The following is a 57671-nucleotide window of genomic DNA, read 5'->3' as shown; positions in this document are numbered from 1 at the left end:
GTGAGCGGCATGCCGCAACTCTGACAAAATTTCTGTTTCATATTATTATCTTCTTATACATTTATAATTCCTCAGATTAACTAAGTCGTTCCATCGCCTTGCGGCATTTCTGTTTGTCTTTTTCTGTCAGTTCTGGATGCATGGCTGTGCCGCCGCGCTCGATGGTTTTCACTATTTTGAAGCCGGCATAGCGGGCGATTTCACGCATAGCACGTATTGCGCCTCGCGACTGTTTGAACAGGATGTTCCAAGGCCAAGGTGTGGTGCAGGTGCTGATGAGGATACACTTCTTACCTTTCATCAGAGGCTCTGGAAAGCGCGCTGTGTCGCGCATCATACCATAGACCTGACGGTCGAACATCAGCTTCATCTGTCCAGGGATGTTGCCCCAGTAACAGGGCGCGCCCATAATGATGGCATCGGCCTGCTGCATCATCTTCAGTACCCGCTGCGAATCGTCCTCAGCTAGTACGCATTTCTCCTTCGTGCGGCAGGCCATACAGCCCGTGCAGGGCTTCACGGTCAGGTCGTTGGTATATACCATCTCCACCGTGTCGCCTCGTTTCTCTGCCTCCTCTTGCATGATGCCAAGCATCTGCGATATCAGTCCTTTCTTACGAGGACTTCCGTTTATTATCAGTATGTTCATATCTTTTCTAATTGCAATACCATTTCGTATTCTTTCCATTCTTCCCCGTCAATCAGATAGGCATCTGTGCCTGTGATGCGGAAACCGACGGACTTGTAGCATTCGACGGCAGAGAGATTGTCGCAAAACACGCCAAGGGTAATCCTTATACCTGTCGGCACTCCAAAGTCGGAAGGCATGCTTATCCTTGCACCAGCTCAGAATCGTTGAGGCATCATTGATGCTAAATGTTCTAAGTATCATCTTTTTTTACTCTTTAATAAATGTTTTCAGTTTTTCGTTGAACATCTCTGGCTGCTCCATGTGAATGAAGTGCCCACAGGTGGTCAGTTCGGTGTAGTCGAGATGGGGATAGAGTCGTTCCATCTTCTGACGATTGTCAGAATCAAGACCACTGTTCTGCGTACAGACGACCATTGTCTTGGTCTGGATAGGTCTTTGCGACCACCACTGGCGCTCCACCAGGTTACGCATGGTGCTCGATGCCACATACTGCGGCGTCTTGGGCATCACACTCATAGCATAGTCGGTGATGTACTTAGGTGTCTCAGGACCAGCCAGCGATGTGACAAAGCCCGCAATAACCTCACTACATTCTGGACCGTCGAAAGCATGGCCAAACTGATTCACTGCTTCCACATATTCAGGCGTTTCCGTACCATCGTAGAAACAATAGACGCCATCGATATCAACAAGGTTTCCATGTCGGCCACTCATCAACACCTGACGGCAGACGGGTGTACCAAGGCTATGGCCCACAAGGACGACATCCCCCACATGCTCTTTGTACAGCACTGCATTGACAGCCTTCGCAAAGAAGTCGAGCGTGTATTCCATGTGCGGCTTGCTGCTCTCGCCATAACCAGGAAGGTCGATAAAGACGAGTTGCAGGTTGTGTTCGTCGCGCAGAACTTTGAACTGTTTCTCCCAAGTATTAAGGTCGCAGCCAAAGCCATGAACAAAGCAGATGGTCTTATCGCCATCGCCATACCTTTTATAATGTATGCGAACGCTGTCGTTAACAGTTGCATACTCTGAGGCAATATCAGCCAGTTTCTCTGGTTTAATGCTACATCCTGCCAGTATTACAGCCAACAAGAGTATAAAATAATGTTTTTGTTTCATATTTCTTATTCTTTTTTCCCATCATTTTTATAAAGTGGTCATTTGGTCAAGGTCATTTTGGTCATTTTCGATTTCGGGAACGCGGTCATTGCTCACTATATATAAATAGAATATTTATATATAGTGGCGGGTTTTGACAGTTGGTTTTCGATTTTGACCATTTTGACCTTGACCAAATGACCACCAGAATTTGCGCGCCCACGGGAAAATATTTACGCCCCCACGGGAAAGGCAGTTTTTCTCCATTTTTCTTCTTTATCTGTTCAACAATATTTTGACGTTGCAAAGATACGTATTGTTGCAATACGAAGCAAGTTTTTGGGATAATCTGCACATTTTTGTGATGAATAGCTTGGTTAAATCACTAATTTACATTATTTTTGCGGCATGAAACGAATTAATTGGCTACTCATTACATTACTGCTGGCTGCATGCAGCAAAACAGACAAACAGTTTATTATCGAAGCAGAGACACTTGTTGGAGAACACGCCGACAGCGCCTTGTGCGTACTAAATAAGGTAGAAGATGCCAGCCGACTGAAGGGCGAATGGAAAGCTCGTTACTGGATGGCTATGGCCGAGGCACATATTGGCACTTACCAAGCATTGTCGGAAGATTCGTTGGTGCTTTATGCATCCGACTATTATCAAGATAAGGATAGCGCCATGCTGTGCAAGGCCCATGCTTTGGCATCGTCGTACTACTGGTGGCGCGACAGCTTTGCCAAGGCCAAGGATATGATGCGCTTGTCGGTAGAAGAGAGTAAGCGCGCCAACGATCGCGAAGGTACCATCTCAAAACTCCGAAGCCTGGCCCGTATGGAATCGCTCGAAGGTAATCTGGATGGACTGAAACGCTATACCGAAGAGGTGGTGAAACTGGATGGCGGCGATAAGAATCAGGCCAAGTTGCTTAACAGTCTGGCTATAGAATATTTCTATCACGGCAACTACGATGCAGCCATCGCCACGATGGAACGTATCGTGGCTTACAGGGATATAGCCGCCGACTCCATCTATATCTGGAACGATGTGATGCGCAACTATGCCGATATGCTCATTGCCATGGGCCAGCTGGATAAAGGTATCAAGATGCAAGAGTATATATTAGATCACTATCAGCATTCCACGATTCTTGAAGACAACAAGATTGGCGCACTCTTCTCGCTGTCGCATGCCTGGCTGCTGAAGGGCGACAAGCAGAAGGCCCGCCAGTATATGGATATGGTAGATGAAGAAACAGCTACCGATGCCACCCGATTCTGTATGATAGCGCATCGCATGGTGCTGAACTATGCCACTACAGGGCGATATGATATGACCGAGATAGCCGAGTTTGCCAACAACAAGCGCGATAAACGTGAAAAGAGCGAAGCAGTAGCCGAGGCCAAGGAGCGTTCGATACGTGATCTTCACGACCATGAGCTGATGCTAACCGTTTCGCGCCAGCGCCAACTCATCTTCTTCCTGGCACTCACCTTAGCATTGATAAGCGTTATATTCGGACTGTCGGTATTGGCAGGCAAACGTAAAAAACTGCTGGCTAAGCAGGAAGAGGAACTGAAGCTGCTGAACGAGCAGTTAAAGAGTCTGCAGAATGTACGTAAGGAAACACCCGTTGCCACAGCCGAACATGCAGCACCTACACATATCACGTTTACTGGATCGACCAGCGATACGTTATCGCTCGACATCGCCAACCTGGTATATATAGAAGCAGTTGGCAACTATGTAAAAGTTTACCAACTGCTTGATGGGAAAATTAAAAACGATATGTTACGCGCTACCTTAAAACAGATTGAGGAACAACTAAGCGCCTATCCTATGATGGTACGCTGCCATCGCGCCTTTATTGTCAACCTCGAACAGGTAGAGCAGATTATCTCGCACACTGGCACCACCCAGCTTGTAATGAAGAATTGCCATGATACCATACCTGTTTCGCGCAGTAACATGGCACAAATTAAGACAGCGATTAAGGATATGTTATGATCCTATGCGGGCCTGTACGTCCCTACCAGCACCTGTACCCTTGTACTTACTGCGGGTGGCATTAAAGCGATAGATGAGCGTTGTTACCAACTTATGGGTTGAGTAACGGTTGGTTTGTTTGAACCAGTTGTAACCCAAATCGCACACCTCGTTCACATGATGGCGCTGCAAGCAGTCGAGCACACCCACACGGGCAATGAGCGAGCGGTCCTTCAGGAAACTCTTCTGTACAATCAATCCCAAACGAAGACTGTAGGTGTCGTTGTAGAAAATATACGAGTTACCATTTGAACGGAACATCACGTTGGCATCAAACTGCCAGCCGTGCTTGAGAGTAAACGTATTAAAGGCGTTTACGGTATATGTGGGCTTATCGCAGTACACACGATACTGGTGGTTGTGCGGCCCCTCTACATCCAGATACAAATCCTGCTTCTCAATACCTAATGTGGCGTTGAGCGACCAGATGCCCACACGTGGTGTGAGCGACAGATAGGCACTCAGCGTCTTGATGGGCTTATCCAGATTACGATGCTTGACGAGTGTGGCATCCTTCTGGGCGGTATTGATTTCCGTCCACTGGATAATGGCATTCTTGGTATGCTCGTACGAGGCCGAGAGGTTAATCCACTTCCAGGCCAGGTTCAGCGTCAGGTCGCGGATACGTTCGTTCTTCAACTGCGAGTTACCAGCCTGCAGGGTATAGCGACTGATGTAGGTTACGGCATCGTTCATGGCAAAAAAGCTGGGGCGCTCGGTCTTCAAACTGTATGAGAGGCCTGCCTGCACTTTGCCTAATGCTACTGCATACGATGCTGTGGGGAACCACTCGTCCATCGAACGGTGCAGATAGTCGTCGTTGCTGGCATCGTCGTAATCCAACAGGGTATGCTCGTAGCGCAAACCGGCACTGGCCTGTCCCCATTTACCAAAGTCGCAACCATACTCGGCAAAGGCCGCAATGTTATTCTCCTTAATATCGGCATCGGTATTGGCAATGGTAGTCTTATCAATCCAGTAAGTGTTATTACGTTTCACAAAACTCATCTCGGTTCCTGCATCCAACGAACCCTTCCAGATAGGGTACGACAGCACCAGCTTGGCAGCATACAGATGGCTGTTGGTACCCGACTTACTGAGCACATAGTCGTTCTGTATCTGGCTCAGCTCCACATTCTCGCGGTCGGTATCGGTACCACCCTTCATAAAGTCGAAGTTAAAGTCGATACCCAACTTACCCACCTTACCATTGTAATAGGTATTGGTGAGTATGCCCAGAGGTTTGCTTTCTTTGCTGGTCTGGTGCGAGTACAGATGGTCGATCTTTACATTATTCTCTATCACATCCTCATCGTATATCACCTGGTTGGTACCGCTTTTGGGGCGGTGTGTCAGGTCTATGCGCGCACCTAATGAGTGGTTCTCGTTCAGCTGCCAGTTCACACCAGAACTATAGTTCAGCTGGTTGTACTTCCACGTCATGGTGTAAGGGCCATGCTGATAAAATGTCTTCACGTCAGTCATGGTCTTATCCTCTATCGTACTGTATTGGCGATAGTCCTGATGGTAGAAATATACCTGTCCGAACACATCTACCCCATCCTTGCGGTAGTTGGCCCCCAGCTTTACCTGTGGACGGTCGAAATCGTAACGCAGGTCGCGTTCGTTCGAGAGTGTCGCATTCAGTCCCAGACCCTCGCCCTTCAGCTTCTTGGTTCTGATACGCACCACGGCACGTATCTGCGCATCGTACTGGGCACCTGGGTTGTTAATCACCTCTACATCGCGAATGTCCTCGCTGCGTAGGCGCTTCAGTTCGCTGTCATCGCGCATCTTGCGACCGTTAATATAGATAAGAGGCGTACCCTTGCCTAATACCTCGGGAGCCTCATCGGTACCAGTCATGCCTGGCACCTTTACCAGCAAGTCGCCCAGTGTACCTGCTGATGCCAGCGCTGTGCCATCCACACGGGTAACCATAGCGTTACCCTTGAGGCGAGTGTGAGGGAGGCCGCCTTTAATGACGACCTCCTTCAGATTTAAATACTTGTCTACAGATTCTATCGAGTCCTGAGGCTCCTGCGCCCAGCTTGTTGTACAAACAAAGGCCAGGGCGGTTGCCACAACATATTTTTTTACCATACTAATGCACGTTTTTCCTTAGGAATAAACATCTTGTCGCCCTGCTTGATGCCGAAAGCATCGTACCAGGTATCGATCATAGGCAGAGCAGCCATAACACGGATACGGGCAGGTGAGTGAACATCGCTGTTAACCAGCATGGCGGTGTACTCAGGGGTGCTGTTGCAAGCCCAAACACGGGCATAAGCCAGATAGAAACGCTGAGCAGGGGTAAAGCCCTCTACATTGCTCAGTGGCTCCTGCTTCATGCGGTTCTCGTAAGCACGATAGGCAATCTTCAAACCACCATTATCGCTCACGTTCTCGCCAAGCGTCTTCTGTCCGTTAACCTTCAAACCAGGCACAGCCTCCTGCTCGCTAAACCAATCGGCAATCACCTTGGTACGGGCATCGTAATTGGTCTTATCGTCAGCTGTCCACCAGTTCTTCAGGTTACCATCCTTATCAAACTGGCAACCCTGATCGTCGAATCCGTGGGTCATCTCGTGTCCCATTACTACACCAATGGCACCGTAGTTGCTGGCGTAATCGGCATTTACATCAAAGAATGGTGGCTGCAGGATGGCTGCAGGGAAGTTGATGCTGTTGAAGAGAGGGTGATAGAAGGCATTAACAGTCTGAGGTGTGCAAACCATACGGGTTTTATCAACCGGCTGGTGCCAGTACTTACGGAACATGGCAGCGCGGGCCTCCTGGGTGATACGGATGAAGTTCTCGACCAGATTCTCGTTCTCACGGATATCCACAAACTTCTCCATATCTTCCCACTTATCGGGATAGCCTACATTAATATGCATGGCATGCAGCTTCTCAAGTGCCTTGGCCTTGGTGCTATCACTCATCCAGGTATTCTCGTTCAAACGGTCCTCGAAAGCCTGCTGCAGGTCCTTAACCAGTCGTACCACACGCTGCTTGCTGCTCTCGGGGAAATACTCCTGAACATAAAGCTTACCAATGGTTTCGCCCAGACTACCGCTAATGGTAGCTACGGCACGCTTCCAACGGGGCTGCTGTTCCTGTACACCACTGATGGCCTTTTGGGCCTCGAAAGCACGATCCTCGAAAGCATCGCTCAGGAAACCGCTGTAAGAGCGAATAATCTGAAGCTCGACATACGACTTGAGATCATCGAGGCTGGTGTTGGCCAGAATCTTCTCAACCTCGTGCAGAGGCTCCAACTGACTGATGTTCACCTGATCGATATCCTTTGGCATGCCCAAGGCATCGCGATAACCTTCCCAGTCGATACCCTTGAAATCGTTCAACAACTGCTGCCAAGGCATGATGTGGATAGTAGCCATAGGATTACGACTATCAACCTGATTCAGGGTCTTTATGCCAATGGCATGCTCGATTGCCCACTCGGCCTCCATCTTTTTCTGAGCCTCTTTTTCGCTATAGCCTACCATCTTGAAGAAATCCTTAAACAGGGCCTTCTTGGCTTCAACAGTCTTCTTCTGCTGCTCATTAGGGTTAGCATAGTACTCCTGTGGCAGCGAAGCACCGCCATGACCGCCACCAATCATATACTCTGACGAGTTGAATGGGTTGAGTGACAGACCGATACCGAATGGAGCAGTATTGAACCCCTTAGCGTCGAAATCGCACATCAGCTTAAGCAACTCCTCGCGAGTCTTTACTTCGCGTACCTGCTTAAGGTAGGGCTTAATTGGCTCGTAGCCCATCTTATTGCGGCTTACGCTATCCATATATAAGCGATAGAGAGCGCCTATCTTCTGCCCGTCGGTTCCCTGTGGCATCTGCTTCTCGGCATACTTCATAATCAGTTCCTTAATACGATCGTTGTTCAGCTCCTCCAAGTCGGTAAACGCACCGTTCTCGGCATGCTGCTTATCCAGCGGATTGGCCTTGAGCCAACCACCAACGGCATACTGCCAGAAGTCGTCGCCAGGTTTAACACTCGGGTCCATGTTCTGTTTCATACTCTGTGCCGAGCTGGCCAGACTAACAAGGGCCATAGCTACAGCTAAAAACATTTTCTTCATACTCTGTAATTATTATTAGTTCAACGATATTTGTTCTTACCATGAAAGCAACATGCGTCATCGCGACGGACGTTGCTTTTATTAGAAAATTAATTCTAACTTAATATTAACAAAACTTGGTTTACTTAATTCTTAACATCAACGCCACCAAAGAAATTGCTGGCTACAATGTGCAGGCAAGGGGCATCCTTATCAGGCACATGCACAGTTGAGTTGGCTACGCCTCCGAGAAAGCTACGACTCTTAACCAATACATTGACGTGAGCTGGCACAAAGAGCTCGACACCACCACAGAAGGTGTGGATATCAATCTCCTCGTCCTCGGTAATCACAGCCTCGCGCAAATCCATACGAATACCACCGCAGAAGGCATCGAGACGGGCTCCATGAAACGGCTCGCCACGGAAAATATACTCGTCGCCACCATAATGCACACTACAGCAGATGCGCTTGCCATCCTCGCCGATGGGCAGAGGGCGCTGCAACCACTGGTCGGGGTCGCGACGGTAACTATCTACAATCAGATGAGCACCTACCCACATAATGACAAAGATGCTGAAATACATGCTCCAGGGACCTTCACTCATGGTTTCGAACCACTCCCAATGAATAATTCCCCAGATGGTGGCCAGCTTAACCAAACCGCCTACAACTAAAACTAATCCGATAATCGTTCTTGGTTTCATAACTCTCTTATTTTTTGAAATCTACATTTCGATTGTTTGACGCTGCAAAGTTATAAATAACTACATCACACACCAAATGATAGGGATATTCTGCACAAAAATGTGACGAATGGCCGATTTTCCACCATCAGAACTCCACACGATAGGCAATATTGGGGAATGTGAGCGAGGTGAACTTATCCACAGTCTCATGAGTACGCAGGTCGAAAGTCTGTCCCTGGAACGTCTTCATCTGCAGATATTCGAGGATGAAGTGGTGCGAAGTATGCTTCTTATTAATAGTGTACTTAACCGAGAAAGCATAACCCACGTTCATACCCTTCTGCTTGGTAAAGGGATCCATACCCTCGTCTTCAGGAATCGACTTATCAGGGCGATTCATCACCTCCTCAAAGGTGATACCCTCTGGAATTGGGGTGTAGCGATCGCCACCCATCATGGTTAATCGACCATTGATACCAAACACGTTTTTCTTGGTCTTGCCTACCATCCACTCCTTACCACCAAGGATATTGGTGATGTAGCGGCGGTCGTGGCGCGAGTGATGCCACTGGCCCTGGGCATCGCGATACTCCGACTTGAACAGAGTGGCAGTAATCATACCATAGAATCCATCCTTGAGATAGCGCTCCAAGGTGAAGTCGATACCATAGTTACGACCTGCACCCTCGTTAACCAAAGCACGATCCTGGAAGAACTTGCGATGATTCAGGATAGAATAGCTAGTGCCTAACTCCACAGGCACATCGAACAACCACTGCCAGTAGGGCTCAATCTTCAGCATAGCGTTCTCGCCTAAACGCTGAGCGAACGAGGCCGAGATATGATGCGAGCGAGTCAATCCTAAATCCTTATTGGGATTCTTACCGTCCATCAGCACAAAATAGGTATCGGTAGTTTCCTTGCGGCTGTTCATGGCATAGGCCAGCGAGAGCGTGCTGGATGCCGATGTTTTGTACTGCATGCTAACACGAGGCTCAACCAGCCACTGGTTGTTGAGGTTAAACCACATGACATTGACACCAGCCACAGCCGAAAGCTTACGACTGAGTGCCACCTTATGGTTGGTATAAAGGCGGGTAAGGCCTGTATTGCCCTCAGAATCGTACACACGATATAGTGGACCACCCGTATAGTGGATGTAATCCATCCAAGTGTGGAAATCTAAGTGCTGGTGTTCAAAGCCATTCTGCATGGTATATCTTGATGAAAATTTGTGTTGGTGCTGGGTGCTGATGATGACGTTCCACTGTGAGCTACGTCCTGCCATTTGTGGCATCTGGTTCATATCTGCGTCGTAATCGTTAACACCCAGTTTGCGATAGGCGCCTGTAAAAGCCACACTCGAGTGAAGCGTACCACCTGACTTAAAGCGGTAGGTATGGTTTACGCCCAAAGCGCAGTTGCGCTGGCGCGACCACGAGTCGTTCATGTCCCAAAGCGTTTCCCACTCCGACACATCGGGAACCTTATTCTCGTAGCGGTCAATCAGTCCGGTGAACCACACGGCAAAGGTACCTGCCTTCTTGGTAGGCATGTTGAGTTTAAAGCTCAGGTCCTGATAGTCGAGTGTCTCGTTCTCCATATTGATGGCATGCAGTTTCTTGGCTATCTCGAGGAAACTATAGCGATAGTTTACCAGATAAGAGGCCTTAGAACCCTTTGCCAACGGACCCTCGGAAGCGAAATCGACACCAAGTGTACCCACCTGGATGGCATGCTCGTACTTGGTATTGTTACCCACGCGCATCTTCATATCGAAGGCACCCGAGAGGGCATTACCATACTCGGCTGGCATGGCGCCAGTGAGGAAATCACTATTAGCCAGCACGGTTCCGTTGAGCGAGGTAAACACACCACCACCAGCCTCGGTAATCTCGGCAAAGTGGTTGGGATTAGCCACCTCAACACCCTCAACGCGCCATTGCAACATCTGAGGTGAGTTGCCATGAATAGAGATACCGTTGGTAGCGCCACCTGTAGCCACACCCGCAAACATCGAAGCCGTGCGGGCAGGGTCGGCCATACCGCCAGCATAGCGACTAGCCTCCTCGACACTGAACATACGGGCACCCACCTGAGCCATCTCGTTCAATGGTTGTTGCTTGTTTACACGTGGTTTGATAACCACCTCGCCCAGCTCAGAGATACTCTCACGCATACGCAGATTGAGTACCAACTCTTTACCCGAGGTAACCAGCTGTTCCTTAAGCAGTACAGACTCGTAACCAATATAGCTGGCTCTGACGGAATGGCGCCCCACGGGCACATTCTTGATTTCGAAATTTCCGTCCACATCAGAGACGGTAGCCATAGTACTACCGTTCTCTACTGTGACAGTTACTCCAATCATAGGCTCGCCCGACGCAACATCACAAACCTGACCACGAACAGTCTGGACAGCCTGATTGGTCTGTGCCCCTGCCACTGCAGGGATGAGCAGCATGGCAATAGCTGCACCTAAAAACAATCTTTTCATACAAACTTAAATATGTTCAACTTACAAACGCAAAATTATTAATTACAAATTACATACGTGCCTTCTGCTTTTCGCCAGCACCTTTTCCACGATACTTACTGTTAGCCTCGTTAAACTTCCAAGTCAGGTCGAGCATGAAGGTACGACGGGCTGGATTACGAACAGTTAACTCGCGCTGGCCAAACAGGGTGGCGTTAGTCTTATCGGTATTAAAGATATCGTTGCAACGTACATCGGCAGTAAGTGTACCCAAACGGCGCAGGTTGAAATCGCGCTGAACACCGAGGTTAGAACGGAACTGCTGCTTGTGAATGCGGAAGTTATTAGCATCGCCCTTAGGCACATAACTCAATCCGGCATTAATACGCCAGCCCTTTGGCAACGTAATGGTATTATTCCAACCTACCTGACAATATGGGTGATTGAGGGTGATGGTAGAACCATCGGCACGAGGCGCTTTGTAATCCTGGAACTGCACATAGACGTACCAGGTGGGATGCCAACAGCCAATAACCGGACTGGCATAGGGATTCAGGCTCAGCTGATTGAAGTCCTCCTCAGTATTGATGGGACGAACCAGGCATACCAGCGGATCATCGGCACCTGGGAAGGGTTCTGACGACATCGTCTCCAAATCCTTAATACGCGAGTAGTTCATACTCATTCCCATCCACTTATAGTTTACGTTCAGCTCTAAGCTGTGAGTGTAAGTGGGGCGGAGATATGGGTTACCACTCTGATAGGCATATCGGTTCAGATAGATGGTAGAGCTTGTTAAGCTGCTATAGGCGGGGCGCTTGATATCGCGACGATAAGAGAGTGCCAGCTGTACCTTACCGATAGGCGCTGAGAGGGTAGCGGTGGGGAACCAGTCGCCATAGTCGCGGCTCTCGTCGTCCATACGCTTACCATAGTTATAATAGTCGTTCTTCAGGTGCTCGTAACGCAAACCAACCTGAGCAAACAGCTTTCCGAACTGATGTCCGTACTCGATAAAGGCGGCTTCCGACTTCTCGTTAATCTCTGTATCGGTAGCTGTTACAGGCACAGCCTCAGAGGCAGCAAACGAGTAGGCATCGGTACGGTGGTTGTAGCTATACTCACCACCAATAGAGAGGTTACCCTTAAACAAAGGATAGCTGAAGATAAGCTTCGAAGCCCAGAAGTTGTTACCACTCTTGGTATTGCTATTGATAGTGCGCTGCGTTTTCTCGCCAGCAGGCGATGTGGCTAACTCGATGGTATTGCCCGGGGTTTCGGTATCGTCGAAGAGTCCGTCGATATTCAGATCGATACCCAATTTTCCTAACTTACCATTATAATAGGCATTAAAGATATGCTTCTTAAACTTATCATCCTGACATATTTTGCTCTCCGAACGCTCCATAAAGGCGCCATTCTGATACTCGTCGGTATTAAAATCGCTGGTCAGGCTACCACTGGGGTGATAGTCGTACTTGTAGAAAGCACCCAAGCTATGGTTCTCGTTGAACATATAGTTAAGCTGAATCTGAGGCGAGAGACCTTTCCATATCTGTTTGGTTTCCTGCTTGGTATAGCCGGTAACCGCATCTTTACCCTGGCCATTTGGTACTAAATAGTACATATCATCCTCCTGCAGACTCTTGCTATGACCATAGCGACCTGCCCAAAACGATGCTGTTACATCCAGTCCGCCAGTACGATAGTTCACATCCAGATTATTGGTAAACGTGTGACCATACTGGTACATGCCGCCCGCATTATCCCGGAAACTGATACCCTCGCCCTGCGCCTTCTTCAGCGTAATGCGAACCACAGCCTTGGTTGATGCCGCATAACGGGCTCCTGGATTCTGAACCACATCTACATGCAGCACCTGATCGGAACGCAAACGCGACAGTTCGGAGATATCCTGTACCTTACGGCCATTGATATACACCTCGGCATCGCCACGGCCCAGCACCTTTACGGCACCATCACGCTCGGCCTCGAGCGAAGGAATCTTTGCCAAAGCATCGCTCACGGTTCCAGCCTTCTCAAGGATGGTTCCTGCCACAGTTGTACGCATGGCATCGCCCTTGATATGAGTTTTAGGCAACTGACCTTTTACAACCACCTCTTTCAACAGCTGGTTATCCTCCTTCATCTGGATGGTAAGATCCTGACCAGCCTTCATATATAAGGTTTGATAGCCCACGCTGGTAACCTTAAACAAGCCCTCGTTCACATCGGTTACAATCTTAAACACGCCTTGCTCGTTGGTCATTGCACCCTGCACAAAAGCCGAGTCGGGCAGCGACAGCAGCACTACATTTACATACGGCATGGGTTCGCCATTCTCATCTATCACGCGTCCGCCCCAGTCTTGTGTCTTGGCGGAACTTGTCAGCGTCATCATCATTGCGGCCATCAGGGCCATCAGTCTAAAACTTAACTTTTTCATACTTTCATCAATTTAATTTTTCAACTCGAGCTCTGTCGTTTTGACGTTGCAAAAGTAGATATAGTTGCAACACACTCCAAATTTTAGGGATATTCTGTGACATTTTGTGACGAATGGTGTGATAAATGGTAAATTTGTGACGAATGGCACAGAAAATTGATAATTCATAATTCATAATTGATAATTATTTTGTATTTTTGCCCACTGTATGAACAAAGGTTCTGTTTATTGCTTAGGATTGGGATTAGTGGTCATGGTACTCTTCGCGCTCAATCTGCTGTTGGGGTCGGTATCGATTCCAGCAGGTGATGTTGTAAGCATACTTTTGGGCGATGAAACCGCCAAAGCCTCGTGGCAGTTCATCATTCTGGAGTCGCGACTGCCACAAGCCATCACAGCCACCCTGTGTGGTGCTGCTTTGGCTGTAAGCGGACTGATGCTGCAAACGGCTTTCCGCAACCCGCTGGCTGGTCCCAGTGTGTTTGGTGTAAACAGCGGTGCCGGGCTGGGTGTGGCATTGGTGATGCTTTTCTTAGGTGGCGGACTTTCCGTAGGTTCGGTCAGCATCACAGGTTTTGCTGCCATCCTGCTGGCTGCCTTTGTGGGCGCCATGACGGTGATGGCCATCATCTTTTTCTTCTCAACCTTGGTTCGCAATAGCGTGATGCTGTTAATCATAGGTATCATGATTGGCTACATCAGCAACTCGGCCATATCGCTGCTTAACTTTTTTGCTACCGACGAGGGTGTAAAATCGTATATGGTATGGGGTATGGGCTCGTTTGGTGGCGTGTCGATGACCAACATGCCTGTGTTTGCCATAGTTACGTTGGCTGGACTTTTTGGCGCTTTACTACTGATAAAACCGCTGAATGCCCTGATGCTGGGCGACAGATATGCCGAAAACTTAGGCGTAAACATTCTGCGTGTTCGCAACTGGCTACTGATAGTAACCGGTCTGCTCACCGCTATCACCACCGCCTTCTGCGGTCCTGTAGCTTTTATCGGACTGGCCGTCCCCCACATCGCTCGTTTGTTGCTTACCACCGACAACCATCGTCAACTGCTACCCGCCACCCTACTCTGCGGTTCGGTAGTAGCCTTAGTATGTAATCTTATCTGCTATCTGCCAGGCGAGAGTGGTGTCATCCCCCTAAACGCGGTAACCCCTCTCATCGGCGCTCCCGTTATCATCTACGTCATCGCCCGCAAGCGGTGAAAATCTCTGTTTATTCTACAGCAAGCGGCGGCCTAAGTCGTGCTGCTGACAGATGGCAACGATTTGCTGGATGAGCTGGTCCATCTTAGGCACCTGGGCTACATAGTAGGTGGGATAATCGGGACAGAGCACCACCAAGTTCATCGCCTTTACACGGATGCCGTAATGGCGCTCTAACATGTAACGATACAGATTCTGCTGAATGCAATAATGGTAGAACGAGGTATCGGGCAGACTGATGCCATTGTAGCTCATCTTGCCACGAAAACCCTCGACGATGGGTTGTCCTTGGGCGTTGACTACCTTCGACGAGCGTTTCCAGTCGTAGATGGTAAACTCGCCATCGTCGTCCTGGCAAATCAAGTCGATGGTACCTGCAATGTTCAAATCCTTATCGTAAACGGGCCACTCCTGGCGATAGGGCTCGATATCGTAGTCGCGGATAAAACGCAGAAAGTGCAGCTTTTCCTGCTCTACACTCACCACTTCAGTGTCGTTACCAAACTGCAGCTGGCACTCGGTCTCGAAGAAACCGCGCTGAAAATAGTTCTCTGTCTGCAGGTGTACAAAGGTACCCACCTCGCCGGCTGTACGACTAGCACGCTCCCACTTATCCAAGCTCTCCTCTACGGGTATGCCTTTAAATCGCAACTGGTTTTCGGCTTGTGGAAGGGCCTGGAATTCATCAAAGAAATAGGCAATGAGCGAGCTGACAGGCAGCATACGCTTTATACCTTTATATATATATATGTGTTCGCAAGGCTCAAAATCAATGTCGGCATCCTGCTCGTAATGGCCTGCATCGCGGAAGGTGGACATTTTTTCGCGCATATCATCGGTTTTGTTGAAGGGCTTAACCTGCTGTTTGCAGTCAAGCTCGTCGGCATCGAGGGCATATCTATCGGTAATCCATTGTTTATCCTCGCCATCCACATTCTGCCAATAAGCCATTTTTAACGCATCGTTACGGCTCCAAGGCTCAACAGGTGTGGGCACCGATGCAAACTCGTGCTGCTGGATGGATGCACTATCAGCCATCATACAAGTAACCAACTCTACCAAAAAGTCGGCACAGATACCAGGCTCCTGGGCGATTTGCTGAGCGGCCAGACGCACTACTACCCATCCATGACGATTGAGCAGATGATCACGAAACACATCGCCACACGACTGGTAGTGGATGGGCTCGCGGGTAGCCTTACGGTAAGGCTCATCAATCTCTACATCGATACGGATGCCGGGGGTACCAGCTACCACCAGCGCCAAATCGGGATAATATGGCGGCTGCTTGTCGGTAGTGATGATACAAGCGTTTAACAGGCACTCAACACCAGCGGGCAACTTAGCCGAAAGCTCGCGGGCAAGCTTCTGTTCAAGCATGCCTGGAGTTACCAGAGGATGACGACGAAAGGGATACAAAATGGTTCCCCTTTCAGGGAACCTTATGATGGGATATGTTTGTTTCATGCTGTTTCTTCTTGCTGGCTTTGTAGGGTCATCACGAATCGTGCGCCTCCTGTATAGGTGGTGTCGAGAACGATGTCGCCACCCAATCGGCGCGCCAAGCTACGCGCTATCGAGAGCCCGATGCCTGTGCCATCGCTGTACTCGTCTAACTGCACAAACTCGTCGAATATGCGCTCGGCCTGATATACGGGGATGGATGTACCTGTATCTTCGACCACAAAGCACGCCTGCCCCTCGTGATTACTTATTTTTAATGTTACTTGTCCTTGTTCGGTAAATTTCTTGGCATTATCGAGCAACTGCTGCAAAGCCAGGACAGCTGATCGTAGATGGGTATCGAACATCTGTTCGGCCCCAAACAGCTTTACAAGCTTGAATTGAACATGCGATGCCTTGTTGATACCTGCCGCCTTAATGGCCTCCTGGGCAATGACAGCAGCCGACGTATGGTCTTCGCGCTCCAGTACCACGCTACTGTTAATTTCGGCAAGTGCCAGCATTTTGTTGACCAAGCCAGTAATACGTTCGGCATTATCGATAATCTGCACCGACATATCGCGTTTCTCCGCCTTATCCAGTTCGGCATCAGTAGTTGTCAACACCTGTGTAAAACCACATATAATATTTAATGGTGTACGGATTTCGTGCGAGATTTGCTCGATGAAGATGCTCTTCATTCGCGTACTCTCCTCGGCTCTGGCTGTAGCTAACTGCAGGGCTTTGTTGTTTTTCTGCAACTGTGCGTTGGCACTCTGTAAACGGCGATTGTAGCGGTTCTTGTTAACCACATAAACCACCATAAACAAAAATACCAGACCTGTGAGCAGCCACCAAACCCACATAGGAATCTTGATATCGCCAAAGCGTTCGGCCACTTCCTGACCATATATCTCGTCGACGATGCCCTCGGCCTCCATCTTCTTTAGTTCGGCATTGATGGCATCAATCAAACGTTTATCATGACTGGCATAACAGTATTCGCGAGGCTCTAACGACAGATCATCGGCCTTTAACTGATCTGAAAGATGCAGGAGTCCTACATGATATTTTGCCTGGAATCGATAGCAGATAACACCATCGTACTTTCCGTTTGCAAGATCAACAATAGCCTCATTCAGGTCGGTTATCGGATAGCCATCGGCCTCTTCGTCCTTCAGCATCAAACCAATAGGGCGCGACTTCATATAGGCAATGCGCTTGCCTTTAAGATGACGGAAATCAAACTCTGCAAAGTCTTTTTTTCTGTAAACCACCTGATAATACATACGGAATACAGCATCGGAATAGTTGGTTGTATCTTTACGATACGACGAATAAACCAACATTCCCATGTCGTACTTTCCACCAATAATACCTGGCGACATTTTGTCCCAATGGTTTGGCGAGAAAGTGTAAGGAATGCCCATACGCATCAGCAGTTTCTTGGTGAACTCCACATCGTAACCAGTAGGCAAACCCTGACTGTTTACATATTGCAAAGGGGCATAACTTGTATTCATACCCATTACCAGCGGGCGGTCCTTGCTGAAACCAAGCTCGATAGCCAATGGGCTTACGATAGGTTCATCATCAAACGCCGGAATGAATTCGCTAACACCGTTTTTACACGAAACCAGCACTATAGCCAACGAAATGGCTATAACCCACACACGTTTGATAATGAACCCTTTAGTTTGCATGAAGCTTATTCTGGTCTGAAGTTATCCTTACCTACGCCACAAACGGGGCATACCCAATCATCGGGGATATCCTCAAAAGCTGTTCCTGGAGCGATGCCACCATCGGGATCGCCTTCTGCGGGGTCGTAAACGTAACCGCACACTTCACAAATGTACTTCATAAGCGTTCTAGTTTTTAGTTATTAATAAGGGTTACTATTCTGTCAACAATCCGCTCGGGCGGAATGTTTTGCAGACATGCATAATCGCCACGCTGACAGGGCTTATTGCCATAAATACTGCAGGGGCGGCACTCCAGATCGATCTGGATAGCATTTTCGGGGTCCTGATTATAACCCAGGAAACCTGCCATGGGGTGTGTTGCGCCCCAAACGCTTACCACAGGCACGCCTGTGAGCGATGCCAGGTGCATATTGGCCGAATCCATCGAAAGCATGACGTTGAGATGACTCATCAGGATAAGCTCCTGATACATACCCTCGCAATGCTTGGCTACCGAAGTACATTGGCGATACTGTGCACACCACAGCTGGAAGAACTTCTCCTCTTCCTCGCCACGACCAAACAGGAATATACGACCATTAGGATACTGCTGAATGAGACGGAAGATAATCTGCTCCATCAGGCGTGGTGGATACACCTTGCCCTCGTGGGCGGCAAATGGTGCGATACCAATCCACTGTTCGAAACTCTTCTTGGGTCCGAAGATGGCTGGCAACAGGTTCAGATTTCCACCCTCGGCAGGGAAGATGGAACGGAAATTCTTGATATCAACCGGATAGCCCAGACGCTCGAACACAGCGGCATAATTCTCGAACGATGATGGCAATGGCACACGCTTATCGTGCTTGCCCGAAACCAGTTTACGACGCTGACTGCGGTTCTTGATCAGGTGCTCTACACGATATCGGCCCAGATTGAATCGTAGGCGCAGATACTCTGAGCGCAGAACATTATGCAGATCGGCCACCTTGGTAAACTGCTTGGCAACCAATCGGCGATAAAGTGCGTTAAGTCCGCGCACACCATGATACTCCTTGGTGAGATCGGCCTCCATGAAATTAACATTGGGCGCCAGATCGTCGAACAAGGGGCGAGCGAACTTACGGCTAAGCACCGTGATGCGTATATCGGGATACTGCTGAGCCAGCGACCAGACTACAGGCACCATCATGGCCACATCGCCAAGAGCTGAGAATCTGATGACCAGTATATGCTCTTTTCTCATCAGCCTTTGTTTTTACTTCTGATTATATAAGATAGGATTAGTTGCAGGATCGTTATACATCTTCATCTGGCGATACACCTTCATGTACTTACGGCCAGCCTCGATGTCCTCGAGCAGCTGATCGATAGCCAGCGAAAGGTCAACCTGCTGTTCCAACAGCACATCAAGCTTAGCCTTACACTTGGCAATGTGCTCTGGTTCGGCATCGGTACGGTTAACCTGCTCCTGCATGTGATAAATCTTAAGTGCAAGAATGCTTAAACGGTCGATAGCCCAAGCCGGGCTCTCGGTATTAAGGCGCGCATCAGCCTGTGGCACCACCTGACTGTAATGCTGGCGGAACCAAGAGTCGATTTCCTCAACCAAATCGGTACGGTCCTGATTACTGCGGTCGATGCGACGCTTCAGGGCAAGTGCCTCAACTGGATCGATATGGGGATCGCGTATAATATCTTCATAATGCCACTGAACAGTATCAATCCAACATTTCTTATATAAGCTATACTGGATACTGTCTTTCTGATATGGATTTTTCAAGGGCGTGTCGACATCGTCGAAAACATGATAATCATTTATTGCCCTCTCAAAAATTTGATTGGCTTCTTTTGTAAATGTCATATTCGTATTCGTTTTATTTTGCAAAACTACAGAAAGTTTTTCAAATATCCAACTAAAATTGAATAAAATCGCCATATTTTGTATTTTTATAGTATTAGTCACACCTAAAAAGGGCATATTTTTGCACAAATGCCCCTATAATGTGCAAACGAAAGTAAGTTTTTCTTAAAAAAATTTGCGTAAGTGAAAGAAATTGTGTTACTTTGCACCCGATTTCGGCGTAATGCCGTCAAAAATTTCAAGATAGCAACATCATTATTAACAATTAAATTATTACAATTATGTCAGAAATTGAAAGCAAAGTAAAGGCAATTATCGTAGACAAACTCGGTGTAGATGAGGCTGAAGTAAAGGCAGAGGCTAGCTTCACAAACGACCTGGGTGCAGACTCACTGGATACCGTTGAGCTGATCATGGAGTTCGAGAAGGAGTTTGGTATCTCAATTCCCGATGATAAGGCTGAGAAGATCGGTACCGTTGGCGACGCCATCGCTTACATCGAGGAGAACGCAAAATAAATTTGTTCACAACATAATGGTTGCTTTCTAACACTTAGAAGCAACCATTATGCTTTAATTTAAGCTTATGGAATTAAAAAGAGTAGTTGTAACAGGTCTGGGCGCCGTTACGCCAGTGGGCAACACTCCCGATGAGATGTGGAAGAACCTGCTCGACGGAGTAAGTGGTGCAGCACCTATTACAAGTTTCGATACAACAAATTTTAAGACTAAGTTCGCTTGTGAGGTAAAGAACCTCAACGTGAACGATTTCCTGGACCGCAAAGAGGCACGTAAGATGGACCGCTACACTCAGCTGGCCCTGATTGCTGCTAAGCAGGCTGTTGAAGACAGTGGCATGGATCTGGAGACAGAAGACAAGAACCGTATCGGCGTGGTTTACGGCGTAGGTATCGGTGGAATTAAGACCTTCGAGGACGAGGTAAAGTACTATGGTGTTCACGAGGCCGATGGTCCTAAGTTCAACCCCTTCTTCATCCCCAAGATGATTGCTGATATCGCAGCAGGTCAGATTTCGATTATGTATGGCTTCCACGGCCCCAACTATATCACAGCTTCAGCTTGTGCATCTTCATCAAACGCACTGGCCGACGCCTTCAACCTGATTCGTCTGGGTAAGGCAAACGCTATCGTTGCTGGTGGTGCCGAGGCTGCTATCTGCGCTACAGGTGTAGGTGGTTTCAATGCCATGCACGCACTTTCAACCCGTAACGACGAGCCCGAGAAGGCCAGCCGTCCATTCAGCGCAAGCCGCGATGGATTTATCATGGCTGAGGGTTCTGGTTGCTTGATTCTCGAGGAACTGGAGCACGCTAAGGCTCGTGGTGCTAAGATCTACGCTGAGATGGTAGGTGCTGGTATGAGCGCAGATGCTCACCACATCACCGCTTCTCACCCCGAGGGTCTGGGCGCTAAGCTCGTTATGCAGAACGCTCTTGAGGACGCAGGTTTGAATCCTGAGGACATCGATTATATCAACGTTCACGGCACATCAACTCACGTTGGTGATATCTCTGAGGCCAAGGCCATCAAGGAGGTATTCGGCGATGCAGCCTTCAAGCTCAACATTTCTTCTACCAAGTCGATGACCGGTCACCTGCTGGGTGCCGCTGGTGCTGTAGAGGCAATGGTAACAGTGCTGGCTGTTAAGAACGATATCGTTCCTCCAACAATTAACCACGAGGAGGGCGACGAGGATCCTGAGATTGATTACAACCTGAACTTCACATTCAACAAGGCTCAGAAGCGCGAGGTACGTGCTGGACTCAGCAACACCTTCGGCTTTGGTGGTCACAACGCATGTGTAGTATTCAAGAAGTATGAGGCTTAATAACATCATAGATAGAATAAAGCTCCCTTTCCGTCAGGAGAAGGAGCTTTTTTCTTCTCTTTATGAGATATTGGGATTCTACCCCCACAATATCGAGTATTACAAGATGGCGCTGATGCACAAGAGCATCCGCAAGCGCAACGACAAGGGCAAGCCGCTGAACAACGAGCGACTGGAGTTCCTGGGTGATGCTATACTCGATGCTGCTGTGGGTTATATCGTTTACCGTCATTATGAGGGTAAGCGCGAGGGATTCCTCACCAACACACGATCGAAACTCGTAAGCCGCGAAACGCTTGGAAAGTTGGCTACCGAAATGCGATTGAGCAATCTGCTGATATCAGCAGGTCATTCAACCTCGCACAACAGCTATGTTGAGGGTAATGCTTTCGAGGCGCTGGTAGGTGCCATTTATCTGGATCGTGGCTACGAGGCTTGCCTGTGGTTCTTCGAGCATCAGGTACTGGGCAAGTTCATTGACATCGATAAGGTTGCATTCAAGGAGGTAAACTTCAAGTCGAAACTGCTTGAATGGAGCCAGAAAAATCGTGTGCGTTTGGAGTACAAGCTCACAAAGCAGAAGAAAGACGAAAACGGCAGCCCGGTATTCACCTATATGGTCATCATCGAGGGCGTGAATGGCGAGAGTGGCTCAGGCTACTCAAAGAAAGAGGCGCAGCAGAAGGCGTCGAAAGACACGCTGCAGCGCCTGAAGCGCGAACCACAGTTTGTAGATGCTGTGTTTGCTGCCAAGACTGCCCGTACGCAGATGGAAGAAGAGCCGGCAATGGCTGTGCCCGATCCTGAAAAGGAGCAACAGAGCTTTATCATCGAGCAGCCAGCAGAAACAGAACAGGTTGAAGAGCAGTTGGTAAAACAACCAGCCCCACAACCTTCGAAGAAGCCAGCAATAGATTTTTCAGATAAGGAATTCGACCTCTCGGACATCTCTCATAAAGAGAAATCGCGCGAGGAAATCATAGCCGAAGCTGAAGCTGCAGCTTTCGCAGAATAAGAAAACTTAAGTGGCAGAAATATTAAGAGCCTAAGGAGATTTACTTTTCCTCCTTAGGCTCTTTATGTTTCAGGGTGTGAAAGATTTCTGCTAAGCCCCTGTATATTTTCCTACGAAGAGGATAACACCCGACGACTGCTCGCGAATGACATAAACAAACGGGCGGTTGGCGTAGAAGGTAGCCTTAGGATAAACTGGCGGCTCTGACGGATAAGAAGAAGTAAATTTTTCACCAACGATGGTTACAGCAGCGGCCTCCGATCCTTCTTCGCTCACCTTAATCTTTGCCTTCTGGCGCATCATACTTATATATAGGTTGCCATTCTCGCACATATTGGGGATTTCGGAGAAATCACAGTCGAAAGCCAGATGGATGCCCAGCTTCTGCATCAACGGGATGAGTCCGCCAACCTCCTTACTATCTGTATCCGATTCCGTTTCGTAGCGAGGCAGCTTCAGATCAACCTCGTAGGGCTCAAACACGCCGCCCATCGTTCCGCAGAAACTCTCCACATCGGCAAAACCCACTTTCGACAGATGCTCGATGACGTCATCAATGGTTTTGCCTTCCTCGGGCAGCATCACCGTCATGTTCCAATATCCATTGCCGTAAGGCATCTTGATGGCTGAGTAGAGCCCGTTATTCACATACGATATCAGCACGTTCTGGTGCATCATGGGCACCTTGCCTTTGCCGTCGAACAACTCATCCTTGGTGTTCTTCGCATCAAACTTCGAAGCCCAGTCGGCCTTGAAGTAGATAGCGTTCAGCAGATAGGATACTGCCGTAGGTTCAATCTCGGCGATGATGTCTTTTATCATACCGTTGGTCTTGTCGTTGCACCAATTATTGATAACGTCGGCCGATTTCTTTGTCTCTGCAAAGTTCAGCGCCTCGGCCGTAGCATCGTAATAGTCGGCGACATCCTTCTCGAATTGCTTTTTCAGCTTGTATTTCTCGTTCAGAAAAATGGCGTTAGCGATGTTAAGCGTTACCTTGCCATCAACCTTTGGCAGATTATCGATAAGATTCTTGCAGTAGTCGTTCACGGCCTTGATGCCTCCCTGGTGGAAACCTAAGGTCTGCTCCAGCTCTTCTTCCGTCTTTCCGATAGCTGCATCGTTCACCATTCCTAAGGCGTAGGTGATGCTGAGTGGCGAGTAAATAAAGCTCTTACTGCTACGATCCGTTTCGTTAACGGTTTTCAGGAAGTTCAGCGTAAACTGGTTGTTGTCGTTTACAAACACACTCTGCTCCTGAGTTAGCTGTATAGGCTTTGATTCACCCAGCATGTTTACAACTTGCTTGGGTTCGAGCTGCTCAATCTCTTCTGACGAGCTGCATGAAAGGAGGCTCGAAAGGATGACTCCACTCAGCATAATGGCTGATAATAAAAAAAACTTTTTCTTCATATTCATACGTATTTTAGGTTCATTTCGCTATAATAATGCAGTATTTAAGCGATTCTTGTATAGAAAAATGTTAAAGAATCTAAAAACTTTCTATTCTCATACAAGATTTCAGTACTTTTGAATTCTTAATCATAGAACGTAAGCAGAAAATGGTCAATCAACTCGTTGAGCGAATACGGAATAAAGACCAACGGGCGATGAGCGAGCTCTACCAGATGTATATTGGTGAGCTATCATCGGTCTGCTACCGCTATATACCCAATAGCGACGATGCGAAGGATGTGCTGCAGAACAGTTTTATAAAGATATTCACCGCCATCCCATCGCTTGAGTATCGCGGCGAAGAGGCGTTCAAAGGCTGGCTGATGAGGGTTGTAGCAAACGAGGCGCTGATGTTCCTAAGGACCAAGAAGAAACTGCTGTTTGTAGAGCAGGACGAGATAAAACAGAAGCAAGCGGATATAGCAGACGACACCCCTGCAACAGAGCAGATTTCGGCCGACCAGCTGCATCAGCTGATAAGCGAACTACCTGATGGATACAGAACGGTACTGAATCTGTATGTATTTGAAGACTACTCGCATCGGCAGATAGCCGAACTACTAGGTATCAAGGAGAGCACATCGGCCTCTCAGCTCCATTACGCCAAGCAATGGCTGGCACGCAGAATAAAGGAAATAATAATCGATAAGGAATGAAAGAGGATTGGACGAAACAAATGAAACAAAAACTGGAGGGGCACCAGATGACTCCACCAGCCGGACTCTGGGAGAGCATCAGTAACGAGATGCAACTCCAGACTGAGTCTGAGTCTGCCCCTGTTTCAGCCCCAGCAAAGACTGTTTCTATGCGCCGCTGGTATTGGGTGGCTGCAGCTGCCATCCTAGCGATTGTTGGATGCTTTACCGTTTATCAGTTTGATACCCAAGAGCCCCAGTTAACGGCTAACAGCCAGAAAGTGATGGCACCTAAAGCCGAAGCAGACAAGCCAGCAATGCCGTCAGAAGAACCAATACTTCTGGCTCAAGCGACAAATGATCATAAGGTAGAAAAAACTATGGGAACGAAGTGTCAGCCCCAACCCCAGTTTTACGAACAGCAACTACCTACAGGCGAAAATCTGCAGGAGGTGACAGACAATAGCTTACAAGAGGCTACAAACGAAAACGCTCCAGATGCTACTGACAATCATCAGCAGGTATCAGAAGATACCAAAATTATTGCGTCGCAGGAAAAGAAACAAACCTATCTGCCTGATGTTATCAATCCAAGCGAAACCCGCTCAAAATCAATCGATACAGATAAATGGACCATCGGACTGAACGGTTCGAACGGTTTGTTGATGGCGAGTAATAATTTAGGAAACACTATGGGTGGACAATTCCTGAATAGCGATGCGAATTACGCAGTTAACAGCGATGTTGATTTAGGCAAAAACGGCGGTACTATTGTTACCGACTACATCAAGTTCGGCGAAACTTCTTCGTTTACCAATATGTACACCCTGCCCGATGTAGTTTCGAAACACAAGTTGCCTGTTAGATTCGGACTCTCGTTACAGTATCAACTTAGCAATCGCATCGCTTTGCATAGTGGTATCAGCTATACCTATCTCGAGTCGGAGTTTATCACACCTATTACCAACAGTAATAATTACATCCAGAAACTCAGATACTTAGGCATTCCCGTAGGCGCATCATGGAACATATGGAGCACCGGTAATCTTAATGTTTATCTAGCGGGTACCGCCTTGCTCGAGAAATGTATCGACGCTCAAGTATCCGATGGCGATATCGACCAGCGCCCCTGGCAGTTCTCACTTAATGCCGCTGCTGGTGCCGAATATAATATCACACGCCAGTTCGGACTTTACCTTGAGCCTGCGCTGGGTTATTACTTTAACGACGGAACCTCTTTGCAGCATTATTACAAAGAGCATCCGCTGGCACCATCTATCCAGTTTGGATTAAGATTACATCTTAAATGATAAAAAAACGAAAAATATTCCCCCTTTACAACGGAATTGCGTAATTTTGCAGGCAGATTGCGCAATTATTAACATGAGTATAACAAAGATTGTAAGAAAAGTATTCGAGCCTAGACAAAAGGAACTCGAGAAACACTTCAACCAAGGCAAAGCACTCCAAGAAGCTGTGCTGGGCCGACTGGTGGCTGAAGCCCAAGATACGGAATACGGACGAAATCATGCCTTTGCATCAATAAAAGGTTACGATGATTTTTCCAAACACATCCCCGTAAATACCTACGAAGAACTCAAAGAATCGATAGATCGCATGCGTCATGGCGAAACAGATGTGCTGTGGCCAGGTCGTGTAAAATGGTATGCCAAATCATCGGGCACTACCAACGATAAATCAAAATTCATCCCTGTAAGCAAAGAGGGACTAAAACGCATACACTATCGTGGCGGATTTGATGCTGTGGCCATGTATCTGCAAAACAATCCTAAGTCGCGCATGTTCGATGGTAAGGGACTGATTCTTGGTGGCAGTCATGCACCTAATTATAATCTGAAAGACTCTCTGGTTGGCGATTTGAGCGCCATCCTGATTGAGAATATCAACCCGTTGGCCAATCTGGTTCGTGTGCCGAAGAAACAGACAGCTCTGCTTTCTGACTTTGAGATTAAGCGCGACCGTATTGCCCGCGAGGCCATGAACAAAAACGTAACCAACCTTTCGGGTGTACCCTCGTGGATGCTCTCTGTACTAACCCGCATGATGGAGATAACAGGCAAAACACATCTTGAAGAGGTATGGCCTAACATCGAGGTGTTCTTCCATGGTGGTGTGGCCTTTACGCCTTATCGCATACAGTACGAACAGCTCATTACCTCGCCCAACATGCACTATATGGAAACGTATAATGCCAGCGAGGGATTCTTCGGCCTGCAGAACGATCCATCGGACAAGTCGATGCTGCTGATGCTCGACTACGATGTGTTCTACGAGTTCATACCAATGGACGAAATTGGCAAGGAGAATCCAACCATCGTACCATTGTGGGGTGTAGAAACAGGTAAAAACTACGCTATGGTTATCTCAACCAGCTGTGGTTTGTGGCGTTATGAAATCGGCGACACCATCCAGTTTACATCTACCAATCCGTACAAGTTTATCATCTCTGGTCGCACCAAGCATTTTATTAATGCCTTTGGCGAGGAGCTGATAGTAGATAATGCCGAAAAGGGACTGGCCTATGCTTGCGAACAGACAGGTGCCGAGGTTTCGGAATATACCGCTGCCCCTGTGTTTATGGACCAGAACGCCAAGTGCCGCCATCAGTGGCTCATCGAATTCAAGAAGCGCCCTGCCAATCTGCAGCAGTTCAGCGATCTGCTTGATAAGCATCTGCAGGAAATCAACAGCGATTACGAAGCTAAACGTTATAAAGATATTACGCTGCAGCACCTTGAGATTATCGAGGCACGCGAGAATCTGTTTAACGACTGGCTGAAACTGAAAGGCAAGTTAGGCGGACAGCACAAGGTGCCTCGCCTTAGCAACTCTCGCGAACATATCGAACAATTATTGAAGTTGAACGCATGAAGAAACTCCTCTATATCTGCAGTATAGCTTTGGCTATGATTGGTTGTGCCCGCATGGGACAGCCCGATGGCGGTTGGTACGACGACGATCCACCAAAGGTTCTAAGCGCTACACCTGCCGATCAGGCCACCAACGTGAACACCAAGAAGATTACCATCCTGTTTGATGAGTATATCAAACTTACCGACGCAACCAACAAGGTGATTGTGTCGCCCCCACAGTTGGAAGTACCCGACATCAAGGCTGCGGGTAAAAAAATTGTAGTGGAACTGCAGGACTCACTGATGGCGAATACCACTTATACCATCGACTTCAGCGATGCCATCAGCGATAACAACGAGAATAACCCTATGGGTAGCTATACCTATAGCTTCTCCACAGGCGAAAAGATTGATACTTTCGAAGTATCGGGCTATGTGCTCGATGCCAGCAATCTCGAACCCATCAAGGGCATCATGGTAGGCTTGTATAATGATCTGGCTGATTCTGCCTTCCAAACCAAACCTATGCTGCGTGTATCGCGTACCGACAGTCGTGGACACTTTGTAGTAAAAGGTGTGGCTCCTGGCACTTATCGCGCTTATGCCCTGCAGGATGCCGATGGCGACTTCCGCTTTACACAGAAGAGTGAGATGATTGCCTTTAACCAGCAGACCTTCGAGCCTGGCTCTAAGCCCGACGTGCGAACCGACACCGTTTGGCGCGACTCGTTGCATATCGATGCGCTGATAAAAGTGCCTTACACCCACTTCCTGCCCGATGATATCACACTGTTGGCATTCACCCACGTGCTTACCGATCGTTTCCTTATCAAGACCGAACGCGTAGAAGCCAATAAGTTCTCGATGTACTTCAGCTATGGTCATCCCGACCTGCCAGTTATCAAGGGTTTAAATTTCGACAGTAACGATGCTTTTGTAATCGAGACAAACGAGAAACAAGACACCATCCATTACTGGTTGCGCGATACCACACTGATTAATCAGGATACCCTACGTATGGAGATCAACTATCAGATTTCCGACTCTACAGGTATGCTCATTAACCAAACGGATTCCATCGAATCGCTGGCTAAAACTCCATACGCCAAGCGACAGAAGGAAAAAGCCAAGGAGATTGACCAGTGGATGAAGGAGCAGGAAAAGAAAAAGAAACGTGATATGCCTTACGACTCCGTATGGCACGAGAAACCCTTGGAGCCCAAGTTCGATGTGCCATCACAGATGGATCCCGATAAGGTCATTAAGGTTGAAATGCCTACACCTTTGCAGCATTGCGACACAGCTGCGGTTCATCTCTATTCGATGATCGACTCTGTATGGTACGAATCAGATTGCCGCATGGAGCCTATACCCCATCAGATCAGAAGTTACCAGATTCTGGCCGATTGGCGACCAGGCATAGAGTATAGCCTTGAGATAGATTCTGCAGCTTTCGTAGATATCTATGGCAAAGTATCTAATGCCTATAAACAAGGCATCAAGGTTAAGGGCGAAGACGAATACGGCACGCTGAAACTTAACATCTCGGGTATAGAAGATTCTGCCATGGTGGTTCAGTTGCTTAACGGTTCGGATAAAGTAGTAAAACTGGCCCGCGTAAATAACCATGTGGCCGAATTTAAATTCCTTAAACCCGAGAAGTATTACGTAAGTGCCTTTATCGATAGTAATGGTAACGGCATCTGGGATACAGGAGACTATGCCGAAGGCCGACAGGCAGAGGCTGTTTATTACTATCCCAAAGAGATAGAAGGCAAAGCCAAATGGGATTTGAATCTTAACTGGAATGTAACGGCTGTACCCGTGTACAAACAAAAGCCAGAGAAGATTACCAAACAGAAACCAGAGGCAGCTAAGAAACTAAAGAACAGAAATGTAGAACGCGCCCGCCAAATGGGTATAGAATACCTGAAGGATAAGGGCATAAATGTAGATAGCAAGAAATGAAGAAGATAATTCTTTCGCTGATGATTATGCTTGGCACAGGTCTCTCGGCCCATGCCCAGTGTGGAATTGCCAATACCGCCTTTAAGAGCGGCGAGAGCCTGGAGTACGACCTTTACTTTAACTGGCAGTTTATTTGGGTAAAGGTTGGATCGGCCCAGATGGATACTAAGATGACCAAGTTTGAGGGCAAGGATGCGTGGAAATCGTACCTGATTACACGTGGAAACTCTAAGCTCGACAAGTACTTCACTATGCGCGATACCTTGCTGTCGTACTGCAATCCCGATCTTTCGCCAATGTATTTCCGCAAAGGCGCCCGTGAAGGTAGCAGATACTATGTAGATGAGATATGGTACACCTATCCTAACGGCAACTGTCAGCTGAAGAAGCACCGTATTGATGCCGATGGCGAGCAGCATTGGAAAACCAGCACCTATCGTAACTGTATTTACGATATGATGTCGATCTTCCTGCGTGCCCGCAACTTCGATGCCACCAAACTGAAGAAGGGTCAGGTTATCCCCACCCCTATCAGCGATGCACGTAATCTGTCTAACTCGTGGTTGGAGTTCCGTGGTCGCGAAACCTTCAAGATGAATGGTTCAAAGGAGAAATTCCGTTGCCTGGTAATGTCGTTCTATGAGCGCGAGGACGGAAAAAGTCACGAGCTTATCCGCTTCTATATCACCGACGATCAGAACCATATACCAGTACGCCTCGACATGTTCCTTTCGTTCGGAAGTGCCAAGGCCTACCTGAATAATTATAAAGGTGTTCGCAGCGCGATGACCTCGAAAATCAAATAGGGTTATATCTCTGTTTCGAGATAATCAATAAAGTCAGAAAAGCTATATTGATTGGGGGAGGTGCCTGTTACGTTTAAGCCAGCCTCCTCAGCGCATCGTGTGGTGTAAGGACCAAACGAGTAGATAGGCACGTTAACAGGCTGGCCCTGTGTTTCGGCAAATTTCATAATTCTTGATAATACGTAGGCCTCGCCACCACTGGTGAGGGCTACAGCGTTTATATTACCGCTACGTAGGGCATCGGCTGTTTCGGCATAGTACTCATCGCTCATAGCTGTGGTACGATAGCAATATACATATGATACGTCGGCACCTGTTGCGCTTAGGGCATTCTGGAAATTGGTGATCGTTGGCGGAACAGGCAGTCCGCTATATTTAGGCCACAGCACAGCAATACGCTTCGACTGTAGTGCCTGTTCGCTTTCCAAAGCCTCGATAATCCCCATCAAACTGGGTTTGGCATGTGGTAATGCCACTGTAACACCCAGAAACTCCTGCACGACTTTCTGATCTTTACCTATGGCTACTACCTTACCATCAATAAGCGATCTGTCGACACCAGCAGAGGAAAGTGCCCTGACGGCCATGATGCTTGTGCAGATAATATAATCGTACGATGCCAACTGATTACAGAACGGCAGGAAAGTGCCACCAGGGGGCAGTAAGGTACTGCTGATAAAAGGCACAAACATGGGATGGAAGCTGCATGTGGGGCGTTTGCCAAAAGCCTCGTGCAAACTTACATGATAGGTGTCAGGAGCTGTAAATAAAATACGTTTTACCATTTGGCCAGCATCTGATTAGGTTTAAACACACGAATTACATAAATCAGACTTACGAGCGCAATGCCTAGCTCGATGAGATAGAGGCCACGATAGTCGAGCCACTCGCCAACGCCACCCGAAATAATCGATATGAGCGACGAACTGAGATGAACCACAACCACCTGGATGGTGAAATCGGTTCCCTCACGTCCATCGCGTACACAATCCATCGCTGTGGTATAAACCACAATCGACGCAAAGGCATGACATGTTTTTACCAGCAGCAAACCACCTACCAATAGGGGGAGTGTAGGCGAAATAAACGTTAGCAGCAGGAAATATAGCGGAGCTGTAACAATCATGAAGGCCACCATTAAGCGAGCTCGATACATACCGATACGACGGATTAGCACATGGGCCACCCAAGCCATCACAAACGATGTGGCTGTACCCACCATACCAAACCACACACCTATCTCCTTCATGTTATAGCCCAAGTCAACCATATAAGGGCGCACATTGGCAATAATGCCGATGATACCCATAAAGTAGAGCAACAGGAAGATCACGTGTGGGATAATTTCCTTGCGCGAGAAGAACCACATAAAATCCATCAGCTTGGCACGCTGTTTGGGCGAACGTGGCTCGATATGTATCTTCTTATTAAACTGCAAAGGCACCACCATGAACCAGGCCACCAATCCCAACAGCGGGAAAACAACACTCCAACCAAAATGGTCGAGCATCACGATAAAGATACCACTACCTAAGAAAGCACCAGCGTAACGTCCCATCGACTGCATACTATTCACAGCACTATGATCACCCTTACCAAAAGCCCTCACCGCCAAACCATCGGTAGCAATATCCTGTGTAGCCGATGCAAACATCGATATAAAAACTAACACAAAGATAAAGTAGATATCGGAGGAGATATCCAAGAATCCGATACACATGATTGAAAGGGCATAGACCGACTCCATTAGCAGGATGAAACGGCGATAGCTGGCCAGATGAGAACACTGGCGATCTACCATAGGGGCCCAAAGAAACTTAATGAGCCAAGGGATATGCACCAGATGCAGCAAGCCAATAGTGGCCAGACCGTAATTGGCCTGGCGCATACTAACCTGCATGGATGTGGTGATAAATGTGGATGGGATGAACTGCGCTATGTAGAGACAGAAGAACGTAGCGAGATTCAGTTTTCTTACATTATTTACGCTGGTGGGAGTAGCCATGAAACTATTGGTGGTTTAGAAATTTAACTCGATCGTGGTTCCAAACATCAATGGCTTGCCAGCCTGAGCATAGTTGCCGGTTGACGACTTAAAGCCGTAAGCCATATAGTTGGTATCAGTCAGATTCTTGCCCCATACTTCCCAAGTAACAATACCCTTAGTAAGGGCCACCTTGGCGTTGAGTGTGGTATAGAAGTCCTGACTTACAAGATTATCCTCGGCCCAGTAGATACGACCCAAGCCACGCAAACCTACATTGAACATCACGCGATCTAACCAACCTGTGGGGTTAATGGTGTAGTTAGCATCAAGACTTAGCGTGTGGTTGGGCACCATGGGCAGGCGATTATTAGTATAATCTACTGTGGCACTCTTTACATAAGAGAGGAAACGGGCATAAGTATATCCGTAGTTAGCTGTGAACTGAAGGCCCTCAACAGGACGCACGATTACATTCAACTCAGCACCCTTGCTATCTGTATGACCAGCATTGGTGGTGATATTACCCACGCCTGTAATGGTAGAAGTAATCTGCATGTGACGCCAATCGATATAGAACAGGTCGGCACTCAGGGTAAGCAGATTGTTCAGCAGGTTAATGCTGGCGCCAACCTCGTAGTTCCAACTGTATTCCGGCTCGTACGAACGCTCATCGAATGTAGAGAACGACTTATTGAAACCACCTGGTTTATAGCCACGAGTAACTGACACATAGTAGAGGTTATCCTCGGTAGTAAGATACTGAAGCGTAAACTTAGGTGTTACCTGTGTAAAATCCTTGCTGCTCTCGAAAGATTCGCCTGTAGCCGAAGACATCTGACTGGGATCAACCAACGTAAAACCTCCATCGGATAGTGGCGAGGCTTTTACTTTTAGATTATCATAGTTGGTCTTTGCATGCTCATAATCAAAACGGATACCAGCTGTAGCCGAAAGTCCCTGCCAGATGTTGTAGGTACTCTGGTGATACAGGGCCAACGAACTGGTTGGAACACAATAGTTGGTATGACTGAGCGAGCCTGCTGATGGTGAGAAGTTATCAACTGTACGATCCACATGCTCCATCATGCCAAAGACACCAACCACCCACTGGTAACGGCTATCGTTATTCGACTTGAGAGTAAACTCCTGCGACACCATATTCTGGTGGCGGGCATTCTCTACAAACGACTTGTCGTTAACAGTAAAGTCCTGATCGATAGCCTGCTTTGAGTTGATATACTGGAACGATGTCTGGCTATTAAAGCTAACCACAGGACCATTATAGGTAATACCCAGACCATTGGTGCTGATAAGGCGACGGAATGAGCTATATCGGTTATAGTTGATATCCTGCAACGTATTGGTTTCAACATTCACTGGGGCATAGGGATAACCTCCCTGATCGCTGTAAGTAAAATGGCTGGTAAGGCGTATCAACCAATTATCAGATGGCTTATAATACAATCCTATACGCTCCTCGGTCTCGTTCATCTTATCTACCTTTTCGTTCAGATAGCTATTACGGAAGGCGCCATCGTTATGATGATAGAGTGCACCAAAGGTAAAACCGAACTTATCCGATACCTTGGTGTAATTAGATATCTGCGTGCGCAAATCGTTATATTTACCATAGCCCAGACGAACACGGGTGTTCTGATACTCCAATGGGTTACGGGTACTGATGTTTACAATACCACCGATGGCATTTCTACCATACAATGTACCCTGCGGACCACGTAGCACCTCAACCGAGGCCACATCGCCCAGATCGCAATCAAACGAGAGGGGCTCGTAGAAAGGCATACCATCTACATAAAAACCGATACCTGTTCCATCCGACTTATTACCCACACCGCGTACAAACACGGGGCAACTGGCTCTCGAACCATAGTCGGGCATATAGAAATTGGGAATAACGGCAGTTAACTCCTTAAGTCCTGTTATCTGCTGATTACTGAGCTGACGAGCCGACAAAGCCGAACGCGATGCAGGCACCAACTCGTATTTGTTTGTTTTAAACGCACTAACCACCACTTCGTCGAGCTTGTACGAGCGGGCTGTGGTTGTGTCGGCGGGTGTAACCTCTGGTCCTTCAACCACCAACATTGCTGATAATAGTAATCCTAAAAACATACCTTTTGTTAATTTATAATGATTATTTTTGTGTTTGTCTGAACCATTCTGTTACGAACTGTACATTCTCCAATGGCGTATCCTTATGAACGCCATGCCCCAGATTAAAGATATAATTGGGATGCTCTCGGAAGAAAGCCAGATACTGCTGCAGATGCTGCTCGATAACAGCCTGAGGGGCAAACAGTATACGTGGATCCATATTACCCTGAAGACCTATGGCCGGATTAACAAGATGACGAGCCACTAACAGAGGTGTCTGCCAATCGATACTTACATAATCGCAATCCTCAGGGGTAAGCATCTGCAGACCAGCCCCAAATCCCTTGGGGAAGAAAATAACAGGCAAGCCATGCTGCCTTACAGCAGCCGTGATACGGCGCACAAAGGGCATAATCATATCCTGATAAAGCTCGGCAGATATCACACCAGCAAACGACTCGAATATCTGGAAGGTGTCGATACCATGAGTTGCTTGCAGATGTACATATGCCTCGCTGGCGCTGGTGATGGCATCGAGCAACTGGAGCGATTCCTCGCGATGGGTGTAGAGATAGCGTACCACATCGGTAAACTGCATCGTCTTGTCGCGACCACCCAACATGTAACACAAGCAGGTAAGCGGGCCACCACAAAAACCAATCACAGGTGTATCGGCCCTTTTCTGGCCCATAATCTCATCCAGCGTATCGGCCACATGATTAAGATGCGAGGGGCTAAAGCTTAATTCTGCCGCAGGATGCTCTACATCCATCAGCGGATGGGGAAAAGCAGGCCCTTCGTTGGTCCATTCCACCTTGACGCCCAATGCCTCAGGGATTACCAAGATATCGCTAAACAAGATGGCAGCATCCATACCCATATCGTCAATTGGCATCAGGGTAACCTCGGCAGCCAGATTGGCATACGACATGATGGTACGGAAAGGCAGCATCTTAGTGAGCTGGCGATAACGGGGTAATACGCGACCAGCCTGTCGCATCATCCATACTGGAGGGCGACAGGCTGGTTGGTGATTGATAACCGCAAAGAAGGGATTGCTATACATATATTATTAAATTTTGTGTTCCTAAACACCTTTAACTTATTTCGGGTGCAAAGGTACGACAAATCAAAAAGCTGTGCAATCCCTATAAATATGGATTTTTAACAGATGTTACTTGTTTTCTGCTTCAAAGGCGGCAATCTTATTTTTATAATATGTACGTAGCTCCTGCCAGTTATAGTAAGGCCACTGGTTGGTCTTGATAGGCAGATAGGCCTCGCGCTCGTTCAGCAGGGCCTTTACAAGAATATCGCCAGTCTTTCCCTTTTTGGGGCGATAGAATATCAGCTGGATATTGCAGCCCATGGGGAAAATGCGATAGTTACGCCAATACTTATCGAGTTCATCGAGATTGTTCACAACCATGCCGCAGTTATCCAACTCCAACAAACAAGCCAGAGGCATTACACAAACCTCGTGGCCAAATCGCAAAGTGGCCTGTGTCTGAGTAACGGTGTCGGCAGTAGCTATGATGTTCTTCAGCAGATTAAGCTGACTGAAAGGCATCTTACCACCCGAAACAGGCGATGCACCATAATCGAGATACCAACCTACATTCTTCTGGCGCCACTGGTCGTAAACCTCCTCATCGGTAAACAGCGAGAAGAGCTCGAGATCGGTGTCGTGACTCTGCATATTGCAAGCCACATGGAACAGCTGGCGCATCAGCGAACCTGCATTCACATTATTATATACGTAAGCCTCGTCGTTAAACAACGCTTTCATCAAGCGCTCTGGGTGGGTGTACTTATAGGCATATTCGCGCTCTTCCTTATCGCCAGTGGTGCGTCCAAGTTTCGCTACCAGTCCATCCCAAGGCTGATTGAGATAGTACTGCAGACTCTCGCTTACATCGTTATGAATCTGGGCTGTAGGATTAGCAGCAGCCAGCTCTTCGCACTCAGCAATCATCGACAGAATACAACGGTTCACCGTGGTGCTACGGGCATCTATCTTTAGATTCTTGGTTTTGAAAATCTCAGGAAAATGCTGCACCATACGCTTTCCGATACCATGATGCTGACGTTCACCGACAGTAGTCAAATCGCCTAAACGTTTATGGGCTGTAGCGTAGATAGCTTCAATAGTTGCGAGTGTTTTCTCACCTAATGGCGTAAGTTTCCCTTGCTCCTTAGCTGCCTTCAGCGTTGCAAGGGGTTTTGAGTAATTGCCATCGCTGATGAGCCAACGCGATCCATGACGACCATAATGACTCATATAGTAAGGTTCATAATTCTTAGGAGCGGGCGTCAGCGCCTTGTCAGTAAGCTGACGATCGTAATCCAAATAGTTACTACCTGCCAAAAAACGATTTGTTGCAATCTCATCTTTAGCCGAAGTCTCAAAAACAGGTGCATTCATCCCTGAGCCTTGCTCGCCTACCCGTAGCCCTTGCGCCTGCAAAGTCATCGAAAAACCGATGGCCAGAATTAATAGTTTTCGTTTCATAATCCTTTATTGTTTGATATTGATGTGCAAAGATAATCAAATATTCGGAAAAAAGCGTTTTTATTTGGTTTTTTACGCAGTTATTTGTAATTTTGCAGCCAAATATTATTAAATAGGTATAGCATGATACAATCGATGACAGGCTACGGCAAGGCGGTCGTGGCATTTAAGGAGAAGAAAATTCACGTAGAAATCAAGTCGCTGAACTCAAAGCAGCTCGACTTGAACACACGTATCGCACCTCTCTATCGTGAGAAAGAGATGGAGATGCGCCAGATGGTGGCAGAGGCTCTGATTCGCGGAAAAGTGGACATGAGCGTTTGGGTTGAGAAGGATACATCGGTAGATCCAACCCCTATCAACGCACAGCTGGTTGAGAACTACTACCAGCAGATTAAGGCCATCGCCGACAAGACTGGTATTCCAACTCCTGAGGATTGGTTCTATACCCTGCTCCGCATGCCAGACGTAATGACTAAGACTGATGTTGAAGAGCTGGACGACGAGGAGTGGAAGGTAGTGAAAGGCGGTGTAGCCGAGGCCCTGAAGAACCTGGTTGACTTCCGTACTCAGGAGGGTGCTGCCTTGCAGAAGAAGTTTACTGAGAAGATTGACAATATTGCCAAGCTGATGGGCGAGATTGAGCCATACGAGAAGAGTCGTGTTCAGAAGATTAAGGCACGTATCATAGATGGCTTGCAGCAGATTCCAACAGCCGACTATGATAAGAACCGCTTGGAGCAGGAGCTGATTTACTATATTGAGAAGCTGGACATCAGCGAGGAGAAGCAGCGACTGACCAACCACCTGAAGTATTTCCGCGACACCATGAACGAGCCTGCCGGACAGGGTAAGAAGCTGGGCTTTATCGCTCAGGAGATGGGTCGTGAGATTAACACAACCGGTTCGAAGAGTAATCAGGCCGAGATGCAGAACATCGTGGTTAAGATGAAGGACGAGCTGGAGCAGATTAAGGAACAGGTTCTTAACGCACTTTAAACGATGGCAAAAGGTAAATTAATTATTATATCGGCTCCATCGGGCACAGGCAAGAGTACCATTATCTCATGGCTGATGAGAGAGCACAAGGAACTGAATCTAGCCTACTCTATCTCGTGCACATCGCGAGCTCCTCGCGGCACAGAGCAGAACGGGGTAGACTATTTCTTCCTGACACCAGAGGAATTCCGCCAGCGTATTGAGAACGACGAATTCCTGGAGTACGAGGAGGTATATACCGACCGCTTTTACGGCACGCTGAAGTCGCAGGTTGAGAACCAGTTGGAAGCTGGACAGAACGTGGTGTTCGACGTTGACGTGAAAGGTGGCGTAAACATCAAGAAATTCTATGGCGACAAGGCGCTGAGCCTGTTTATCCAGCCCCCATCAATCAACGAACTTCGCAAACGATTGGAAGGTCGTGCAACAGATGCCCCCGAGGTTATCGACCAGCGTATTGCCCGTGCCGAGTTCGAACTCTCGTTTGCCGATAAGTTCGATAAGGTGGTTATCAACGACAAGTTGGAATATGCCGAGGCTGATGCTTTGGAAATAATCAAGGATTTTTTAGATATCGAATGATAAGAACGGGGATTTTTGGCGGATCGTTCAATCCCATTCATAACGGTCACATTTCGTTGGCTCGTCAGTTTCGTGAAAAAGCTGGGCTCGACGAAGTGTGGCTGATGGTTTCGCCACAGAACCCCCTGAAAGCCCAAGCCGATTTGCTGGACGACCAGATACGCATGGAGATGGCCCGCCTGGCTGTTGAAGGCGAAACTGGCATCATAGCCAGCGACTACGAGATGCATCTGCCCAAACCATCGTACACCTGGAACACACTCGAGGCCCTGAAGCGAGATTATCCCGACCGCGAGTTTGTACTGATGATAGGTGGCGACAACTGGCAGCTGTTTGACAAGTGGTATCGTGCCGATGATATCCGCAATCAGTACCAGATTATCGTTTATCCCCGTCGTGGTTGCGAAGGTGGTATCGACGGACTCGACCTCATCGACATTTCGAGCACCGAAATACGCGAGTGCATCCAGGCAGGCAAGCCTATCGATCATCTGGTGCCAAAGGCTGTGGCTGAATATATAAAGGAACACGAACTCTATGCTTAAAGGACTGAAAATAAACCCATTAAAGTGGATTGGCGCCCTGTTTATGCCCATCCAGAAAAACAGCGCATTCTTTGTGTTTATGTTTGCGCTGGGAATGATTTGTACACAACTGGAACTGATGCCCGTCTATCTGGTAGGCAAAGGTGCCGAACCATACCAGTTTTCCGAACCCGAACTGTTTCTGGATATCTACGCCGTATGCGTAGTGCTTACGCTGATACCCCGAAAGGTTCGCTATTGGGTGCGAGCGCTACTCTACATCCTGCTATACACCACAGCCATTGTGGATATGTACTGCTACGTACGTTTTGAGTCGACTCTTACCCCCACCATGCTGATGCTGGCTAACGAAACCACAGGTCAGGAGGCCAGCGAGTTTCTGCGTGGCTATATTACATGGGATGTAGTTACATCAAAAGTAGGCTGGGTACTGCTCTTGGCGCTGGTGCACATCGCTTGGACGGTGATTCGCCGAATGACCAGACATCTCAGCAACAGGCTGATTCTGCCCAAGATGACCCCCATTGTTATCGAGGGCTACAACGCCATTGTAGGTGTAATCGTAGCTTGGGCACTCTGCTCTTGCGTAACACTTGTTTGGCCCAACAAAGAGGCTATGCACCGCATGTTTACCCACACCACCGTGGGTCAGATGGAGCACGAGCTTACGCGTAAGGACAAGGCCGAATTCTATGTACCTATCTACCGATTGTTATTCAGCATGTACGCCAACCACCTGGCCGACAACCAGTTAGTACAGCTTGAAGCTGCCAGCGAGAAGGTGCAGATAGATAGCTGTAGTTATCGTGTGCCTAACATCGTATTGATTATCGGCGAGAGCTACAACAAGCATCACTCGCAGCTGTATGGCTACAACATGCCAACCACACCAAAGCAGAAGGCTTTGGCTCAGGAAGGCACGCTCGTACCATTTACCGATGTGGTAGCACCCTGGAATCTTACCAGTTTTGTGTTCAAGAACATCCTGTCGCTGCAGGCCATCGGCGAAAAAGAGGAATGGTGCGATGAACCACTCTTCCCAGAAGTATTCCGCAAGGCAGGCTATCACGTTACGTTTATCACCAACCAGTTCCAGTCGAAGGCTAACGAGGCTGTTTACGACTTCAGCGGTGGTTTCTTCCTGAACAATCCTGATCTGAGCAAAAAGCTGTTTGATACACGTAACACCCGTCTTTATCCTTATGACGAGGGCGTGCTGCAGGAGTACGACCGCCTGAAGAAGGAGGATAAGGAGCATAATCTGATTATCCTGCATCTGATGGGTTCGCACCTGATGTACAAGTCGCGTTATCCGCAGAATGCTACCCATAAGTATCTGAAGGAGGATATGTACAATCGTCCTGAACTTACCAAAAAACAGCGTATGATTCTGGCCGATTACGACAACTCTGTACGTTATAACGACTCGATTGTATGGGCAGTTACCCAGCGCTTTGCCGATAAGGATGCTATAGTAATCTACATGCCCGATCATGCCGAAGAGATATTTGATGGCGAGCCATATATGTACGGACGTATGCATGGCGCCAACATCGATTACCGCCTGGCACGCAACGAGATGGAGATTCCGTTCTGGATATGGGGATCGCCTAAGTATCGCGAAAACCACCCATACGGCTGGACAGCTATCCAGGAGGCCAGAAACCGTCCGATGATGACAGATGTGCTGCCACACCTGCTGATGTACTTTGGCGGTATTGCCTCACCACTCTATCACGAGCAGTATAACATCGTGAGTCCGGCTTACGACACCAAACGTCCACGTATCCTGAAAGGCGTAACAGATTATAACCAGTTAAAGAAGCAATGAAAGAACTGTTATCAAGAAAAGAGTGTTCTGCCATGCGTGGTGTTGCCATCCTGGCCATCATGCTGCACAACTATTGCCACTGGCTCAGGGGCATTGTGAGAGAGAACGAATACACCTGGCAACAATTCAAGTTCGATGAGCTGTGGCGCCTCACTCTTAATCCTGATGAACAGTTACCCATGCATCTGGTGTCGTTCTTCGGCCACTATGGCGTGCCCGTATTCCTCTTTCTGAGTGGTTACGGACTGGTTAAGAAATACGAACAGGGCAAGTTACCCGAGGTAGGTTTGTGGCGATTTGTACGCTACAACTATCTTAAGTTGTTCCGCATTTTTATCGTAGGCTTTGTGGCCTTTATCCTGCTCGATGCCATCACCCCAGGCATGCATCGCTATACCTGGACAGCGGTGGTTGGCATGCTGGGCATGTTTGCCAACCTGTTCGAGGATCCCTCGCATGTGGTTTGGCCTGGTCCTTACTGGTACTTCAGCATTACCTTGCAGCTTTACATTTTCTATCGCCTGGTACTTTATCGCTGGCGCCACTGGGGTCTAGTTGTAGGTATGATAGTTCTGTGCTGGTTGTGGCAACTTTCCTGCCAGGACGATGCTGTTTTGCTGGAGCGATTACGTTATAACTTGATTGGCGGCGTGCTGCCTTTCGGCTTAGGCTTGTTGGCAGCTAGAATACCAACAATTATTCCCACGTTGGGAACAAAACATTCCCACGTTGGGAACAAAATATTCCCTAACTGGGAATATATTATAGCCTTATTACTCGCTGTTGCCCTCATCGTAGCTTTGAGTTCAAACTTCCAAGGCTGGCTATGGGTTCCTGCATTTATCGTTGTTGGCACCATTGCACTTGTAAAAGTAATGCCCGAATGGATGCTGTCGTACAGCGTCTGGGTGGGTGGTATCTCGTCAGCTATCTTTGTGGCCCATCCGCTGGTTCGAAAAATCATTGTGCGACCTTACATTTATGATGATATGTATGCAGGGCTGCTGCTCTACGTGGTAGCAACGCTGTTCCTCTCGTGGTTATTCAAGAAGCTGATAGACCAACTGCCAAGTCCCAAACTGTGAAGATAAAGGATATAGAACTGGCCAACATTAGCCGTTATCGCGCTGAATTGATGGGAGCAGCTATGCTGTTCATCATCCTGTTCCACGTGCCGCTGGCTCGTAGTAACGAGTTCTTCGGATTAAGGCGATGTGGTAATGTGGGTGTAGATATGTTCCTGTTCCTGAGTGGTATCGGCCTTTGGTTCTCGTGGGTAAAGAATCCAGCTTTGTGGCAGTTCTACAAGCGCCGCCTGCTGCGTATTTATCCTGCCTGGCTGGTAATGGCATCGCTCTTCTATCTGCCACGATTCGACTGGACAAACGGCGATTATATCGACCTGATTGGCGACATCGCCATTAACTGGGACTTCTGGTTGCACGACGAGCTCACCTTCTGGTATATCCCAGCCATTATGATGCTCTACCTCTGGGCCCCGCCTTACATGCGATTGATTCAGCGCCATCCCGTTTACCGATGGATGCCTGTAGTTATGATTCTATGGTGCATCTGGGTGCAATGGATAGCCCCATTGCATCAGGCCGTAGGGCATATCGAGATATTCTGGAGCCGCGTGCCCATCTTCTTTATCGGCATAAACTGCGGCGAACTGGTACGTAAACAAACCAAGATTGATGGTGCAGGCATCTGGATGATAGTGGCTATCTTTGTAGCTACCTTCAGTTCGTGTGTGTATCTGGAGCAGATTTCACACGGACGATTCCCCTTGTTTGTAGAGCGTATGATATACATACCGTTTACCATCACGCTGATTATGATGCTGAACCGTGTGTTCCGTCGCACGCCGCGATGGTTCAACAGTTTCTGCGCTTTCTTTGGCGCCCTCAGTCTGGAGGCCTATCTGATACACGATCACTTTGTGATGACCTACCTCATCCCCTACCATCTGGGATACTGGCTTACGGCCTTACTCACCATCGTGATTACCATCCCTTTGGCATGGGCACTTCAAAAGATACTGAAACTCATCGTTAGAGTATGAAGAAGATATACGCCTTCGATTTCGACGGAACGCTGACAACTAAGGATACGTTGATAGAGTTTATCCGTTTTGCCAAGGGCACATTGGCCTTTGGATGGGGCTTTGCACGCTATGCCCATCTGCTGGTGCTGATGAAACTGGGGCTCTATCCTAACTGGAAAGCCAAACAAAAGGTGTTTGCTTACTTCTTTAAGGGTATGACTATCGAGGATTTTAACGCCCTCTGCCAAGCCTTTGCAGCCTCATCGCAGTATCTGCTGCGCCCTGCAGGCATCAAGGCCATACAGCAAGCCCAGAACGAGGGGGCGGAGGTGCTGATAGTAAGCGCATCTATCGATAACTGGGTGCAGCCTTTCTTTACTGATGTAAAAGTGCTGGGCACACAGATTGAAGTGATTGATGGCAAGCTGACAGGACGCTTTCTTACCAAGAACTGCTATGGCCAGGAGAAGGTGAGCCGTATCCTGACCCTCTTTCCCGACAGAAAGGATTATCACCTGACTGCCTTTGGCGATAGTCGTGGCGACAAAGAAATGCTGGCATTTGCCGACGAATCATATTTTAAACCATTCAGACAATGAGAAATCCACTTAAGATATTCAAGATTAAACCCGAAGAACGCTGGCAGTCGACGATTGCTCTTATGGTTATCATAGCCCTCAACGCTATGTTTATCTTCCGTATGCACGAGTTGTTTATGCAACCAGGTTTCGGCCCCTATTGGAAGGCTTTCGAACACGAGCTGCATCTGTCGGGCTACGACCCGCTTACCTATCTGGGCGTAACCAACTGGGATGTGGTGTATCAGGTGTATCGCCACCCGTTGCTGTCGTTTATGATATGGCCGCTGTGGGTTATTAACGAGGGGCTTACTTGGCTGTTAGGCGTTAACTGCGTGCAGTATCTGGTAGCAGCATTCCTGATTCTATGTACCTATTACTCGTATATCTTCCTGTATCGCATTCATCGCGAAGTGATAGAATTAGAGCGCAAGGATGCTACATTGCTCACGGCCTACTTCTTCTCGATGGCCTATATCCTGATGGCTGCCATCGTGCCCGATCACTTTACCATATCAATGTTTCTGTTGCTTATCACCCTTTATATATCAGGTATATGCATCAAGAAACGCCGCGAGTTTAAGTGGTGGCAATCGGCCATTCTGTTCTATATCACAGCAGGTGTTACGCTGAGCAATGGTGTGAAGGTTTTCTTATCAGGATTCTTTGTAAATCTGAAAGATTTCTTCCGTCCAAAATACCTGTTGCTGGCCGTTATCCTGCCAGCTGCCTTGCTGTGGGGAACGGCACAATGGGAGTATCGCACGTATGTGCTGCCCAAAGAAAAGGCACGCGCAGAACAGAAAGCAAAGAAAGCAGAACAGCAAAAGGCACGTGTGGCCCAGATGACAGCTGAACAGAAAGAGCAGTACGAGGCCAGGAAAGCCCGTCGCGATAAGGTATTGCAGCGCCAGGCAGCCAAGACTGGTAAGCCCATGGAGAATTACGGCTTCCTGAAGTGGACAGATATTTCTACATCGCGCTGGCAATCTACCTATGAGAACCTGTTTGGCGAGTCGCTGCAGTTCCATCAGGACTACTTCCTAGAGGATGTGCTGGTTCATCGTCCAGTATTTGTACGTTACAACTGGGCATTCAGTTATATCATCGAAGCACTTATACTGCTGTTCTTTGTGATAGGCGTGTGGATGGGACGTAAAAGCCGTTTCCTTTGGCTCTGCCTGTCTGGATTTGCCTTCGACATGCTGATACACATCGGCTTAGGTTTCGGCCTTAACGAGATATATATCATGACGCCACACTGGGCATTTGTACTGCCCATTGCTACAGCCTATCTGTTTAAAGCCGTACAAACAAGCTGGCTAAGATGGGTAGTGGCAGCTATGACTATATACCTATTAATATATAACGGCTATCTGCTAACCGACTTCCTGCTATCGCCTATCAAAGCTATCATATAACGAAAAAAGCATGCCTCAATATCAGGCATGCTTTTCTGTTCCTAACCACTTTCGGATGCGTCGTGTAAAAGCTTTCGAGATATTGCTAAACTGGCCGTATCGGATATTAAGCCACAACTCCTCTAACGAATAGCTGATCTTGGTTAAAGGATGACGCCATGCAAGAATCTTGTATAGTCTGTCCTTATAACCTACATTCTCAATCACATATCTAGGGTGTTTAAGTGGAAATTCCAACTCATAACGCTTCATGGTAAAGATTTTAAGGAAGCGCTTGGGTGTGGTCTTGGCCGAAGCGGTAAAATGCGTAGAATCGGCCATTAAACCCAGATTATTTATCTGGTTCTTTGAAGGAAGAATGGCCAGACCAGAATTAAACAGCATGGATGCCCAGAAAATACTCTCGTAGTACTCCTTGCCAGTAGCACGATGATTGGCGAACATCTTAATCATATCCTTTCTGTATTTGCGCTGCTCGGCCAAAGCCTTTAGCTGTGCCATATTATACGCATCGTCGAGGAATGAATACTGACCGTCCCACTGATCGATAACGCGTCGCCACGATGCCCAGCCCCAGATGCCAAATGTTGAGGTAAAGAAGTAATCGTAAGGACAATCCTCTGTAACCTCATCGATATTAAAGCCCGAAATCATACTGATACGCTCGTCGTTCTCGTACTTATCAAGCATCTCCTTACAGAATGGAAAGAACGACTGTGAGGGCACATCATCGTCCTCAAGCACCATGCACTTATCAACGATAGAGAAAGCCCATTTCTGCGAGATATACTCAGAAGGATCGCAGCCATAGTTTTTTTCCTGATACATACGATGCACCTCGCACTCCCAGTCGATGTTCTCATCGCTCACAATCGCACGACAAGCCTCTATGCCAGCCATATCACGTTCGCCACGAGGACCATCCTGATAGAGAAACAGCTTTGAGGGGCGAGCCTCCTTAACCGCCTCGAAAACCTGGCGGAAAGTGTCTGCACGATTAAAGAACAGCAGCAGAACAGCAATATCAGTCTTTGCGGGTTGTTTCATATCAGTTCGGGCATAATGAATACAGAATGAATTTTTTGCTTCTCTTTAGGCGGAATCTCCATGTAGTTACGATAGAGATCGCTCAGATAAGCATCAGGATTGCAAGGCGCACTAAATGATTTCCCCTCGAAGTTAATAGTACCCAATGGGAAAACAGAATCCTGGCGATGCATAATGCCATAACCATTATTAATCAGGATATTCGACAGGTACACGTTCTTAGGACGAACGGCGCAAAGCAAACTCCAAAGGCACTTATTAACGGCATATTTGGCACCAAACCAGAAGAACTCAGCAAACGCATTAAATGAATAGTAATGCGACTTGTGCAGGATAGAATAACTCTTTGAAATACCCAATGTAATACGCTTTACCCACTTTTTGGGCAGCGTAGGATAATCTACCATTGGGAATATATCAACATAAAGACCTTTCTGATAGTCGGCCGCAAAGTTATCTGAACCTTCAACATAGAAAGAATTCAGATCGCGCACCTTTACGATAGGCTCTTTTGATTGCGGTTCTATCTGTGGTGTCTGCAGGAATAAACCATCACGAAGTTCGGATGGTGCCACACTTACAAAACGGTCCAGATCCTCCTGACGCATGGCAATATCGATATCGTCATCCCAGGGAATAAAGCCCCCATGGCGAACAGCACCTAATAGTGTACCACCATCAAGCCAATAGCCAATCTGGTGCTTCTTACAGATACGGTCGATCTCTTCGAGAATAGACAACTGTTTCAGCTGGCAGGCACGCAGTTGCTGTTCCTTGAACTTCTGCAGATAAGGATTATTCATGACTTTAATATTGATAATGTACGACACACTGCATCCTTCATCGCATACTGAGGATGCCAATTCAATCCCTTCAGGCGGCTGTTATCAAGTACGGCACGCATAGCTATCGAAAAGCCCTTCTGTTCTGTTTCTGAAGGTAACTCGAATACAACCTGCTTATCGGCCCACTCGGCACACAGCTGAGCAAAGTCCTTTAAGCGCACATTGCAGGCCTCGTTGGCTATATTATAAGCTACACCCTCTTCGCCATGCAGCAACACATGCAGCATAGCTCCTACAGCATCAGCCACATAGGTGTAAGAGAAGAGCTGTTCGCCCTTACTCTTCAGTACGATATTCTCGCCAGCCAAAGCCTTCTGGATAAACTGCGATGAGGCTTTACTATCGCTCATCAGCATGGTAGGACCAAACACACGGCTCAGTCTTACAATCTTAACCTGAGCACCACGTTCAGCAATATACGACTGACAGAGGGCTTCACTCAGTCGCTTTGACTCTGTATAGCAGGCACGCGAAGTAGCTAAGTTCAGCTTTCCAGTGTAATCCTCAGTAAAATCATCATCACCACGGGCATTACCATACACTTCGACTGTTGATGGATAGAGCACCATCGCATTACAAGCCAAAGCTTTCTCGAGCGCCTGTTCAGCACCTTTCACATTAATATTGATAGTCTCGATGGGATACTTTGAATAAGCTAATGGATGGGTGTTAGATGCCAAAGGAATAATTACATCAACCTTAGGCAACTCTAAAAGCGACTCTGAGGCTTCGCGCTCCACAAAATGGAAGTTGCTGTCCTCAAAATACTCACCAAGTCGCAAGGCTGCTTTTTCACGATTACGTCCCAAGGCATAAATAGTAATGTTAGCGCCTTTCTTATTCAGATGCATCAAGGCATCTATCAAGCAAACGCCTATCAAACCTGTAGCACCAGATATCATAAACGATTTGCCATAAAGACGGTTGATATCACCCAACTGAGTGATACATTCCAAATCCTCCTGATAAAGAGGATGCTGCTTATAGAGTGATGTTACTTCAGCCATGTGTCCTTATCCATTTTCATATAACCTTTGAACATCTCCAGATCATCCTTAGTGGTAAGTTTGATGTTCTTATCCGAACCTGCTGCAAAATGCAGCGTCTCACCCAATTCTACCATCATGGTATTGGTGTAAGACGAGCCATGAATACCTATGCCTTTTTCGAAAGCCTCGTGATAGGCAGCATCAAGCTTCTTGAACTGATAGGCCTGAGGTGTAGATACACGTCGCAAGGTTTCGCGAGGAATATACTGCTTAGTGGTTGTTTCATCGTCAGGATTTACAATGAATATCTGTTCATTATAAGGCAACGATGTTACTCCATTACCATACTGCATAGCTTTCTGGATAACATCAGTAAGTACGGTATCATCCACCAGGGGACGGATACCATCGTGGATAATGATGATATCATCGTCAGAAGCCTTGCTTTCTAAGTCGTACACACCATTACGAATACTCTCCTGAGCACTGTTTCCACCAGCTACAACAGCCTGAAGTTTGGTGATATTAAACTGGCGGGCATAGGCCCAAAGCACCTCATGCCAGCCATCAAGACAAACTACTTCGATAGCATCTACCATAGGATGACGCTGAAAACTCTCCAATGTATAGATGAGTACAGGCTTATCGTAAACGTTGATAAACTGCTTGGGAATATCCTGTCCCATTCTGTTTCCAGAGCCGCCGGCAATAATCAAAGCATAGTTCATATCTTATTGTTTTTTAATTTTGTTCATCATAAAATCTATAGTCTCCTTCAGTATCTGCGCACCAGCCAGGCGCATCACAGCATAATAGAGTACAGCTGCCAATATACATCTGCTGATGAGCAGCAGCACCAGGTTTCCAATATACGAGGTGATATAACCTGTAGCAAACATCACACCTGCAGCAGCCAAAGCAAAAGGCATGATATCCTTCAGCATCAGCAATAAGGTATAGCTGGTATCCTTACAGGCAAAGAAAAACCACACAAACAGCCAAAACAAATTAAGTACTACGTAAGTCTTAACCATCGTGGCAATACCATAGGGGTAAAGCGTTAGCATGGCTACAATCTGAAGCAAACCCAACGCTAACGTACAGCCCATAAACGTACCTGATTTACCTCTACTTATCAGGAAATCGGCCATTAATGTGCTGATGGGTAGCACAGCACCACACACACATATCCACTGCAGATATTGTGCTGATATAAGCCACTTCTCGCCAATAGCCAGCACAATAAACTCTTTAGCCACCAAACCAAAGCCCAATAACAAAGGAAACGAGATAAATGCAGCAAAACGCACCATCTTACGCAGTACAGCCAGTTGGCGCTCGCGATCATCCCTTACGCTTACCAGCACCGTCTGATCTACCTGCTTTACCATACCTTGGATAAGCGATGTACACTTGTTGTTCCACTGATAGGCCTGGTTATAGTTACCAGTATCATGTGCGCTAAAGTAACGACCCAGCAACATATTCATCACGTTGTTATTGACCTGTGTCAGTACATCGCTAATCAGGATCTTTACGCTGAACGGAAATGCCTTACGGATAAACGTAAAATCAACCTTCAGCGTAGGGCGCCAATCGCTATAATGCCAGCGCAGCAGGGTAGATATCAAAATAAAGAGGTTAGTTTGAGTGGCCAAGCTCCAATAAGAAAAACCTTGCCAAGCCATCACAGCAGCCACACTACTGGATAGGATAGTAGCCGTAATGCTAGCCTTAGCCAGTTGCTGGGCTCTGAGATTCTTATAAAGATAAGCCGCCTGCGCTACACCACTACAACTGAATAACAGCCCGATAAAGGCATAACGACATAATGCAACCAATCGGGGCTCATCATAGTAATCAGCTATTAATGGTGCTGAGAAGAAAAGCGTTAAGTAGATAACGCCACCCATAAAAATATTGAACCAAAAGACAGCATTATAGTCACTGTCTTTTGGCTCTTTTTCGTTAACCAGCGCTGTAGAGAAACCACTATTCTGCAAAGCGGTTGCTATCAGCGAAAAGATGGTAATCATGGCTATAAGACCATAGTCGGAAGGATTAAGCAAACGACCCAAAATGATACCAAAGATGAGGCCGAGCAATTGCTGAACGCCATTGTTCATTCCACCCCAAAACAGGCCCTTAGCTGTTTTTTCCTTCAATGATTCCATCCATTGAACAGATATTATCCTACCTGGCTTCCTGGCTTTACATCCTTAGTGGTTGTAACCACACTCAGACTCTCGTCGGCATCAACGGCACTCAGAATCATACCCTGACTCTCGATACCCATCATGTTACGTGGAGCAAAGTTGGCCACAAAGAGGATACGCTTACCAATCAATTCCTCAGGATTCTCGTAGAAAGCAGCAATACCCGAGCAGATGGTACGATCGGTACCAGAACCATCGTCGATGGTAAACTGCAGGAGTTTCTTACTCTTCTTAACCTTCTGACAGTCCTTCACCAGACCTACACGGATATCGAGCTTCTCGAACTCCTCGAAGCTAACGGTATCCTTGATAGGAGCAGCCTTATAGTTAGCAGCCTCGTTGGCTTTCTTAGTAGCCTCCAGCTTATCCAGCTGCTTCTGGATAACCTCATCCTCAATCTTCTCGAACAGCAGAGCAGGCTCACCCAGCTGATGACCAGCCTCCAGGAGATCGATTGAACCCAGCTGCTCCCACTCGAAGTTGCTGATGTTCAGCATCTCGCGAAGCTTCTTACTGCTGAATGGCAGGAATGGCTCAAAGGCAATAGCCAGGTTAGCAGTCAACTGCAAGCAGATGTTCAGGATAGTCTCGCAACGCTTTGGATCAGTCTTCCAAACCTTCCAAGGCTCGCACTCTGTGATATAGCGGTTACCAATACGAGCCAGGTTCATAGCCTCGAACTGAGCATCGCGGAACTTGAACTGTTCCAGCAGAGCCTCAACCTTAGCCTTAACATCCTTGAACTCCTCAAGGGCCTGCTTATCTACATCCTGCAACTCGCCACAAGCAGGAACTACACCGTTCCAGTACTTCTTGGTGAGCTGGAGGGCACGGTTTACGAAGTTACCGTAAACAGCTACAAGCTCGTTGTTATTGCGATCCTGGAAATCCTTCCAAGTAAAGTTATTATCCTTTGTCTCAGGTGCATTGGCTGTCAGTACATAGCGCAATACATCCTGCTTACCAGGCATATCAACCAGATACTCGTGGAGCCATACAGCCCAGTTACGAGAGGTTGAAATCTTATCGTTCTCAAGATTCAGGAACTCGTTGGCAGGTACGTTATCAGGCATGATATACTTGCCGTGAGCCTTCATCATTACAGGGAAGATGATACAGTGGAACACGATGTTGTCCTTACCGATGAAGTGAACCAGACGTGTATCCTCGTCCTGCCACCACTTCTCCCAGTTGCCCCACTTCTCAGGCTCCTTCTCGCACAGTTCCTTGGTGTTTGATACATAGCCGATAGGTGCATCAAACCAAACATAAAGTACCTTACCCTCAGCATCCTTTACAGGTACGGGGATACCCCAATCCAAGTCGCGAGTCATAGCACGTGGCTGCAGATCCATATCCAACCAGCTCTTACACTGTCCATATACGTTTGGACGCCACTCCTTGTGCTCCTCCAGAATCCACTGCTTCAACCAGTCCTGATATTCGTTCAAAGGCAAATACCAATTCTTGGTCTTCTTCAGAACGGGAGTAGAACCAGAGATGGTTGACTTAGGATTGATCAACTCTGTGGGTGAGAGGTCACGTCCGCACTTCTCGCACTGGTCGCCATAGGCACCCTGAGCATGGCAATGGGGGCACTCGCCAGTCACATAGCGGTCGGCCAGGAACTGCTTAGCCTCCTCGTCATAGAGCTGTTCAGTAGTCTCTTCTGTCAGCTTACCCTCATCATAGAGTTTCTTAAACCACTCTGCTGCGAACTTGTGATGAGTCTCTGAGGTGGTACGGCTATAGATATCGAACGAGATACCAAACTCCTCGAACGAATCCTTAATCATCTTATGATAGCGGTCAACCACATCCTGAGGAGTGATACCCTCTTTGCGGGCACGAACGGTAATGGGCACACCATGCTCATCACTTCCGCCGATGAACAATACCTCGCGCTTCTTCAGACGAAGATAACGCACATAGATATCAGCAGGTACATATACACCAGCCAGGTGTCCGATATGCACGCCACCATTAGCATAAGGCAGCGCCGACGTCACCGTCGTACGCTTGTAAGTCTTGTTTTCCATCTTCTTTAAATACGTATTTATTTCTTATCTGGCTGCAAAATTACAAAAAATCCCACAGATTGCAAAATATCTGTGGGATTTCTTATACTAAAATACGTATCCAAAGCTAATGTACGGGAATACTGATTTTGAAACGGCATGTTTTCCACCCAGATTGAATGATGGACTGATACCCACCCTGAACTGGAAACCGTGCGATGGCTGATAGCGATAGCCTATATTCCCAAAGCAATAATAACCCCATAAGCTATGACTTTCTTTGCCCGCATATACAGACTCATAATATATTAAACCGTCTTCTTCGCCAACTTTATTCAGATTCCACACATCATACTCTTCCTTATAATAACCCAGATTAACACCTAAGCCCAACTCAAACTTGCTGCGCTTTTTGCCCAGAAGATAGTTTGCTTCAATAGGCACATCCACACCTCTAATTGAGTTTGAACCTGACAACAATCCATAGTTTTTAGAGTATGTATATCCCATACCTACACGATATCCCCAAGGAGAATCGGGTTTTAAACGTGAGTCAAAGTTCAGGCCTACGATGTTCGAAGGACCTAATAGTTCAAGATACAAACTCTTTTGAGTGTTTTCGCTCTGTTGTGCCATTGCCGTCTGAGTAGCAGCAAGGCATAAAATCAGTAATGTTATAAATAAATGCTTCATCTTATAGATGATAGTTACAAATATATATATATGAACGGAATTTAAGAAATAGACTATTTTACATCTTTATTTATTTTTCTTTATACTCTACAACAGTTGTCTGACCTTGGCGTATCTGGAAGAACTTTTTAGGATACATATGCCAACCAATGGGGTCTACAGCATAATCACCTACATTAAGTGTAATTTCAGCTTCTTTAGAGTGTGGACCAAAATGCACAGTTGCAATTGCGTCATCAAGATGAGCTATGTTATAGATGTATGCTCGTGGGTCGGCAACTACTTCGTCTGGTACTCTGTCCATTTTAATTACCAATGTACCTTCCATCCTTTCCTTTTCACAGCCAGTTGCTATGAAAAGGAGAAGAAGTGCGAATGCAAATTTAATTGTTTTCATTCCTGTATCTTATTTAGAATTTATATCCTATACCCACTTGGATGGTATTTTCGAAACCATCCATATTCAGTTTGTTACGTCGGAAAGAGTGCTTGAAATCTATTGTAGTAAAGAACTTTTTGTGTTCTACTTGTAAGCCAATTTGTCCGCCATATGTAATTTTATCGCCAAAGTCGTAATGCCACCATCTAAGACTACTATCAGATGGTTGGTAAGGCTTTTCACGTCCAAAAACTGCGTATTGGATATAAGGTCCAGCGTTCAGTCTAAGGGCGGTGTGATTATTCAGTCGCATCTTATATGAGGCAAGCATAGGAATGGAGGCGTTCCATTGGCTGTGGAACTCAGGTGTGTTCTGGTTCTCCTGATAAGATAGAACCAAACGTGGCTGTAAATATAAGCTTTCTGTCAGTCGAATATCGTAAATTCCGCCAACAAAACCTCCAATACGCCAATCTACATGGTCGGCACTGGATGTAGAGGCATTAATACCACCCATAAGTCCGAATTTGTTCTGGGCATTAACTGATAACGCAATAAGCATTGCGAACATTGCTAATACAATTTTCTTCATCATTTTTATTTGATTAGTGGATTACATATATGCTGCGGGTAGGGTAAATTGATGATTCAACTCGTGAGGAATTCCACGATATTTTATCTTTAAATCTACAGAAATAGGCAGTGCAAGTCTCATATACGAGTTTAAATTTTCCAATTTAACAGGCATTGCATAAGGTAAATCATAATAATAATCATGTGAAGAGTCTGCAGTTTTATCTTCATGGATTTTAGTACTGGTTCCTGCAACAGAATATGAGCCTGTATATTCTATGTTGCTTGAATAGTTTGTCCATCCTAACCATGTCTTTTTTCTGAATGAGATCTCTATGTGCATACGCATTGCCACAGGTGTCGTCAGGATTCCTGAATCATAGGTTATTTGACGCCCACATTTAACTCGTATTTTCTTTCCATTCTCATGATACCAATCAGAATCGTATTCCTTTGTTACCTCTTCTACGTTTCGAGTTACACTCTTTTTGCAGTAATCATACATAGCTACACCAAGTTTCTGCAATTGGGCATAGCTAAATATGTCTTTCATATTCTTTATCTTTCCATTTATTATAACGTCGCCATTTGCATTAACAAGTGAAGCTACGGTTTTATTGCTGACAGGCAAATAAACGCCATAGTCATCTTTATAGTTTGCAAAAAACAGGCTCTTTTCATACTTTTTTCTGTAGCTTTCATATGCTACACTTGACTCGTCAAGTTGTTCTGCTGCATTCATGGCTTCATCATAGATGTCTTTCAGAGAAACTATGGTGCCGTATTTTTTCTCTACCAATTTGCTTCTGTTCTGTTCTTCAACCGAGTTCAGCTCGTCAATTGCGTTTGCAAAATCATCTTCTGTTGCAAATCTAAGTATATTACTGTTATTGCAGATTGAGTCAGAATAGTTCAATGATGCGTTGTCAACTATAGGCTCATCCATAGAGTCCTTACTACATGAAAACAATGTGCATGCGCACAAAGCGAAAAGAAAACTTATTTTTTTCATAATTCTAAAAATGTATTATAATTATATATTCTATAATGATATATATCCCCAGAAACAAAACCTTTCATTTTTAATTTGAATAATACATTCACCATCAATATATGATGGTAATTCAAATTCTGTCATTCCAACAGGAATAACAGATGAAAAAACTAATTCATCATTCTTTATAATATCAATTACAAACTCTGGATGAAAACGCGAAAAAGTAAGTTTGTAACCATCTTGATAAACACGAGGTGTATGAACAACTGTCTTACTATGTCCAAACATTCCTGGGCTTTCATCTATCTTTTCTACTTTAATATTCAATGATAATAAACCCTCCTCTGATGCCATTACTTTTCCATGAAACAGAGCAAAACAAAATAATAAAAATAATAGTTTCTTCATTTCTTATTTTTTTAGTTACTACTTTACGGATATTATCCGTTATTAATTTGATTTGCAAAAGTAGCAACTAAATAAGAAATAAGAGAATAATAGTAAAAGCAATATTTTACTCAGATTTTACTAAGAGTGTAAAATACTCATAATCAGACAAATACAAAAATGCGAAGATTAATTATATTGCATTAGTTTTTCATCGAGTTCTTTTGATTTTCCCCCTTCGCCATACAATTTTTCCATCAGATTGATGCGTATTTTTGTTATATATGAAGGGGATACTCCTAACATATTTGCTACTGTTTTAGGAGTATAATGCAATCTAATAAGAATACAAGTTTTAAACTCGTTCTCGCTAAGCTCGAATTTCTTTCCTGATATAAATTTATAAAAATTTGGAAGTATATCGATTACCATTATATATACCTGTTGCCATTGATCGTCGGTAATTACAATACCTTTTGCAGCTAATTTACATAAATCAATAAATATAGATGACTTTTGAAGTCTTAATTCTGATGACTCTTTCTGTAAACCAATCTTGGTTTTATATGCTTCTATTTCATTTTCCAGTTTTATAGTCTCGTTTTTCTTTTCTTCTAACAATTTACTCAGAGTTTGTTCATGGTTACGTAATTGTAAAATTTCTGAATTAGTTTTTGCCAGCAAGGATACTTTATTATTGTATTCAACCTTTTCTTGTTTCCTTTTTTTGAGAAAATCCTTCAATATAAAAAATGCAATAATAAATAATAAGAAAAAGAAAACGCTTACCAATTGTATAATAGCGTGAGCACGATTTGCTCTTTCTTTTTCATGTTTAGCTATTTCTTGATTACGTGAATAGTCATACATACCCTGCATTTGTTCTACTTCCTTTGTAGCCATACGGGCATAGGCCGAATCGTTCATTTCGTAACTGTAGAGTGCATACTTTGCAGCCGAATCGCCCATATGCTTCTGCTGGAAAAGATGTGCCAATCCTCTTGATGCAGCATTTTGGTTATTATAATCCTTACCTAGTAATAATTCCTTGCGAAAAAATAACTCTGCAGAATCTAAGCAACCAATTGAAAGATAATAGTTGCCTTTTGTATAATAATATATTTCACGTCCTTCCTCTATCTCTAAATGAGAATCAAAAAAGCCTGATTCAGATTCGTATTTTCTTAAATACTCAGCTGCCTTTTTTATATCACTTCTCTCTATCAAGTCATTTATACCAGGAAAAAGTACAATAGCAGAATGTTGCTTAAATCCATGTTTACTAAACAATTTAGAGGTCTTTTCACATAATGCCAGAGCTATATCTTTATTTCCTAATTGTTTATATGCTAATATTTGATTAGCCATACTTAGTAATGCTGTCAATGTATCGCAACCTTCGTATGCAAATTTTATAGATATACTATCACATTTTATACTTTGAAGCATTAGTCCCTGCTGATAAAACAAACTACTCATTTGCCCATAAACTCGGCTTAGTTGCCGATAGTCACAGTTATCAGCAGTGGTATCAGCTTTTTCTGAGGCAGTCTGGAAACTATTAAGGGCTAATGGAGCCTCATGAATATCGTAGTAGGCTCGTCCTAATAAATAATAAGCAAGCATCTTTTCATTAGGCGTGCCATGATCCTCAAAATAATCTACTAATGCTTGTGCCTCAGTAGTGGTATGGAAAACAGAGTCGGCCTTGTTATATTCATTGAGTTTCTGCAAGCGCTTCTGCATGGTTACATACTCCTTTCCGCCACAGCTTATCATGATAAGCCCTAAAAGAATGATATACAATAAATGCTTCATTAATTAGTTCATTATGAAATTCGGGGGTCAAAGGTACTAATAATCCCACAGACGACAAAACATCTGTGGGATTTTCTTTTTAAAAAGTTGCACTACAGCCTACATGCCTACATAAAATCTTCTGAAACATGGATGTATAAAGGCTTTTGACTATATTTTAACATACATAAAGCCCCACAAAAGCCTACATGAAACCTACACGTTTTTACCGCCAGACTACGATGTAGCAGATTTCATCATACGATATAGCAACTTTTGGCTTTAATACCTGATTGAAAATTCTCTAGAGAATTTATTGTTAGTCAGGCAGGCAGAACTATTTAGTACGGCACCTAAGCAGAAAATTCTCTAGAGAATTTCGGAGCTATCAGTAAAGCGAAAGATTGCAAGTTTACTGATACATATTTACTGGTACGCGTAGTAAGCCACTTTTGCCCCAAATCATGTAGGCTCTATGTAGGCTTTTGTGGGGCTTTATGTAGGCTTGAAAACGCGCGAAAGTCAGTGTTTATGCAGCTTTCCAGCGATTTTATGTAGGCATGTAGGCTGTAGAGCTACTTTTTTCTTATTTATTCTGTTGCAACCACTTAGGATAATTTTATATTTTTAGAAATATACGCCGAAGGATACGGGCTGGAAATTGGCATCCTGAGCATAAGTTGAGTTGAGGATGGTCATTGGCGAGAACTTGCCATAGATGCTGAACCAGTTGCGCAGGCTTAGTTCGGCCATGATATCCACCGTGATGGGGCGTTGGTGTATTTTCTTGAATACTTG

Annotated in this window: 48 protein-coding genes and 1 pseudogene (1 of these 49 running past the window's edge); 18 read left to right on the top strand and 31 right to left on the bottom strand. The window is 46.5% G+C overall.

What is annotated here, in order from left to right:
- The 3 genes and pseudogenes from T499_RS14840 to T499_RS0106360 all read right to left on the bottom strand — a co-directional run.
- A pseudogene (locus tag T499_RS14840) lies at window positions 1-41 on the bottom strand (zinc ribbon domain-containing protein) (its annotated part extends 211 nt beyond the left edge of the window); the annotation flags it as partial.
- Between the two features lie 35 nt (window positions 42-76).
- Window positions 77-649, bottom strand: coding sequence for a flavodoxin family protein (locus T499_RS0106370; RefSeq protein WP_033150288.1), 573 nt, complete (start codon window positions 647-649; stop codon window positions 77-79).
- A 249-nt stretch (window positions 650-898) separates the two neighbouring features.
- On the bottom strand, window positions 899-1774 hold the full coding sequence (locus T499_RS0106360) for an alpha/beta fold hydrolase (protein WP_033150286.1): 876 nt from the start codon (window positions 1772-1774) through the stop codon (window positions 899-901).
- Between the two features lie 387 nt (window positions 1775-2161).
- On the opposite strand from T499_RS0106360, the gene T499_RS14130 reads away from it, so the two are divergent.
- Window positions 2162-3766: a LytTR family DNA-binding domain-containing protein gene (locus T499_RS14130; RefSeq protein WP_052173480.1), complete on the top strand. Its 1605-nt coding sequence runs from the start codon at window positions 2162-2164 to the stop codon at window positions 3764-3766.
- On the opposite strand, the gene T499_RS0106345 is transcribed toward T499_RS14130, so the two are convergent.
- The 5 genes from T499_RS0106345 to T499_RS0106325 all read right to left on the bottom strand — a co-directional run bounded on the left by T499_RS0106345 (window position 3761) and on the right by T499_RS0106325 (window position 13504).
- Window positions 3761-5908 carry an outer membrane beta-barrel family protein gene (locus T499_RS0106345; RefSeq protein ID WP_033150284.1) on the bottom strand — a complete coding sequence of 716 codons (2148 nt, stop codon included), beginning with the start codon at window positions 5906-5908 and terminating at the stop codon, window positions 3761-3763. The genes T499_RS14130 and T499_RS0106345 overlap by 6 nt on opposite strands.
- Window positions 5902-7914 carry a M13 family metallopeptidase gene (locus T499_RS0106340; protein WP_033150283.1) on the bottom strand — a complete coding sequence of 671 codons (2013 nt, stop codon included), beginning with the start codon at window positions 7912-7914 and terminating at the stop codon, window positions 5902-5904. Before T499_RS0106340 ends, T499_RS0106345 begins: the two co-directional genes overlap by 7 nt.
- Before the next feature lie 125 nt (window positions 7915-8039).
- A complete protein-coding gene (locus tag T499_RS14125; RefSeq protein WP_084162927.1) occupies window positions 8040-8600 on the bottom strand; it encodes a LiaF domain-containing protein in 561 nt (186 codons plus the stop codon).
- 127 nt (window positions 8601-8727) lie between these two features.
- A complete protein-coding gene (locus T499_RS0106330; RefSeq protein ID WP_033150282.1) occupies window positions 8728-11079 on the bottom strand; it encodes a TonB-dependent receptor in 2352 nt (783 codons plus the stop codon).
- A 49-nt stretch (window positions 11080-11128) separates the two neighbouring features.
- Window positions 11129-13504 carry an outer membrane beta-barrel family protein gene (locus T499_RS0106325; RefSeq protein ID WP_084162926.1) on the bottom strand — a complete coding sequence of 792 codons (2376 nt, stop codon included), beginning with the start codon at window positions 13502-13504 and terminating at the stop codon, window positions 11129-11131.
- A 208-nt stretch (window positions 13505-13712) separates the two neighbouring features.
- Between T499_RS0106325 and T499_RS0106320 the strand changes: the two genes are divergently transcribed.
- Window positions 13713-14723: an iron ABC transporter permease gene (locus tag T499_RS0106320; RefSeq protein ID WP_033150281.1), complete on the top strand. Its 1011-nt coding sequence runs from the start codon at window positions 13713-13715 to the stop codon at window positions 14721-14723.
- 15 nt (window positions 14724-14738) lie between these two features.
- Here T499_RS0106320 and T499_RS14120 read toward each other — a convergent pair whose 3' ends face one another.
- The 5 genes from T499_RS14120 to T499_RS0106295 are packed head-to-tail and all read right to left on the bottom strand — an operon-like array spanning window position 14739 to window position 19715.
- Window positions 14739-16190: a PD-(D/E)XK nuclease family protein gene (locus tag T499_RS14120; protein WP_157054540.1), complete on the bottom strand. Its 1452-nt coding sequence runs from the start codon at window positions 16188-16190 to the stop codon at window positions 14739-14741.
- A complete protein-coding gene (locus tag T499_RS0106310; RefSeq protein WP_033150280.1) occupies window positions 16187-17869 on the bottom strand; it encodes an ATP-binding protein in 1683 nt (560 codons plus the stop codon). Before T499_RS0106310 ends, T499_RS14120 begins: the two co-directional genes overlap by 4 nt.
- A 5-nt stretch (window positions 17870-17874) precedes the next feature.
- Window positions 17875-18030: a rubredoxin gene (rd, locus tag T499_RS0106305; protein ID WP_013063931.1), complete on the bottom strand. Its 156-nt coding sequence runs from the start codon at window positions 18028-18030 to the stop codon at window positions 17875-17877.
- 14 nt (window positions 18031-18044) lie between these two features.
- Complete coding sequence (locus tag T499_RS0106300) at window positions 18045-19097, bottom strand: glycosyltransferase family 9 protein (RefSeq protein ID WP_013063497.1); 1053 nt, start codon at window positions 19095-19097, stop codon at window positions 18045-18047.
- 12 nt (window positions 19098-19109) lie between these two features.
- Window positions 19110-19715, bottom strand: a complete 606-nt coding sequence (locus tag T499_RS0106295; protein ID WP_013063500.1) for a DUF4254 domain-containing protein — start codon at window positions 19713-19715, stop codon at window positions 19110-19112.
- A gap of 281 nt (window positions 19716-19996) precedes the next feature.
- Here T499_RS0106295 and T499_RS0106290 point away from each other — a divergent pair, with 281 nt between their 5' ends.
- From T499_RS0106290 to rnc, 3 genes are all read left to right on the top strand, one after another.
- Window positions 19997-20233, top strand: coding sequence for an acyl carrier protein (locus T499_RS0106290; protein ID WP_013065488.1), 237 nt, complete (start codon window positions 19997-19999; stop codon window positions 20231-20233).
- Window positions 20234-20300: 67 nt separating this feature from the next.
- Window positions 20301-21563 carry a beta-ketoacyl-ACP synthase II gene (gene fabF, locus T499_RS0106285; RefSeq protein WP_033150279.1) on the top strand — a complete coding sequence of 421 codons (1263 nt, stop codon included), beginning with the start codon at window positions 20301-20303 and terminating at the stop codon, window positions 21561-21563.
- Window positions 21553-22578, top strand: a complete 1026-nt coding sequence (rnc, locus tag T499_RS0106280; protein WP_033150278.1) for a ribonuclease III — start codon at window positions 21553-21555, stop codon at window positions 22576-22578. Before fabF ends, rnc begins: the two co-directional genes overlap by 11 nt.
- A 90-nt stretch (window positions 22579-22668) precedes the next feature.
- Here the strand turns inward: rnc and T499_RS0106275 are convergent, their stop codons facing one another.
- Complete coding sequence (locus tag T499_RS0106275) at window positions 22669-23991, bottom strand: serpin family protein (protein WP_198021251.1); 1323 nt, start codon at window positions 23989-23991, stop codon at window positions 22669-22671.
- 149 nt (window positions 23992-24140) lie between these two features.
- Here T499_RS0106275 and T499_RS0106270 point away from each other — a divergent pair, with 149 nt between their 5' ends.
- The 5 genes from T499_RS0106270 (at window position 24141) to T499_RS0106250 (ending at window position 30315) form a co-directional block, all read left to right on the top strand.
- The gene (locus tag T499_RS0106270) at window positions 24141-24689 is read left to right on the top strand and encodes an RNA polymerase sigma factor (protein WP_033150276.1); all 549 of its coding nucleotides are present in this window, start codon (window positions 24141-24143) and stop codon (window positions 24687-24689) included.
- Between the two features lie 20 nt (window positions 24690-24709).
- The gene (locus tag T499_RS0106265; protein WP_033150275.1) at window positions 24710-25978 is read left to right on the top strand and encodes a porin family protein; all 1269 of its coding nucleotides are present in this window, start codon (window positions 24710-24712) and stop codon (window positions 25976-25978) included.
- A 73-nt stretch (window positions 25979-26051) separates the two neighbouring features.
- Complete coding sequence (locus T499_RS0106260; RefSeq protein ID WP_033150274.1) at window positions 26052-27560, top strand: GH3 auxin-responsive promoter family protein; 1509 nt, start codon at window positions 26052-26054, stop codon at window positions 27558-27560.
- Entirely contained in the window at window positions 27557-29509 is a 1953-nt protein-coding gene (locus T499_RS0106255) for an Ig-like domain-containing domain (RefSeq protein WP_033150273.1), read from the top strand. Before T499_RS0106260 ends, T499_RS0106255 begins: the two co-directional genes overlap by 4 nt.
- Complete coding sequence (locus tag T499_RS0106250; RefSeq protein WP_028906408.1) at window positions 29506-30315, top strand: DUF3108 domain-containing protein; 810 nt, start codon at window positions 29506-29508, stop codon at window positions 30313-30315. The genes T499_RS0106255 and T499_RS0106250 overlap by 4 nt, the downstream gene beginning before the upstream one ends.
- A 2-nt stretch (window positions 30316-30317) precedes the next feature.
- Here the strand turns inward: T499_RS0106250 and T499_RS0106245 are convergent, their stop codons facing one another.
- The 5 genes from T499_RS0106245 to T499_RS0106225 all read right to left on the bottom strand — a co-directional run bounded on the left by T499_RS0106245 (window position 30318) and on the right by T499_RS0106225 (window position 36929).
- On the bottom strand, window positions 30318-31100 hold the full coding sequence (locus tag T499_RS0106245; protein ID WP_033150272.1) for a uroporphyrinogen-III synthase: 783 nt from the start codon (window positions 31098-31100) through the stop codon (window positions 30318-30320).
- Window positions 31094-32320 carry an MFS transporter gene (locus T499_RS0106240; RefSeq protein WP_033150271.1) on the bottom strand — a complete coding sequence of 409 codons (1227 nt, stop codon included), beginning with the start codon at window positions 32318-32320 and terminating at the stop codon, window positions 31094-31096. Before T499_RS0106240 ends, T499_RS0106245 begins: the two co-directional genes overlap by 7 nt.
- 15 nt (window positions 32321-32335) lie before the next feature.
- On the bottom strand, window positions 32336-34435 hold the full coding sequence (locus T499_RS0106235) for a TonB-dependent receptor (RefSeq protein ID WP_033150270.1): 2100 nt from the start codon (window positions 34433-34435) through the stop codon (window positions 32336-32338).
- A gap of 22 nt (window positions 34436-34457) precedes the next feature.
- Window positions 34458-35483, bottom strand: coding sequence for a uroporphyrinogen decarboxylase (gene hemE, locus T499_RS0106230; protein WP_033150269.1), 1026 nt, complete (start codon window positions 35481-35483; stop codon window positions 34458-34460).
- Window positions 35484-35591: 108 nt separating this feature from the next.
- On the bottom strand, window positions 35592-36929 hold the full coding sequence (locus tag T499_RS0106225) for a histidine-type phosphatase (RefSeq protein ID WP_232221069.1): 1338 nt from the start codon (window positions 36927-36929) through the stop codon (window positions 35592-35594).
- Window positions 36930-37052: 123 nt separating this feature from the next.
- On the opposite strand from T499_RS0106225, the gene T499_RS0106220 reads away from it, so the two are divergent.
- From T499_RS0106220 to T499_RS0106185, 8 genes are read left to right on the top strand one after another with little or no spacing between them, the layout of a single operon-like run.
- A complete protein-coding gene (locus T499_RS0106220; RefSeq protein WP_013064277.1) occupies window positions 37053-37928 on the top strand; it encodes a YicC/YloC family endoribonuclease in 876 nt (291 codons plus the stop codon).
- A gap of 3 nt (window positions 37929-37931) precedes the next feature.
- The gene (gene gmk, locus T499_RS0106215) at window positions 37932-38510 is read left to right on the top strand and encodes a guanylate kinase (protein ID WP_013064872.1); all 579 of its coding nucleotides are present in this window, start codon (window positions 37932-37934) and stop codon (window positions 38508-38510) included.
- Window positions 38507-39055: a nicotinate (nicotinamide) nucleotide adenylyltransferase gene (nadD, locus tag T499_RS0106210; RefSeq protein ID WP_033150268.1), complete on the top strand. Its 549-nt coding sequence runs from the start codon at window positions 38507-38509 to the stop codon at window positions 39053-39055. Before gmk ends, nadD begins: the two co-directional genes overlap by 4 nt.
- Window positions 39048-40886 carry a phosphoethanolamine transferase gene (locus T499_RS0106205; RefSeq protein WP_033150267.1) on the top strand — a complete coding sequence of 613 codons (1839 nt, stop codon included), beginning with the start codon at window positions 39048-39050 and terminating at the stop codon, window positions 40884-40886. Before nadD ends, T499_RS0106205 begins: the two co-directional genes overlap by 8 nt.
- Window positions 40883-41971: an acyltransferase family protein gene (locus tag T499_RS0106200; RefSeq protein WP_033150266.1), complete on the top strand. Its 1089-nt coding sequence runs from the start codon at window positions 40883-40885 to the stop codon at window positions 41969-41971. The genes T499_RS0106205 and T499_RS0106200 overlap by 4 nt, the downstream gene beginning before the upstream one ends.
- Window positions 41968-42951, top strand: coding sequence for an acyltransferase family protein (locus tag T499_RS0106195; RefSeq protein ID WP_033150265.1), 984 nt, complete (start codon window positions 41968-41970; stop codon window positions 42949-42951). Before T499_RS0106200 ends, T499_RS0106195 begins: the two co-directional genes overlap by 4 nt.
- Entirely contained in the window at window positions 42948-43532 is a 585-nt protein-coding gene (locus T499_RS0106190) for an HAD family hydrolase (protein WP_033150264.1), read from the top strand. The genes T499_RS0106195 and T499_RS0106190 overlap by 4 nt, the downstream gene beginning before the upstream one ends.
- Window positions 43529-44932, top strand: a complete 1404-nt coding sequence (locus T499_RS0106185; protein ID WP_033150263.1) for a DUF6080 domain-containing protein — start codon at window positions 43529-43531, stop codon at window positions 44930-44932. The genes T499_RS0106190 and T499_RS0106185 overlap by 4 nt, the downstream gene beginning before the upstream one ends.
- Before the next feature lie 21 nt (window positions 44933-44953).
- Here the strand turns inward: T499_RS0106185 and T499_RS0106180 are convergent, their stop codons facing one another.
- From T499_RS0106180 to T499_RS0106125, 12 genes are all read right to left on the bottom strand, one after another.
- Window positions 44954-45979, bottom strand: coding sequence for a hypothetical protein (locus tag T499_RS0106180; protein WP_033150262.1), 1026 nt, complete (start codon window positions 45977-45979; stop codon window positions 44954-44956).
- Window positions 45976-46782: a LicD family protein gene (locus T499_RS0106175; RefSeq protein WP_033150261.1), complete on the bottom strand. Its 807-nt coding sequence runs from the start codon at window positions 46780-46782 to the stop codon at window positions 45976-45978. The genes T499_RS0106180 and T499_RS0106175 overlap by 4 nt, the downstream gene beginning before the upstream one ends.
- Window positions 46779-47831 carry an NAD-dependent epimerase/dehydratase family protein gene (locus T499_RS0106170; RefSeq protein ID WP_033150260.1) on the bottom strand — a complete coding sequence of 351 codons (1053 nt, stop codon included), beginning with the start codon at window positions 47829-47831 and terminating at the stop codon, window positions 46779-46781. The genes T499_RS0106175 and T499_RS0106170 overlap by 4 nt, the downstream gene beginning before the upstream one ends.
- A complete protein-coding gene (locus T499_RS0106165) occupies window positions 47819-48541 on the bottom strand; it encodes an IspD/TarI family cytidylyltransferase (protein ID WP_013065350.1) in 723 nt (240 codons plus the stop codon). Before T499_RS0106165 ends, T499_RS0106170 begins: the two co-directional genes overlap by 13 nt.
- A gap of 3 nt (window positions 48542-48544) precedes the next feature.
- Window positions 48545-49987, bottom strand: coding sequence for a lipopolysaccharide biosynthesis protein (locus T499_RS0106160; protein WP_033150259.1), 1443 nt, complete (start codon window positions 49985-49987; stop codon window positions 48545-48547).
- Window positions 49988-50001: 14 nt separating this feature from the next.
- Window positions 50002-52089 carry a methionine--tRNA ligase gene (metG, locus tag T499_RS0106155; protein ID WP_304412931.1) on the bottom strand — a complete coding sequence of 696 codons (2088 nt, stop codon included), beginning with the start codon at window positions 52087-52089 and terminating at the stop codon, window positions 50002-50004.
- A gap of 66 nt (window positions 52090-52155) precedes the next feature.
- The gene (locus T499_RS0106150; protein WP_033150257.1) at window positions 52156-52740 is read right to left on the bottom strand and encodes a hypothetical protein; all 585 of its coding nucleotides are present in this window, start codon (window positions 52738-52740) and stop codon (window positions 52156-52158) included.
- A 70-nt stretch (window positions 52741-52810) separates the two neighbouring features.
- Complete coding sequence (locus T499_RS0106145) at window positions 52811-53137, bottom strand: hypothetical protein (protein WP_157054539.1); 327 nt, start codon at window positions 53135-53137, stop codon at window positions 52811-52813.
- A gap of 13 nt (window positions 53138-53150) precedes the next feature.
- Complete coding sequence (locus tag T499_RS0106140) at window positions 53151-53711, bottom strand: outer membrane beta-barrel protein (RefSeq protein WP_198021250.1); 561 nt, start codon at window positions 53709-53711, stop codon at window positions 53151-53153.
- 21 nt (window positions 53712-53732) lie between these two features.
- A complete protein-coding gene (locus T499_RS0106135) occupies window positions 53733-54704 on the bottom strand; it encodes a DUF4848 domain-containing protein (protein WP_157054538.1) in 972 nt (323 codons plus the stop codon).
- Window positions 54705-54734: 30 nt separating this feature from the next.
- On the bottom strand, window positions 54735-55097 hold the full coding sequence (locus tag T499_RS0106130; RefSeq protein WP_157054537.1) for a hypothetical protein: 363 nt from the start codon (window positions 55095-55097) through the stop codon (window positions 54735-54737).
- A gap of 168 nt (window positions 55098-55265) precedes the next feature.
- On the bottom strand, window positions 55266-56894 hold the full coding sequence (locus T499_RS0106125; protein WP_033150252.1) for a hypothetical protein: 1629 nt from the start codon (window positions 56892-56894) through the stop codon (window positions 55266-55268).
- Between the last annotated feature and the right edge of the window lie 777 nt (window positions 56895-57671).

The sequence above is a fragment of the Prevotella sp. RM4 genome (assembly GCF_000701965.1).
GTDB lineage: Bacteria > Bacteroidota > Bacteroidia > Bacteroidales > Bacteroidaceae > Prevotella > Prevotella ruminicola.
This window is presented reverse-complemented; position numbering and strand designations above follow the sequence as displayed.

Coding starts and splice junctions, on each gene's coding strand:
- T499_RS0106370 (WP_033150288.1), bottom strand. CDS start 649: ATGAACATACTGATAATAAACGGAAGTCCTCGTAAGAAAGGACTGATA.
- T499_RS0106360 (WP_033150286.1), bottom strand. CDS start 1,774: ATGAAACAAAAACATTATTTTATACTCTTGTTGGCTGTAATACTGGCA.
- T499_RS14130 (WP_052173480.1), top strand. CDS start 2,162: ATGAAACGAATTAATTGGCTACTCATTACATTACTGCTGGCTGCATGC.
- T499_RS0106345 (WP_033150284.1), bottom strand. CDS start 5,908: ATGGTAAAAAAATATGTTGTGGCAACCGCCCTGGCCTTTGTTTGTACA.
- T499_RS0106340 (WP_033150283.1), bottom strand. CDS start 7,914: ATGAAGAAAATGTTTTTAGCTGTAGCTATGGCCCTTGTTAGTCTGGCC.
- T499_RS14125 (WP_084162927.1), bottom strand. CDS start 8,600: ATGAAACCAAGAACGATTATCGGATTAGTTTTAGTTGTAGGCGGTTTG.
- T499_RS0106330 (WP_033150282.1), bottom strand. CDS start 11,079: ATGAAAAGATTGTTTTTAGGTGCAGCTATTGCCATGCTGCTCATCCCT.
- T499_RS0106325 (WP_084162926.1), bottom strand. CDS start 13,504: ATGAAAAAGTTAAGTTTTAGACTGATGGCCCTGATGGCCGCAATGATG.
- T499_RS0106320 (WP_033150281.1), top strand. CDS start 13,713: ATGAACAAAGGTTCTGTTTATTGCTTAGGATTGGGATTAGTGGTCATG.
- T499_RS14120 (WP_157054540.1), bottom strand. CDS start 16,190: ATGAAACAAACATATCCCATCATAAGGTTCCCTGAAAGGGGAACCATT.
- T499_RS0106310 (WP_033150280.1), bottom strand. CDS start 17,869: ATGCAAACTAAAGGGTTCATTATCAAACGTGTGTGGGTTATAGCCATT.
- rd (WP_013063931.1), bottom strand. CDS start 18,030: ATGAAGTACATTTGTGAAGTGTGCGGTTACGTTTACGACCCCGCAGAA.
- T499_RS0106300 (WP_013063497.1), bottom strand. CDS start 19,097: ATGAGAAAAGAGCATATACTGGTCATCAGATTCTCAGCTCTTGGCGAT.
- T499_RS0106295 (WP_013063500.1), bottom strand. CDS start 19,715: ATGACATTTACAAAAGAAGCCAATCAAATTTTTGAGAGGGCAATAAAT.
- T499_RS0106290 (WP_013065488.1), top strand. CDS start 19,997: ATGTCAGAAATTGAAAGCAAAGTAAAGGCAATTATCGTAGACAAACTC.
- fabF (WP_033150279.1), top strand. CDS start 20,301: ATGGAATTAAAAAGAGTAGTTGTAACAGGTCTGGGCGCCGTTACGCCA.
- rnc (WP_033150278.1), top strand. CDS start 21,553: ATGAGGCTTAATAACATCATAGATAGAATAAAGCTCCCTTTCCGTCAG.
- T499_RS0106275 (WP_198021251.1), bottom strand. CDS start 23,991: ATGAAGAAAAAGTTTTTTTTATTATCAGCCATTATGCTGAGTGGAGTC.
- T499_RS0106270 (WP_033150276.1), top strand. CDS start 24,141: ATGGTCAATCAACTCGTTGAGCGAATACGGAATAAAGACCAACGGGCG.
- T499_RS0106265 (WP_033150275.1), top strand. CDS start 24,710: ATGAAACAAAAACTGGAGGGGCACCAGATGACTCCACCAGCCGGACTC.
- T499_RS0106260 (WP_033150274.1), top strand. CDS start 26,052: ATGAGTATAACAAAGATTGTAAGAAAAGTATTCGAGCCTAGACAAAAG.
- T499_RS0106255 (WP_033150273.1), top strand. CDS start 27,557: ATGAAGAAACTCCTCTATATCTGCAGTATAGCTTTGGCTATGATTGGT.
- T499_RS0106250 (WP_028906408.1), top strand. CDS start 29,506: ATGAAGAAGATAATTCTTTCGCTGATGATTATGCTTGGCACAGGTCTC.
- T499_RS0106245 (WP_033150272.1), bottom strand. CDS start 31,100: ATGGTAAAACGTATTTTATTTACAGCTCCTGACACCTATCATGTAAGT.
- T499_RS0106240 (WP_033150271.1), bottom strand. CDS start 32,320: ATGGCTACTCCCACCAGCGTAAATAATGTAAGAAAACTGAATCTCGCT.
- T499_RS0106235 (WP_033150270.1), bottom strand. CDS start 34,435: ATGTTTTTAGGATTACTATTATCAGCAATGTTGGTGGTTGAAGGACCA.
- hemE (WP_033150269.1), bottom strand. CDS start 35,483: ATGTATAGCAATCCCTTCTTTGCGGTTATCAATCACCAACCAGCCTGT.
- T499_RS0106225 (WP_232221069.1), bottom strand. CDS start 36,929: ATGAAACGAAAACTATTAATTCTGGCCATCGGTTTTTCGATGACTTTG.
- T499_RS0106220 (WP_013064277.1), top strand. CDS start 37,053: ATGATACAATCGATGACAGGCTACGGCAAGGCGGTCGTGGCATTTAAG.
- gmk (WP_013064872.1), top strand. CDS start 37,932: ATGGCAAAAGGTAAATTAATTATTATATCGGCTCCATCGGGCACAGGC.
- nadD (WP_033150268.1), top strand. CDS start 38,507: ATGATAAGAACGGGGATTTTTGGCGGATCGTTCAATCCCATTCATAAC.
- T499_RS0106205 (WP_033150267.1), top strand. CDS start 39,048: ATGCTTAAAGGACTGAAAATAAACCCATTAAAGTGGATTGGCGCCCTG.
- T499_RS0106200 (WP_033150266.1), top strand. CDS start 40,883: ATGAAAGAACTGTTATCAAGAAAAGAGTGTTCTGCCATGCGTGGTGTT.
- T499_RS0106190 (WP_033150264.1), top strand. CDS start 42,948: ATGAAGAAGATATACGCCTTCGATTTCGACGGAACGCTGACAACTAAG.
- T499_RS0106185 (WP_033150263.1), top strand. CDS start 43,529: ATGAGAAATCCACTTAAGATATTCAAGATTAAACCCGAAGAACGCTGG.
- T499_RS0106180 (WP_033150262.1), bottom strand. CDS start 45,979: ATGAAACAACCCGCAAAGACTGATATTGCTGTTCTGCTGCTGTTCTTT.
- T499_RS0106175 (WP_033150261.1), bottom strand. CDS start 46,782: ATGAATAATCCTTATCTGCAGAAGTTCAAGGAACAGCAACTGCGTGCC.
- T499_RS0106170 (WP_033150260.1), bottom strand. CDS start 47,831: ATGGCTGAAGTAACATCACTCTATAAGCAGCATCCTCTTTATCAGGAG.
- T499_RS0106165 (WP_013065350.1), bottom strand. CDS start 48,541: ATGAACTATGCTTTGATTATTGCCGGCGGCTCTGGAAACAGAATGGGA.
- T499_RS0106160 (WP_033150259.1), bottom strand. CDS start 49,987: ATGGAATCATTGAAGGAAAAAACAGCTAAGGGCCTGTTTTGGGGTGGA.
- T499_RS0106150 (WP_033150257.1), bottom strand. CDS start 52,740: ATGAAGCATTTATTTATAACATTACTGATTTTATGCCTTGCTGCTACT.
- T499_RS0106145 (WP_157054539.1), bottom strand. CDS start 53,137: ATGAAAACAATTAAATTTGCATTCGCACTTCTTCTCCTTTTCATAGCA.
- T499_RS0106140 (WP_198021250.1), bottom strand. CDS start 53,711: ATGAAGAAAATTGTATTAGCAATGTTCGCAATGCTTATTGCGTTATCA.
- T499_RS0106135 (WP_157054538.1), bottom strand. CDS start 54,704: ATGAAAAAAATAAGTTTTCTTTTCGCTTTGTGCGCATGCACATTGTTT.
- T499_RS0106130 (WP_157054537.1), bottom strand. CDS start 55,097: ATGAAGAAACTATTATTTTTATTATTTTGTTTTGCTCTGTTTCATGGA.
- T499_RS0106125 (WP_033150252.1), bottom strand. CDS start 56,894: ATGAAGCATTTATTGTATATCATTCTTTTAGGGCTTATCATGATAAGC.